The following is a 54,656-nucleotide window of genomic DNA, read 5'->3' as shown; positions in this document are numbered from 1 at the left end:
GCCCGGCTTCTTCGGCCAGGTCGGTGATCAGGCCGGCGCCGACGATGGCCTTGACGCCGCCGGCCTTGAGTTCATGGATCTGCGCCCGCGCATCTTCTTCGGTGGCATAGTCGCGCTGCTGGATATTGAAACCGAAGGCGTTCTGGAATTCCTTAAGCGCCGGCATGGTCGACTGGTAGGTGATGATGCCGATGTCCGGCGTGATCTGGCGCGCGCGCGACAAGGCCTGCAGCACATCGAAGCCGCTGGCCTTGGCGATCACCACCGGCACCGACAGCCGGCTTTTCAGATAGGCGCCGTTGGAACCGGCGGCGATCACGGCATCGCAGCGCTCCGTTTCCATCCGTTCGCGGATGTGGCGCGCGGCCTCGTCGAATCCCAGATAGATAGGCTCGATCGTCGCGCGGTCGTCGTATTCCAGCGTAATGTCGCGGAACAGGTCGGACAGGCGCGAGACCGAGACGGTCCAGATCGCTGGTTTTTGGCTGTGGTCGCCGGCATCGCCGGGCTCACGCCGGGCAGGGGGCTGAGGGGAAGGGGGCATGTTTCACCGTGTGTTGCACGCATGTTTCAATGCGTATGAATGTAACATGAAATGAAACAATTCGATTGTTTCATCCGGACTCAAGAAAATTGTCTTATTGCCATCTGATTTTGTAGGCGATTGATTTGATTGCATTATTTTATTGCCCTGCCATGTGTGCAGATATTGCGGCTTGCTTGGCATGACGATTGCTCTATAACGATAAAACCCCGATGCAGATATCTGCATGAAACAGTGCACCCAGTGTGCAATCTATCAGGAGAACCCATGAGTCAGTATTCCGCAGGCGCCGCCTTCCGCAAGGCAGTGCAAGAAGAATCGCCGTTGCAGGTGATCGGCGCGATCAACGCCAATCACGCCTTGCTGGCCAAGCGCGCCGGCTTCAAGGCGATTTACCTGTCCGGCGGCGGCGTCGCGGCCGGTTCGCTCGGCTTGCCGGACCTCGGCATCTCCAATCTGGACGACGTGCTGACCGACGTGCGCCGCATCACCGATGTCTGCGACCTGCCTTTGCTGGTCGATGTGGATACCGGCTTCGGCGCCAGCGCCTTCAATGTGGCGCGCACCGTCAAATCGATGATCAAGTTCGGCGCGGCGGCGATCCACATCGAAGACCAGGTCGGCGCCAAACGCTGCGGTCATCGTCCCAACAAGGAAATCGTCAGCAAGCAAGAAATGGTCGACCGCATCAAGGCTGCGGTCGATGCCCGCACCGACGACAGTTTCGTCATCATGGCGCGTACCGACGCGCTCGCGGTGGAAGGGCTGGAATCCGCGCTGGAGCGCGCAATCGCCTGCGTTGAAGCCGGCGCCGACATGATCTTCCCGGAAGCGATCACCGAGCTGGCGATGTATCAGCAGTTTGCCGCAGCCGTCAAGGTGCCGGTATTGGCCAATATCACCGAGTTCGGCTCCACGCCATTGTTTACGGTAGAAGAGTTGAAGTCAGCCGATGTCGGCCTGGTGCTGTATCCGCTATCGGCCTTCCGCGCCATGAACAAGGCCGCCGAAAACGTGTACGCCGCGATCCGCCGCGACGGCACGCAAAAGAACGTGGTCGACACCATGCAGACCCGCATGGAATTGTACGAGCGGATCAACTATCACGATTTCGAGCAGCATCTGGATGCGCTGTTTGCAGCCCAGAAAAAATAATCACCCGAATTTAAGACACATCAATTCCTTTCCGTCCGGAGACTAAAAAATGAGCGAAGCACCAGCAACCGCATTCAAACCAAAAAAATCCGTCGCGCTGTCCGGCGTCGCCGCGGGCAACACCGCACTATGCTCGGTTGGCAAGACCGGCAACGACCTGCATTACCGCGGCTATGACATCCTGGATATCGCCGACACTTGCGAATTCGAGGAAATCGCCTATCTGCTGGTGCACGGCAAGTTGCCGACCAGCGCCGAGCTCAAGGGTTACAAGAGCAAGCTGAAATCCTTGCGCGGTTTGCCCGCCAGCGTCAAGGCCGCGCTGGAAGCGCTGCCTGCCGCCTCCCATCCGATGGACGTGATGCGCACCGGCGCCTCGGTGCTGGGCTGCACGCTGCCGGAGAAAGAAGACCACAATGCACCCGGCGCGCGCGACATCGCCGACCGCCTGATGGCGTCGTTCGGCTCCATGCTGCTGTACTGGTATCACTTCAGCCACAACGGCAAGCGCATCGAGGTCGAAACCGACGACGAATCGATAGGCGGCCATTTCCTGCACCTGCTGCACGGCGTGAAACCGTCCGCCGCGTGGGAAAAGGCGATGCACGTCTCGCTGATCCTGTATGCGGAACACGAGTTCAACGCTTCCACTTTCACCAGCCGGGTGATTGCCGGCACCGGTTCCGATTTCTACTCGGCGATCACCGGTGCGATCGGCGCCTTGCGCGGCCCGAAACACGGCGGCGCCAATGAAGTCGCACTGGAAATCCAGAAACGCTACGACAATCCGGATGAAGCCGAAGCCGATATCCGCAGCCGCGTCGAGAACAAGGAAGTGGTGATCGGTTTCGGCCATCCGGTGTACACCGTCTCCGATCCGCGCAACAAAGTCATCAAGGAAGTCGCGCGCAAGCTGTCGGCGGAAGCCGGTTCGACCGCGATGTTCGATATCGCCGAACGGCTGGAAAGCGTGATGTGGGAAGTCAAGAAAATGTTCCCGAACCTGGACTGGTTCTCGGCCGTGTCCTACCACATGATGGGCGTGCCGACCGCGATGTTCACGCCGCTGTTCGTGATCTCCCGCACCTCCGGCTGGGCCGCGCACGTGATCGAGCAGCGCATCGACAACAAGATCATCCGCCCGTCGGCCAACTATGTCGGCCCGGATAATCTGGAGTTTGTGCCGATCGCAAAACGCTAGCGCTGAGCACTCCGTCATCCCCGCAAACGCGGGGATCCATTTTTCCTGCCATCGCCGGCAATGTGGATTCCCGCGTTCGCGGGAATGACGGGGTCGCCCAGACGTAATTAGATGATGCTTCCTTTCCCGACTGAGCCATGAACACAGCAAACCGCAAACCTCTTCCCGGCACCCAGCTGGATTTCTTCGACACGCGGGCCGCGGTCGATGCCATCCAGCCCGGCGCCTACGACAAACTGCCGTACACCTCGCGCGTGCTGGCCGAAAACCTGGTGCGCCGCTGCGATCCGGCCACCCTGACCGCCTCCCTCAAGCAATTCATCGAACGCAAGCGCGACCTCGATTTCCCATGGTTCCCGGCGCGCGTGGTGTGCCATGACATCCTGGGCCAGACCGCGCTGGTCGACCTCGCCGGCCTGCGCGACGCCATTGCCCTGCAAGGCGGCGACCCGGCCCTGGTCAATCCGGTGGTGCCGACCCAGCTGGTGGTAGACCACTCGCTGGCGGTCGAGTGCGGCGGCTTCGACGCCGACGCCTTCGACAAGAACCGCGCCATCGAAGACCGCCGCAACGAAGACCGCTTCGATTTCATCAACTGGACCAAGAAGGCGTTCAAGAACGTCGACGTGATCCCGCCTGGCAACGGCATCCTGCACCAGATCAACCTCGAGCGCATGTCGCCGGTGATCCAGGTGAAGGACGGCGTCGCCTTCCCGGACACGCTGGTCGGCACCGACAGCCACACGCCGATGGTGGACGCGCTGGGCGTGATCGCCATCGGCGTCGGCGGCCTGGAAGCGGAAAGCGTGATGCTGGGACGCGCTTCCTGGATGCGGCTGCCGGACATCATCGGCGTCGAGCTGAGCGGCAAGCCGCAGCCAGGCATCACGGCGACGGACATCGTGCTGGCGCTGACCGAGTTCCTGCGTGCGCAAAAGGTCGTGTCTTCCTATCTCGAGTTCTACGGCGAGGGCGCTTCCCACCTGACGCTGGGCGACCGCGCCACCATTTCCAACATGGCTCCCGAGTTCGGCTCCACCGCCGCGATGTTCTACATCGACGAGCAGACCATCAAATACCTCAAGCTCACCGGCCGCGACGATGCGCTGGTCAAGCTGGTGGAAACCTACGCCAGGGAAACCGGCCTGTGGGCCGACAGCCTGAAAAACGCCGAGTACGAGCGCGTCATCAAGTTCGACCTGTCTTCCGTGGTGCGCAATATTGCCGGCCCATCCAACCCGCACAATCGCGTGCCGACCTCCGAGCTGGCGGCGCGCGGCATCAGCGGCACGGTAGAGAACGAGCCAGGCCTGATGCCGGACGGCGCCGTCATCATCGCCGCCATCACCAGCTGCACCAACACCAACAATCCGCGCAACATGATCGCCGCCGGCCTGCTGGCGCGCAATGCGAATGCCCGCGGCCTGCTGCGCAAGCCATGGGTAAAGAGCTCGCTGGCGCCCGGTTCCAAGACGGTCGCGCTGTACCTGGAAGCCGCCGGCCTGCTGCCTGAGCTGGAAACACTGGGCTTCGGCGTCGTCGCCTTTGCCTGCACCACCTGCAACGGCATGAGCGGCGCGCTCGATCCGGTCATCCAGAAAGAAGTGGTGGAGCGCGATCTGTACGCCACCGCCGTCCTCTCCGGCAACCGCAACTTCGACGGCCGCATCCATCCTTACGCCAAGCAGGCTTTCCTGGCTTCGCCGCCGCTGGTGGTGGCTTACGCGATTGCCGGCACCATCCGTTTCGATATCGAAAAGGATGTCCTCGGCATCGACGCCGCCGGTCACCCGGTCACCCTGAAAGACATCTGGCCATCGGATGAAGAAATCGACGCCATCGTCGCTGCCAGCGTCAAGCCGGAACTGTTCCGCAAGGTCTACGAACCGATGTTCGCCGTGGTCGCCGACAACGGCGAGAAGGTCAGCCCGCTGTACGACTGGCGTCCGCAGACCACTTACATCCGCCGTCCGCCATACTGGGAAGGCGCTTTGGCGGGCGCCCGCACGATGAAAGGGATGCGGCCGCTGGCGGTGCTGGGCGATAACATCACCACCGATCACCTGTCGCCGTCGAACGCCATCATGCTCGATAGCGCAGCGGGGGAATATCTGGCCAAGATGGGCCTGCCGGAAGAGGATTTCAATTCCTACGCCACCCACCGCGGCGATCACCTCACCGCGCAGCGCGCCACCTTTGCCAACCCGACCTTGAAGAATGAAATGGTGAAGGAAAACGGCAAGGTCAAAGCCGGCTCGCTGACCCGCGTCGAGCCGGGAGGCAAGGTCACCCGCATGTGGGAAGCCATCGAGATCTACATGGAACGCAAGCAGCCGCTGATCGTGATCGCCGGCGCCGACTACGGCCAGGGTTCCTCGCGAGACTGGGCCGCCAAGGGCGTGCGCCTGGCCGGTGTGGAAGCCATCGCGGCGGAAGGCTTCGAACGCATCCACCGCACCAACCTGGTCGGCATGGGCGTGCTGCCGCTGGAATTCAAGCCCGGCGTCAACCGCATCAGCTTGCAGATCGACGGCAGCGAAACCTTCGACGTGCTGGGCGAACGCACGCCGCGCACCACGCTGACGCTGGTCATCAACCGCAAGAACGGCGAGCGCGTGGAAGTGCCGGTCACCTGCCGCCTCGATACGGCAGAGGAAGTGTCGATCTACGAAGCCGGCGGCGTGCTGCAACGTTTCGCCCAGGACTTCCTCGAATCGTCGGCGGTTGCCTGACAAGGCGCTGGTCGATCAAAGCGTAACCTGATTTACGTCGCGCTTAACACACGCAGCTAATTGGGGTCGGAGTGAACTTTCTGCGCGTTTTTTGCAGAAACTTCACTCTGACCCCACTTAGCGGGCCACGGAGTACATGCCGTGTCGTTAGAAAGCAAAACCATGAATGCATTCTTTCTTTCTCCGAATCCGTCATGTGGGGTCAGAGTCGAGTTTCGCGATAAAGCACCGCGAAAGTCGACTCCGACCCCAGATGACTCCCGATCCCAGATGACTCACGCAGCTAACTGGGGTCAGAGTGAACTTTCTGCGCGTTTTTTGCAGAAACTTCACTCTGACCCCACTTAGCGGGCCACGGAGTACATGACGCGTCGTTAGAAAACATAACCATGAATGCATTCTTTCTTTCTCCGAATCCGTCATGTGGGGTCAGAGTCGAGTTTCGCGATAAAGCGCCGCGAAAGTCGACTCCGACCCCAGATGACTCCAGACCACAGATGACTCTGCCCATTAATAGGAAAGCATGAAATGACCCACGCACCCCAGATCAAGATCGCCGCCACCTACATGCGTGGCGGCACCAGCAAAGGCGTGTTCTTCCGGCTGCAGGACTTGCCGGCAGCGGCACAGAAACCCGGCCCTGCGCGCGATGCGCTGCTGCTGCGCGTCATCGGTAGCCCCGACCCTTACGGCAAGCAGATTGACGGCATGGGCGGGGCGACCTCGAGCACCAGCAAGACAGTGATTCTGTCCAAGAGCAGCCAACCGGATCACGATGTCGATTACCTGTTCGGCCAGGTCGCCATCGATAAGGCATTTGTCGACTGGAGCGGCAACTGCGGCAACCTGTCCGCTGCGGTCGGCTCCTTCGCCATCGCCAGCGGCCTGGTGGACGCCAGCCGCATTCCGCAAAACGGCATGGCAACCATCCGCATCTGGCAGGCCAACATCGCCAAGACCATCATCGCGCACGTGCCTGTTACGAACGGCGCGGTGCAGGAAACCGGCGACTTCGAGCTCGACGGCGTCACCTTTCCCGCAGCGGAAGTGCAGCTTGAATTCATGGATCCGGCCGCCGACGAAGACGGCGCAGGCGGATCCATGTTCCCCACCGGGAATCTGGTCGACGATCTCGACGTGCCGGGAGTCGGCACGCTCAAGGTCACCATGATCAATGCCGGCATCCCGACCATCTTCCTCAATGCCGAAGCGCTCGGCTACAGCGGCGCCGAGCTGCAGGACGCCATCAACGGCGATGCCGCGGCGCTGAAAAAATTCGAGACCATACGCGCGCATGGCGCGCTGCGCATGGGCCTTATCCAGCAGCTGGATGAAGCCGCCAACCGCCAGCACACCCCGAAGGTGGCGTTCGTCGCCAAGCCGGCCGGCTACGTTTCCTCCAGCGGCAAGCGGGTCGCCGCCGGCGATATCGACTTGCTGGTGCGTGCGCTGTCCATGGGCAAGCTGCATCACGCCATGATGGGCACCGCAGCGGTCGCCATCGGCGCCGCCGCGGCGATACCGGGCACCTTGGTCAACCTCGCTGCCGGCGGCGGAGCGCGCAATGCGGTGCGCTTCGGACACCCTTCAGGCACCTTGCGGGTGGGCGCGGAAGCCAGCCAGGTCAATGGCGAATGGAGCGTGACCAAAGCCATCATGAGCCGCAGCGCCCGGGTGCTGATGGAGGGATGGGTGCGCGTGCCCGGCGATGCGTTCTGAATGAATCCTGCTGCACCGGCAACACCGCATGGAACGTGCTCGAAGGACGTTGCAGGCCCAGGCCTGTAACGCCTGCTGCGCGCTCGCACTCCCGGCACATTGTCAGTCGGCGCTGGGAAGCGCCGCAGGACAGTCACGCCGCATTCACGCAGAGTCATAAGATTTTCTTTTGTCTCGTCAAAATTATTCTCGCTTGTTAGTTGTCCGCCCAGATGCGATATTGACGCCTTCACAACGTTCCGGAATTTCTCGCTGTCTATCGCGGCGGCTTCCGAGAGCCTTGGTTTGCCGCTTTTGGAAGGTCATGCTCAGATTTGGCGGTAAAACTGCGTAGCATTAGAAATTTTGATTAATCGAGTCGCCATGAGGAGCTTTCGTGACAATCCACCGCTCTATCCCCGTCCTGCTGGCGGCCATCCTGACCGCGCAATCCGTGATGGCTGCCGACAAGGCGCCTGATGCAAAAGAGACGCAAGTCTTGCAAAGAATCGGCCTGGAGGGCAGCGGTCGCCAGATGGGCATGGGGATTGCCGTATTCCCGCCCAATGCGGCAAAGCCGCGCCACATGGCCACCGGACCCGAGCTCGCCTACGTCCTTGAAGGTGAGTTGATCGTCCAGGTGGACGGTAAGCCGGACCTGGTGCTCCATGCGGGCGGCAGCTATCAGATGGCGGCCAACGTGGTGCATGTCACCAAAGCCGGGCCGGCGGGCGCGAAAGTCATTGCGAGCTGGGTGCTGGCGCCCGGCAAGCCATTTAATATCCTGGTGCCGAAGTGATCGTGCTTTGCACGGTCCAGGCCATGCGCCGCACCACAGATCCGCTTGCGGAAAATCTCTTCAATCACGTTCAGAGAGGCATCTAATCATGCATAGAAAAGTTACGGGCATGTTGAAGGCAATAGCCGTTTCAAGTTGTTTTATCTCCGCCAGCGGCCACGCTGCCGGCAATATCGATCAGTCCAGGGTCAAGGAAATCGTCGATGGTGCCGTGCAGCCGCTGCTGCAGAAATACGGTATCCCGGGCATGGCAATCGCCGTCGCCATCGACGGCAAGAATTACTTCTACAACTATGGCGTGGCGTCCAAGGAAACCGGGCAGCCGGTAACCAGCGAGACGCTGTTTGAAATCGGTTCCGTGAGCAAGACATTTACGGCGACATTGGCTTCTTACGCCCAGGTCAATGGCCAGCTTTCATTGACCGGCAACGTCAGTCAATATTTGCCCGCCTTGCGCGGCAGCAGCTTCGACCACGTCAGCCTGCTCAACCTGGGCACGCATACGGCCGGCGGTTTCCCGCTGCAAGTTCCGGATAATATCCATGACAACGATCAGCTCATGGATTATTTCAAGCACTGGCAGCCTGCGTATGCCGCCGGCACCGCCAGGACTTACGCAAATCCAAGCATCGGCCTGCTCGGTGTGATTGTGGCCAAGAGCATGCAGGCATCTTATGAGGATGCGATTGAAAAAAAATTATTTCCTGAATTGGGCATGAAGCACAGCTACATCACGGTGCCGGCGAGCCAGATGAAAAATTACGCGCAGGGCTACAACAAGGCGGATGCGCCGGTCCGGCTGAATCCCGGTGTGCTGGCGGCCGAAGCCTACGGCGTGAAAACCAATACCGCCGATTTGATACGCTTCATTGACGCCAACATGCAGGTGCTCAAGCTGGATGAAAAATTGCAGCGCGCGATAAGCGACACGCACACAGGATATTTCAAGGCGGGCGAAATGACGCAGGGTTTGATATGGGAAATGTATCCCGGTTCGGCAAGTCTTGCCCAGGTGCTGGCAGGGAATGCCGATGCGATGATATATCAGACCAATAAGGTCGCGACGCTGAGCCCGCCGGCGCCGCCCCAGGCTGATGTGCTGATCAACAAAACCGGTGCGACCGGCGGCTTCGCGGCATACGCTGCCTTTATTCCGGCCCGCAAGATGGGTATTGTGATGCTGGTGAATAAATCTTCTCCCGCTGAGCCGCGAGTGACTGCCGCCTATCAGATATTGAAGCAGCTGCAGGCTAGCCATTTTTGATCGCTCTCTGCAGTCATCAGATGAAACAACACTGTGTTTCAATTCGATGCACTTGATACGCAATCAATAATGCAGCCATGGACGTGAACCAAGGTTTGCTGAGTGGCCAAGGGCTGGGTCCTGTATTGCACAGGACTCAGCCCTGTTGGTTTCAGTTTGATGCAGTCGCGACGATGGCTTTGCCGCGCTGCCTGCCGGCATGCCGCCGCTAATAGGGATAGTCGGCCAGCCGCTTGATTTCATCGAGCGGCGTCGTCACGATCCAATGGCAGTACTGGTTGATTTTGCTCCGGTCCAGCGTCTGCGGATCGATGTGCGCGTATTTTCCGGCGCGGTAGTGGTGCTTGGAAAAATAATCGTCGGTATGAATCCCGTGGATGTGGAAAGTCATGTGGTCGATGGCGCCGACGCTGTAGCTGGGCACGTCCAGGATCTGTGTCTTGCCGTGCTCAAGAAACGCGCCGTAGTGATGATTCGCCACGATCTCCGCCGCGTACATGGTGGTCACGCCGCGGAACCAGCCCGGCCACTGGCCCGTATTGCTGCCGAAATCCCGCAAGACCAGCTCGGACACCCGGGTCTGTTCCCTGACGAAGAATAAAACGTGACCGCTGGGCGCCAGCAGCGAATGGCCGCAGCCGAATACGCGGTGATGCTGGAAGCCGTGGCGCTGGCAGAAATTCAGCATCTTGTCCCACGTTTCCGGTGTTGTATACAGGTACTGGCCGTTGCCGTGGACCGGCGTGTTGGGCCGCAATCCGCATAGATGCTCGGTCAGGAAGACGTCGGCGTCGGTCCTCAGCAGCCATTTGTAGCGCTGCTGCAGATCGTCGGTGTGCGGGCCGCTCAGGCAAGCGATGGAATTGATGAAGGGATAGCCCTGCCAGATGCTGCCTTCGACTGCGACCGGTTCAAATGGAATTTTAATGACGCCGGGATCGTCGCCGGGCAGTTTGTCCAGGACTTTCGGATTGCACACCGCGACCAGGTCGGAGCTGCGCCAGTTGCCGCTATAGATCCAGCTTTTGTAGATCCAGCTGAAATCCTCCAGCATATTGGGATGGTCGTCGATATACATCAGTATCCCGAGCGATTTCAGCTTGTCGTCGTTATTCATTGCTCTATTTTTCCTGGATAATTTTTTTCTTGCGGCTGCTAATGCCGCCTTGGATTAAATCAGCGCGGGCCGAACAGGGCGCCGATGCGCTGCGTATACGCGGCAATATTTTCCTCCGCCGTGGCGTCGACGGTGTGCAGGAATGCCTGCGCCCTGGCCGCGTAAGCGTCCACGTTCTGGTCGTGCGACAGAGCGGCTTCGGCCAGCGCCCTGGCGCCATCGGCAACATCGAAATCGCGGTAGTAATAGCCTGCCTCGCTCAGGTACGGCGAATTGTGCACCAGCGGATAGCCGCCATACAGCGCGTCATAGAACAGATAGTTGAGGCCGTTTTCCCATTGATGGGAAATCACGATATCGGTGTGCTCGGCGGCGAAGGCGCAGAACGGAAAGCGGTGATCGGCCGTGGCCTTGCCATCCTTGACGATCTCCAGGCCCAGGGCGAGATGCTTGAACGCGATGTTTTCCTTGAGCTGGAAAGTATTCGTCATGAACACATGCGCCAGCAGGGCAGGGTGAGCAATGTAAAACTGGTTGGCCGCCAGCATCGGTATCAGGGTGCTCTTGACGACATTGATGTTCGGCTCGAAAATCGCCACCCGCTTGGCTGGTCCGTGGTTGCGGTAGCCCCATTTTTGCCGCAGTTCAGGATTTGCCGCCAGCGCCGCCTCGATGAAATAGGGCGCCCAGATATGCGGCAGCACGTGCACCGGCGCTTTGTAGACGCTTTCCCAATAGCTCTTGCAGGTGTGGACGTGCTGGGGATTGGTCCACAGCTCGTCGAATGTTACCCGATGGGGGTTGGGCTGCCACTGATCGCGTCCGAAGGTCATGGTCTCGACGGCGATCACGTAGTCGTTGCCAAAGCGGAACGACACTGCCTTGCCCTTGCGCCGGCGCACCTGTTCGACGTGTTCCGGCGACACGAAGCCGTTCATCTCGATCAGCAGGTCAGTCTTGTCCAGCACACTCGAAATGGGCCGCAACGCGCGCTGCAGGTCTCCCATCAGCAGGCCGGCAGGGTAATTCTTGATGCCGTCGCTGTGCACCAGCCAGACATGGTCGACCAGCGGCGACTTCCGCAGCAGCTGGTAGAGGAAAAAGCAATTCTGGTTGGCGCCGTTATACCAGATCGATTGCTGCGGATCGTCACTGATGTTCAGGGTGATGGCGACGTTTATCTTCATGATGGTAGCTTTGAGTGGGCGGAATGCTTGATGCCAAACTTACCATGAGCCTGCATTTTTCTGAAGAAAAATTAATCAGGCATGGAAATGCCAAGGGGCGCGGCCGGTTGCAGCCAACTCGCGGGCAAGATCGATCGGCCTGACGTGCATGCTAATATCACGCCACGATCACAATGGAGAGCGAAATGGCCTTTAAAGAAACCAAGGGAAACAAGACGGTCGAAGCGCGGGTTGCTCCAGCACCGGGAGGCATGTTCAAGGGCGTGATCCAGGTATCGACGCAGCGTGGCGATCAGGTTTTCGTGCAAACCATAGGCAAAGGCTGCGGGCGGCCGGTAAAGACCGAGCAAGCGGCGCTGGAACTGGCCGAGCGCGAGGCGCGCCGCGTTATCGGCGTGTGATCCGAACGGACCATCTCCTGCATTTCGGCAGGATCGTTCCTGCCGAGCATGAGCATTCCATTCCGGCGCATCAATCTGCAGCCGCCTACCATTTGCAGCCCCCATCTTTTTTTGACGTCACTGCATCGGCAATCAGGAAGAGCGGCGCCAGCAGGCCCGTTGAGCTTTGGCTTTGCAGGCAATCGGCGCGTGCACTGCGTTGTATGTCTTGCGCCAGGCGGCTGTCGGGATTGCCCGCTTCCAGCGGATGGCTTTTCAATTGGGCGACCGCCCGGTCGTCGCGCATGCCGTTTGGATCCCTGGCGATCTTCCCGGCCATTTTCACGGCAGCATCCAGATCCAGGCGAGGCCGCGGTTCGGGCGGCGCCGGCAGCTCTTTTGCCTCCGCGTGAATTACCTGATTGACGATCGGCGATGCAGCCAAGGGCAGCGTCACGTTTTTCTTGCTGCTATCGGATGCCGGCCGACGGGAACTGCCTTGCGCTGCCTGCGCTGCGGCGGGCTCCAGGCGCTGCATCTGTGCTGGCGGCAGCCTCGGCTGCGGTGTCGGCAGCAGGAACAGCGTCATGTCCGCGAATGCGCTGCGGGCCGCTGCGGGCGGCGCCGGCTGGCGATGCAAAAATATTTGCAGCAGCACGACGTGCAACAGCAGGGAGGCGAGGATGCCCCAGTGCATTGCACGCGAATAGGGAGCTGAGGGCCAGCGGCTTGCATCAGGCATATTATCTTCACACAGTGATTGACCGGTTGCGGCAGCTAGCCCCGCGGGTTCATTCTGCGCCGGCGTCGGGTGCGGCACCGTCCGGCTCATAGCTCAGCAGGTCGCCCGGCTGGCAGTCAAGGTAGCGGCAGATCGCTTCCAGGGTTTCCAGCCGCACGCCTTTCACCTTGCCCTGTTTTAATAGCGACAAATTCTGTTCGGTAATGCCGATGGCGGCCGCCAGGTCTTTCGATTTCGCCTTGCGTTTTGCCAGCATGACGTCCAGCGTGATGACGATACTCATCTACTTCCTCAGACGAACTGCCGGTTTTCAGCGTCGACTTCGCTGGCGCGCTGCAGGATGCGGGCAATCACGGTGATGGAGGCTGCCATGAACAGGGAAACCACTTCGCTGCTGCCAAAGCCGACGTTGATCAGGCGATGGCCGACCGGCCGCATGATGGTCAGCCAGATGCTGGACAGCGGTTGGCAGAGAACGCCCAGCACGACCCACCAGGCCAGGCTTTGGCCGACCCTGCCCAGATGGATGGCTGCCGCCGCGGAGAAATATTCACCGCGTGCATAGCGCTGGAACAGGGCGCGCAGCTGATGCAAACCATAGCCGAGCGCCAGCAAAGGGATATTGGCGATAACGATAGCGCCCACAAGCTGCCATGCAGGCAGGCTGGCCGGATCGATGCCGAGCTGCGTGGCGGCGTTGGAGTAATCGCTGAAGCGGGTAAATTCATGCGGAAACAGCCAGCCGCCAATACTGAAAACCAGCATGGCGATCAGCAGCAGCATGGTCACGCTTGCCATGCGCTGGCTGGTCTGGGCAATACGATCCTGTTGCATGTCCGGTCTGTTAGGCGCTGTCATTGTGGATAATTCAGATGAATGAAAATATGGAAATTGAAAGCGTTGCCAAGGCTTGCCATGGCGCGGTCGGCCGCGGCGGCGCGGAAGCCCATTTTCACGGAACCGTGGACGCCAAGGTGCGGCATGACCTTGAAGCCGAGGTATAGCGCCATGATGGCGATGGCCAGCCACGAGCAAAATGTCGCCAGGCAACGGCGAGCGAGAGTGATGAAATCCGGCGTCACGGCGCTTCCTTGTTGATAGGATTGCCGTATTCTAGTCTAAAATTATCGTAAAACAATAATAAATAGTGATTTTATGTTGATTTATTATTGATTTTTATTTCTGAGGAAAGCCTTTGCTCAACCCTCAGGCCGGCTTTGCGCCTTCCGCCGGGCAGATTTTCCAGCTTGCCGCTGGCCAGGGCCGTCCCCAGCATGGCCGGCGTGACCTTTTCGCTGAGAAAGAGCGCCCCCCATATCAGCCCGAAAACCGGGATCAGGAACGTTACCGATGCCGCATACGCCGCACCCACGCGCTCGATCAAGCGGAAATACAAAATGTAGGCAAGGCCGGTGCAGACCACGCCGAGCGCCGCCACGCACATCCAGGTCGAGGCGGCGATAGCCTGCCGCGGCCAGAACGGCAGCGCCACCGGCAGCAGCACGATGGCGGCAAAGAACTGGCTGCCGAAAGCGACCACCAGCGGCTGTATGCCGGCCAGGCGGCGTTTCGAATAATTCACTGCAAAGCCGTAGCAGACAGTGGCCAGCAGCGCGGCGGCGATCGCCAGCGGCACGCCGGGAATGCCTGCGCCAAAGGTATCCCACACCAGCAGCACCACGCCGCCCAACCCCAGCAGCAGGCCGGTGATCTGCCGGCGGCCGAGGCTGGCCTGGAACCAGGCGGCGGCGATGAGCGCGGTCCAGATCGGCGTGGTGGCGTTCAGGACGGAGTCCAGGCCGGCGTTGACATACAGCGTGGAATAGGCAAACAGGCCGAACGGCAGCGCCGAATTGCTGATGCCGACCACCAGCAGCGGCCAGGCCTTGGCGCGCAACTGGCGGCGCGCCAGCGTGGAGCGCAGCACCGGCGCCAGCACCAGGGCGGCAATGCCGACGCGCAGGGCGATCAGGGCCAGCGGGCCGAACTCCGGCGCGGCGATGCGCAGGAACAGGAAGGAGGCGCCCCAGATCGCCGCCAGCAGGCACAGTTCAATCAGGTTCATGGCGCGTATCTTTCAAGTTGAGCGGCAGGCGCCGCGAACTTGAAAGATACTGCTTGTCCTGCGCGAGGGAACTCTGGTTCTTGCGGTCGAACTCGGCAATCAGGCGCGCCGCTGTCCCCAGTTTATTGCAGGGCCATGCCGAAGCGTTCTGTGCGCGGCATCCAGTTGCCCTTGATGTCGGCCGACACCAGGATCCGTTCGGCGCGCCCGATCAGCAGCTCGCGCGGCACGAAGCCGAAGTGGCGGTAGTCGCCGCTGTTGTCGCGGTTATCGCCCAGCATCAGGTAGTGATCCTGCGGCACCGTGATCGGGCCGAAACTGCGGTTGGCGTTGACCTCGGGCAGAACCTGGATGCGATGCTGCTCCCTGCCCATCTTTTCGTTGAGGCGCAGGGCGACGATGCTGCCACGGTCCATCGGTTCAGGCGCGCTGTCCAATACTGCATAGCTGGCTTCCTTGCCGTTGATGATCATCTTTTCATCGCGCATTTCCACAGTGTCGCCGGGCAGGGCGATGACGCGCTTGATCAGCCGGGTGTCGTCCAGCGGCGAAAAGAAGGTGACGATATCGCCGCGCCTGGGCTCGCCCAGATGGCCCAGCACGATATTGGTCAGCGGTACTTTCAGGTTGAACGCCAGGCGGTTGACGAACACCACGTCGCCTTCCAGCAGGTTGGGGCGCATGGAGCCGGACGGGATCGGATTCCAGTCAGCCACGGCGGTACGGAATATCCCGAAGAGAAAGAGGAATAGCAAAAATCCCTTGTTGAGCCGGATCCAGTTTTTCATTGTCATTCCGCCTTTGAGTGATTGCTGACGCATTCCCAGGGAGCCCGTTTGCATAGCGCTCCCAAATCAAATGTTAACAGGCCCTAAAGCTATATCATGGCGCATATTTGCCCCCGGGTCCGCACAGTATGCCACCAAATTCACCGGCCCTTCTTTGCGCCGCGCGGCTAGCCCTTCGGCGTCTGCGGCAGCAAATCGAAATGGTCGGCCTGGTACTGGAACAGCAGGCAGTCTTCGCCTTTGTTGCAGCCGCTGTAATGCGGGAGCCTGGCCGGCAGGTTATAGAAGGAACCGGCCGGATATTCCACGCGCTTGCCGTCGATCACCGCATAGAAGGTCCCTTTCAGCACCACCGTCGGCAAATTCTGCGAATGCGTGTGGAAGGGATTGTCTTTGCCCGCCGGGAAAATCACGAACGCTTCGTAGGGACCTTTGCCGCTCAGGTTGCCGCGGACGTTGGCGTACTTGATGCCGCCGCTGCCGGGGATGTCGTTCCACTGCAAATCCGCTGCCGGCAGGGACGCCAGTGCGCCGGCATGTTTTGCATGGCTGCCTTCTGCTGCTGCAAGCAGTTGGCTGGAGAGCAGGAGCGCGCCCAGGGCCAGCAAGTTTTTTGATGAATTTTTCATATGATGCTTTCGTTTTTTGGTTAAGCCAGCGGCAGTTGCAGGATCTGTCCGGTGCTCATCAGCGCGCCAAAGGTGTCGGCGATGGAAGCCAGCGCTGCGCGATGCAGCACGGCGTGCGGCAGCAGGCTGCCGTCGGCGTTGTCGAGATCGCGGGTGGCGCAGGCATCTTCCGCCACCACCACGTCATAACCGAGCGGCACTGCATCGCGCGCTGCTCCGGCGACGCAGGCATGCGTCATCAGGCCGCTGATGATCAGTGTCTTGATGCCGGCCGCCTTGAGGCGCTGGTCGATATCGGACGTCGGAAACACGCTGACGGACGTTTTTTGCAACACGCTGTGATGCGGCGCGGGTTGCAGCTCGCTGTGAAACTGCGCATTGACGCTGTCGGCGGCGAACACCGGTGCGCCGGCCGGGCTCAGATGCTGGACATGGAACACCGGCATGCCGGCCTGGTCGGCCATGGCAACCAGGCGGCTGGCGTTGCGCAGGGCGCGCATGCCGTCCGGGATCGGCATCTTGCCGCTGAAGTATTCGTTCTGGAAATCGATCACCAGCAAGGCGGTAGCGGCGGCGTCGAGTTTGACCGGCGCGCTAGCGCCAGCCATGGTGCGGATGGTTGGATGATGCATGGTGATACTCCCGGTTGATATCAGGCGCGATGGACGCCCATCGTCTATCGCCGCCTGTGCCGTCTCCCTTGATCGGAGGCGGCGGAACAGGACGAAGTATCGGCGGCCGGCCCCGGAGGCGAAAGTGTCCCGATAGACATAATGTGATAGGATCGGGCCATGTCGACTTCCCTCTCCTTTGCCGAAAAAGTGCACACCGTCGCGGTGGTGGTTTTCGAGGACATCAGTCCGTTCCACCTGTCGGTGCCCTGCATGGTGTTCGGCGATGACCTGGCGCGGCTGGGCGTGCCGCGCTACCGCCTGCTGATCTGCGGCACGCGGACCGGCCTGGTGGCGACCATGTCGGGATTCAATATCGAAGTGGAGCATGATTTGTCGGCGCTGGAACAGGCCGATACCGTGATCGTGCCGGCCTGGCGCGATCCCGATGAACGGCCGCCGGAGCTGCTGCTGCAAGCCTTGCGCAGCGCCCATGCGCGCGGCGCCCGCGTCGTCGGCCTGTGCCTGGGCGCCTTCGTGCTGGCCGAAGCTGGCTTGCTGGATGGCCGCGCCGCTTCCACCCACTGGGTGTGGAGCGAGGACTTCGCCCGCAAATATCCCAAGGTCAAGCTGGACCAGAAAGTCTTGTACGTGGACGACGGCGACATCCTGACCTCGGCCGGCACCGCCGCCGCCATCGACTGCTGCCTGCACCTGCTGCGGCGCGACCATGGCGCCGATGTCGCCAACCGCATCGCCCGCCGCATGGTGGTGGCGCCGCACCGTCATGGCGGCCAGGCGCAATACATCGAGCAGCCCTTGCCGGCTAGCGACGGCAGCGATGCGCTGAGCGTGACGCTGGACTGGGCCATCGAGCACCTGGAGCAGCCGCTATGCCTGGATGTGCTGGCGGCCAGGGCGGCCATGAGCCGGCGCAATTTCACCCGCCGCTTCAAGCAGAAGACCGGCGCCACCGTCTCGCAATGGCTGCTCAATCACCGCCTGGCGTCGGCGCAGCGGCTGCTGGAAACGTCCGACAAGGCGATAGACCGGATTGCCGAGCTGGCCGGATTCGGTTCCACGGTGTCGCTGCGCCAGCATTTCACCGCTGCCTTCGCTATGTCGCCCGCCGCCTACCGCAAGCAATACCGGCGCGCATGAGCGTTTGCGGCCGGTGCTATACAATGCGTCTTCCCGCATTTTTTTGCCGCTTCCTGAACTTTCCGACGCAATGACAGACCACTCCGCAGCATCCCCCGAAGAATTCGCCGACGCCGATCACAAGACCCAGGAACCGCGCCTGTGGCAAGACGACGGCTGGACCGCGCGCATCATCAAGAACGACGACGATGACGGCTGGGCGGTGGCGATGATCAAGGATGGCGAACCGGAGCCCGCCCTGATCGGCCCCTGGACCATGGGCCGCGACAAGAAAAATCCCAAGCCTCTGGATCCCTCGGCCTTCATCACCCTGGTCAAGACCGCTTCCGAATTCGTGCGCCGCCATGAACAGCAGCTGCACGCGATGCTGCACAAGACGATTGCCGTCAGCGACGGCGCCGCAACCATCAACGTTACGCTCGACATCGTTCCCGACGATGACTTTCCCTACGCGCTGCTGACCGCCCACGATGAAGACCGCGAGCAGCTGGCGCAGGTGCGGGTTGCCGCCAGCTTCAAGCTGAGCGCGTCCAGCGCCAGCGCCTGGGTGGACAGCGGATTCCGCAAGCCCAACTGACAGCATCGTCCCGCTGATTTTTATCGCCGGCGCGGCATGGCCGGGATATTTCCTATCCTTCGGATCAGTCCCATGCGATGGCCTGAGCGTCTTTTTTACCGCCAGCCGAAACGTAAAACGTAGCCGGTTAGAGTAAATGATCCATATCATTGCCCATTGTAAAAAATGACAGGTATGATTGCCGGCGCAATTAAAACTTTGGCAAAACAACGCCAACAAAACCACGTTTTAACTACACCGGGGGACATCATGCATCTGAAAACTCTGCGTAACACTTTGCTCGCGCTGGCCGCCTGCGCCGCGCTGCACGCGCCAACCCAGGCTGCCGACGGCAGCAAGGAAGTCAGCCAGGGCGCGATCAGCATTGCGGCATCGCCGTTGGGCTCGATCGAGGGCGGCCCGATCGCTGCCAGCACCTATTTCGTGGTCGGCGCCTCCTTCGTGGTGGTCGGCATCGGCACGATCGTCGGCGATGCGATGGAAGTCATCATCCAGAACACGGTGGACGGCAGCAAGGCCGTGGTGCGGGGCTCGGCTGCGGTGGCGCATCAGGTTGGGCTTTCGGTCGGCAACGGCATCAAGGTAGTGGCCGAATCGACCGGGTATACGCTGGTCGCCTCAGGCAAGATTCTGGCCTTCGTGCCCAACGCGGTCGGCAAGGAATTGCTGTACCAGTCGAAGTTGTCGCAATGATGGGGGCGCGTCGCATTACGTGCGCCGTTGCGTGCGCCATGGTGCTCGGATTCGCTGCGCACGGCGCGGCGATCGCCGGACAGACCTGTTCCGAGACACCGCCGCGTCCGGATTCCGTGCGCATGGCGTTCAGCAGCGCCAGCGCGCTTTCCGCGACGCTGGATCAGGCCCAGCCTGAGGTCGCGCTGGTGGCGCGGGTCGGCCAGGATCTTTCCAAATACGGTTTGCGTTATTCGCATATCGCCTTTGTGCTGAAAGACCCGGCCAGCGGACAATGGCGCACCATGCATCTGCTGAACGCCTGCGGCACGGCCGATTCAGCGATCTGGAAAGAGGGCCTGGCGAATTTTTTCCTCGACGACCTGTTCAGCTATGAATCGCTGCTGATCATTCCGTCGCCGGAGGCGCAGCATAAAATCCTGGCCCGGCTGTCCGACCGTTCCCAGTATCTGGCGCTGTTCACGCCGCACTACAATATGCTGGCTTATCCCTTCTCCACCCGCTACGAAAACTCCAATCAATGGGTGCTGGAGCTGCTCACCAAGGCCTATGCCGACAATAATATCCAGATCGACAGCCGCGACAAATCGCAGCAATGGCTGAAGCTGATGGGCTACGAGCCGACCACGCTTGCGCTGGGACCGATGACGCGGCTGGGCGGGCGCATGTTCCGCGCCAATATCGCCTTCGACGATCATCCCAACGAGCGCCGTTTTGCCGACAAGATCGATACCGTGACGGTCGTTTCAATGACGCAGTTCCTGAAGAAAATCGATCCTGCCACGACGCTGACGGTGGTGCCGGAGCCGAAGCTGAATGCCTTGCCCAACTAAGCTGCGGCGAGTTGCGTATCCGATGCAGGAATAATTTTCTGATAATTAAATGACAAAGGAAGGTCCATCCATGCCGCATCCGTCTCAACAACCGTCGTTCGCCTTCGTTGCCGCTTCCTGGACGGCGTTGCTCGCAGGTTTCGCCGCCTTCCTGGTCGGCCTGTTCAACGCCAACATGCAACTCAACGAGCGCGGCTATTATTTCACCTTGCTGGTGTACGGCCTGTTCGCCGCCATTTCCGTGCAAAAAAGCGTGCGCGACAAGGTCGAGGGCATTCCGGTGACCGGCATCTACTACGGCTTGTGCTGGCTGTCGGTGCTGCTGGCCGTGCTGCTGCTCGCCATCGGCTTGTTCAACGCCAGCCTGGCGCTGAGCGAAAAGGGTTTCTACGGCATGTCTTTTGCCTTGGCCTTGTTTGGCGCCATCGCTGTGCAAAAGAATACGCGCGACTTGCAAGGAACAAAGCAGGTCGTCGCCGACTAGGAAATACGCCCGCGTGGGCACCAGTGCCCACCCTATAAATCGGCAAGATCGGGTAGGGTGGGCAAGTTTTTTTTGCCCACGCGGTAGCGAAATGTGTTCTACAAATCCGGATAGTGCTTGGTGCGATTTAAGTTAAACCTTATACTGGGTATTTATACAGTTTTGGTGAACAATGCCGCACAAGTTTCGTCGTTTTCTAGTCGTCGGCTTATTGCTGACATCTTCCGCTTTTGCTACAGATTGCCCCTCCCATTACGCCGCCGGCCAGGCCCCCAGGCTTCTCAATGACAAGCTGGCGCGCCAGACGCAAGAGTTGTGCTTCCAGGCTTTTGCCGTCATGCATTCCGGCGTCACGCGCACGCCTTTGTGGTCGGCCGAACACCTGACGCGCGACAACGTCGACGCCGCGCGCACGCTGTCGCGCGAAAACTCTTTCCATCCCGAGCCGGCCCTGCTGATCAGCGGCCGCGCTGAGCTGAAAGACTATTCCCGTTCCGGTTTCGACCGCGGCCACATGAGCCCGAACGGCGACATGGCCAACCGTACCTCGCAGTATGAAAGCTTCAGCCTGGCCAACATGATTCCGCAGAATCCGCAGAACAACCGCCATATCTGGGCCGAAATCGAGAGCGCGGTGCGGCGCTTGGCGGTGAAGGAGGGCGAGCTGTACGTGATCACCGGGCCGGCTTTCCTTGGCCAGGACCTGCAAAAAATCGGCAATGTGCTGGTGCCTACCTATATCTATAAAGTCGTTTATAGTCCCAAGAGACAGCAGGCCGCCGCCTATTTCATCAAGAACGCGGATACCTCGCACTACCAGACCTTGTCGCTGTCGCAACTGGAAAATACCTTGCGCATCGACCTCCTGCCGGGCGTGTCTAAGCGCGTCAAGGATGTGGCGATGGCCTTGCCCGCTGCGGGCGGGCGCGGCAGCGGCAGCGAACGCTATGCTGCAGACAAGAGCGCGGCCGAGCGCAGCCCGCCGGAAAGAGGCGCCGAGCCGGCCGCCCAGATCAAAAAAATAGAGAAGGACTTGTTGTCCAGATTGATGGATGATGTGGTCAAGATGCTGGTCAATTTCGTTACGAACCTGATAAACAAAGGATGGTCGCATGTCTAAATTTGTACCGTTTGCCGATGAAAGCGCAACCCTCGCCATCGGCAAGATGAATGTGGAAAACCGGCTGGACCGGGTCAGCCTGTTCGGTGATCTCGACCTGACCCTGGATCAGGTTGGACTGGAGCAGGCAAAGGCCCTGCAGTCGCTGGTCAACAGCGTGGTGGAAGCGCTTGAATCGAGAACCTTGCCGGACAAGGTGGCGATAGCGCCGGTAGTCAAGGTCAGCAATCCGTTTTGAATGCAAGATTGAAAACAAGAGGCAGAGAGATGGACGAAGCAGCAGGCAGCGATACCGGCTTGAGCGATGTCGGCATGCTCGGCAATGGCGCGCCGCAGAGCCAGGCGCTGGAGCAGGCGGCCGTGCGCAAGCACGGCGTCGACGGCTGGGAGCCATTTCATTACGAGAAGATTTCCGAGACGGAGTACGAGGTCAGCGGCGGCGTGCCGGCGCTGATCGGCGGCGTCAAGAAGTGGCCTGGACCGCACAGCGCGGTGGTGGTGACGCAGGCCGAACTGGAACTGACAAGCACGCCTGCGGAAATCGCTCCCGTTCAGCCGCAAGCTGCAGCGCCGTCGATGCCATCCTTGCCGCAGCAGAGCGCCGACGGCGGCACGGCGTCAAATTTTCTCACGGTGGTGCTGCAGCTGCCGGCCGATGAAGCAGGCCGCAAGCGCATTTGCAATGCGCTCTGCCTGGATGCAAGCTTTTTCGGCGCGACGGTAACCGCCACCTCGCTGGCCGACGAAATCGCCGTCAACCAGCTGCTGGAATTGCGTTGCGATCCGGCCGACGTCAAGCAAGCGCGCGAACGCGCCGCCAGCCGCAAGCCGCCGTCCTTATAGGGAAGTGCGCAGGGAAAACAATTCCGGAAACAGCACCACGTCCAGCATCATTTTCAGATAGCTGGCGCCTTCGGTGCCGCCGGTGCCTTTCTTGAAGCCGATGATGCGTTCTACCGTGGTCAGGTGGCGGAAGCGCCAGTAGCGGAACGCGGTTTCCAGGTCGACCAGCTTTTCCGCCAGCTCATACAGCTCCCAATGCGTGTCCGGCGCCTTGTACACCGCCAGCCAGGCGGCCTCCACCGATGCATCGGCGGCGGTCGCCTTGCTCCAGTCGGCGTTCAGGCGCGCCGGATCCAGCGCCAGGCCGGCGCGCGCCATCAGCATCACTGCTTCATCGTAGATCGATGGCTGCAGCAGCGCGTCTTGCAGGCGCGCGTAAGATTCCGGCGACTGCTGGTGCACCTGCAGCAGGGCGGCGTTCTTGTTCCCCAGCAGGAATTCGATTTCCCGGTACTGATAGGACTGGAAGCCGGACGAATGGCCCAGGTAGGGGCGGATCGCAGTGTATTCCGGCGGCGTCATGGTCGCCAGCACATCCCAGGCGTGCACCAGCTGGTCCATGATGCGCGCCACCCGCGCCATCATCTTGAAGGCCGGCGCCAGCTCGTTGGCGCGCAGCTGCTGACGCACCGCGTGCAGCTCATGCAGCATCAGCTTCATCCACAGTTCGCTGGTCTGGTGCTGGACGATGAACAGCATTTCATTGTGGTTGGGCGAGAGCGGCCGCTGCGCCGACAATACCTGGTCCAGCGCCAGGTAATCGCCATAGCTCATGTCGTCCTTGAACTCCATCTGCGCGCCATGCCAGCTGTCGTTGGGCTTGTAAGGGCATTCCATCTTGTATCTCCTAGGTGACGGCTTCTTGTTGCGCGTCGATTTGATATTCTTTGTTCACCAGAATCTGGCGCAAGGTCTCGACTGCGTCCCAGACGTCGGTGAAGCCGATGTACAGCGGCGTGAAACCGAAGCGCATCACTTGCGGTTCGCGGTAGTCGCCGATGACGCCGCGCGCGATCAGCTCGCGCATGATGCCGTAGCCGTGGGCGTGGGCGAAGCTGACATGGCTGCCGCGCTCGGCATGCGCGCGCGGCGTCGCCAGCGTCAGGTCGAGGCCGGCGCAGCGGCTCTCCACCAGGCCGATGAACAGATCGGTCAGCGCCAGCGATTTCTTGCGCAGCGCTTGCATGTCGGTTTGCGCGAAGATGTCCAGGCCGCATTCCACCAGCGCCATCGAAACGATGGGCTGGGTGCCGCACAGCGCGCGCCGGATACCGTCCACCGGAGCAAATCCGGGCTGCATGGTGAACGGCGCGCGATGACCCCACCAGCCTGACAGCGGCTGGCGGAACTGCGCGTGGTGGCGCGGCGCGATCCAGGCAAAGGCCGGTGCGCCCGGGCCGCCGTTCAAATATTTGTAGGTGCAGCCGACGGCGAAGTCGGCATTGGCTGCGTGCAGGTCGATCGGCAAGGCGCCGGCCGAATGCGCCAGGTCCCATAGCACCAGTGCGCCTTGTTCTTGCGCGGCGGCGGTGACCGCCTGCATGTCGTGCAGGTGGCCGCTGCGGTAATTGACGTGGGTCAGCATCAGCACCGCGGTCTCGGCGTTGACCGCGCTGGCCAGTTCCTGCGGCGAATCGATCAGGTGGATGCGGTAGCCGCGGTCCAGCCATTCGGTGAGACCTTGCGCCATGTAGATATCGGTCGGGAAATTGTCGCGTTCGGTGACGATCACCTTGCGCGTCGCCGCGTCCGCTTTGGCCGCTTGCAGCTGCAGGGCGCCAGCCAATAGCTTGAACAGGTTGATCGAGGTGGAGTCGGTGATCACCACTTCGTTGTCCCGGGCGCCGATCAGCGGCGCCAGCTGGTTGCCGAGGCGGCCCGGCAGATCGAACCAGCCAGCCTTGTTCCAGCTGCGGATCAGGCCGGCGCCCCATTCCTGCTCGATCACTTGCTGTGCCCGTTGCAGCGAGGCGCGCGGGCGGGCGCCGAGCGAATTGCCGTCCAGGTAGATGACGCCGGGCGGCAGGTCGAACTGCGCGCGCAGCGGCGCCAGCGGGTCGTTGGCATCCAGCGCCTGGCAAGCGGCGCGGCTGTCGATGGTGTTTGTCATGGATGGATTCCTGATGATGAAAGAGGGCGCAGGATGGCACGTACGGGGCTGGCGTCCATGCCGGCCAGGCGCAAGGGCAGGGCGATCAGTTCGTAGTCGCCGGCGGCAACTGCATCGAGCACGATGCCTTCGAGGATGGCCATGCCGTGCCGTCGGACGGCGTGATGGGCGAGCATGGTTTTGGATTCCTGCGGATCGAGCGAGGGCGTGTCGATGCCGACCAGGCGCACGCCGTGCTGCGCCAGCAGGGCGATGGTTTCCGGCGCGACCGCGGCAAATGCCGGATCCCACTGCTCCTGCGGGGCCTTGGCGTAAGTGCGCAACAGCACGCGCGGCGGCGCATCGGCCAATGCGTGTGCGATATCTTCCGGCTTGACCGGCGCGGCGCCGATGCAATGGATCACGCGGCAGGGGCCGATATAGGCGTCCAGCGGCACCTGGTCGATCGCCGCGCCTTGGGCATCGTAATGGCTGGGGGCATCGCAGTGGGCGCCGGTGTGGGTGGATAGCGTGATGCGGCTGACATGCACCGGGCAACCGTCGGCGATTTCCCAGGTGGCCTGGGCGCTGAAAGGGGTGTCGCCGGGCCATACCGGAATGCTGGCGGCGAGCAGCGGGCTGATGTCCCAGATTTGTTGTGCGGTAGCGATGGCTTTCTCCTGTGGCCGGACTGAATCGGTGGAATTATTTTAGGCGAGCTTATTGGAATTTTTATACGAAATTGCTATACAATTTCAATTAATTTTAGAATATATCTAGATATTAACTATAAATATTGAAAGATAATTTCAATGCAGCTTGACGCCATCGATTTGAGCATCCTGACGCTGTTGCAGCAGAATGGCCGCATCAGCAACCAGGACCTGGCGGAGCAGGTGTTCCTGTCGCCTTCGTCCTGCCTGCGGCGGGTGCGGATCCTGGAGGAGGAGGGCATCATCAGCCGCTATAGCGCTTTGCTGAGTCCTGAAAAGCTGGGCCTGGAACTGGATGTGTTCGTGCAGGTGACGATGCGGCGGGATGTGGAGAGCTGGCATGAGAATTTCATGCAGGCGCTGCAGAATTATCCGGAGGTGGTGGGATCTTACATCATCACGGGCGACGCCAATTACCTGTTGCGGGTGAAGGCGCGCAACCTGAAGCATTATTCGGCGTTCGTGCTGGAGAAGCTGTACAAGATTCCTGGCGTGCAGGATATCCGTTCGAATATCGTGCTGCAGGCAATCAAGGAAACCTATGAGTTGCCGCGTGAATTATTGCGTGATGCTTGATGATTTAACTGGAACTGTAAAAGTAGATTGAAATTATGGCAAAGACGATAGACGAGATTCGCGATAGGCAAAAGGATGGTGCGCAGTTTGTGTTGTCAGCAGCGATGCTGGGGCTGGAGGTCGAGGAGTTCGACACCGTTGCCCGGATTTGGGTGGCCGAAGGCGGCCCGGGATTCAAGGTGGCTGGCGTGCCGCACCGGAAATGCATAGACGGCGAATTCTTCATCGACCGCGTAACCGTCACCAAAACACCGCTGCTCTAGTCATTTGGGGTCGGAGTTTTTTTTCGCGTTTTTTGCGAAAATTACTCTGGCCCCAATTGACGGACTACGGAGTACTTGCCGTTGCGCGGCTATCAGTTATCTTTTTCGCAGTTGATCATCCACGGCGTGCCGAACTGGTCTTCCAGCATGCCGAAACTCGCGGCCCAGAAGGTTTTCTCGTAAGGCATCTTGACCGTGCCGTTTTTTGCCAACGCATTGAAGATGCGGGCGCCGTCCGCAATCGTGTCGACATTGATCGACAAGACCATGCCCTGCATTTTTTCGAAATACTCAGACGGGCAGTCTGAGCCCATCAAGACGCCGCCGTCCAGTTCCAGGCGGATGTGCGCGATCTTGTCTTGCCGGTCAGGCGGCGTCTGTTCTGCCATCGGCGTTTCCTTGTTGGTCAGCCTGAAGGCGATTTTCCCGCCCAGGACTTGCTGGTAGAACTTGAAGGCGGCGTCGCACTGGCCGTCAAAATTCAGGTAGGCATTCAATAGCATGTTGATCTCCTGTGTCCTTGAGATGAGTAATGAAAACGGCGCAGCGCCTGTCGGTGCGCGCGACGCCAGGGGAACCGTCGCTTATTTTTCCGCAGCGTTTTTCAGGTTGGCAAGGCCGCTTTCAAAATCCTTGCCGATCATGCTATCCATGCTGAAAAAGATGCCCATCACCTTGGCGACATAGGGTGATGGTCCGTACATGGCCCAGGTGACCTTGCTGCTGTCGCCCTGGGTGTCGATGCTGAATTCGGCCGTGTTGTGGCCTTCCAGCGGTTTCGTGAAATCCAGCTTGATGAGGATCTTGCTGGATGGCGTGGACTCCTGGATCTCCATGCTGCCGGCGCCGGCCTTGCCTGCGCTGTCCCAGGCATAGGCCGCACCCTTGCCGCTGGCGGCGCCGCTGAAAGTGCGCTTCATGCCCGGGTCGAGTTTTTCGAAGGGGGACCAGCTGCTCCATGCGTGGAAGTCGTCGATCAGCGCAAAGATTTTTTCCGGCGGCGCCTTGATCGTGACGGAGCGCTGGACGCGGAAATCATCTGGCCGCAACGTGGCATAGCCTAGTATCAGGGCAATGGCGACGACGATAACGATGGCGATGGTCTTGAGCATGGTTTCCTCAATGGTCGATGGTCAATGGTCAGTGGATAGGTGCAATGGGCGATCAAGACTTGCTGTTGTCGCTGGCCTGGCGGCGCAGGCGCTCTTCGGTCTCGCGCAGTTCCGGCGTCAGCTCGTCGCCGAAATCTTCCGCTTCGAACACCTGGCGCAGCTCCAGTTCGACGCCGCCGCCGGCATCCAGCGGCGGCCAGCGCTTGACCCATTCGAGCGCTTCCTGTTTCGACTTGACCTGGATCATGGTGAAGCCGGCGATCAGTTCCTTGGTTTCAGCGAAGGGGCCGTCGAGCACAGTCGGCTTGCCGCCGGCGAATTTGATGCGCGCGCCCTTGGTGCTCGGCTGCAAGCCTTCGCCGGCCAGCATGACGCCGGCCTGTATCATTTCTTCGTTGTACTTAATCATTGCCGTCAGCAGTTCTTCGCTGGGCATTTCACCTGCTTCGGTAGCTTTGTCAGCCTTGCGTATGATCATGAATCGCATCTTGATATCTCCATTGGATAGTGGTTGCCGGTCTGGCCGATTAAATTCTGAATCTGCTAACTAGTCGAAGGGCGCAAGCTTGAATCGACAGCCGGCGAATATTTTTTTAATTATATTTGCTGACGATGCAATGCTTGTTAAATAATTATATTTATTGCCTTGATAGCGGTGCAGGGCGGTGATGCTCAAACTGATGGCGAGTACTGGTGCAGGCGCTCACTCACAGCTTAGTCGAGCCTGATCGCCCAATCAAACTGATCGATCGCTCAAATTCCAGGCGTTTCCTGAAGAGGTGAATTGCAGCAGCGCCATTGCTGTTTTTTTCAGCACTTTACCGAACATCGCGCACAACATTAAGCACGCGTGAAAAATCCATATAGATCAACCACATAGAAGATGTGGACGGGGGTTATCAACAGGACTATCCACAGATTCTGTGAATAACTTTAGATGAATGAGAATTCAATCCGGAATGTTCAGTCAATCACGACCGCCATGAAAACGGTGGAGAGGCTGAGCAGGGTGAGGCCGAAGATGAAGGCGATGTCGGCGTATTGTTCGAGCCGTATGCTTTGGCGCGAGCGCATTGATGCATAGGAGAGCACGCCGCTGGTGAGGAATACCAGGCTGTTCAGCGCTAGCAGGTGGCTGAGCCAGATCGCCAGGCCGCTGAATCTTGCGAGTTTGATAATCGACAGCGCGGTGATGCAGACGCCGATCATGGTGGCGGAAGAGGGCAGGATGTGCTGCGATAAATTATTGCCCGTTATCGGCTTGATCATCTCTGCCCCGCTTTCCGCAATGTGGCGAGTCTTAGCCCAGGTTCAAAGGCACGAAGATCTTGTCCTTGTCACGCTGCACCAGCAGCGCGACGTTCTTGCCCGCCTTGCTGACCAGTTGGCGCAACTGCTCGACGCTGCTGACCGGCTTGCCGTTGAACGACAGTATCACGTCGCCGCGCTGGATGCCGGCCAGCGCCGATGGCCCGCTGGCGTCCATCACCACCAGTCCGCCGCGGATGCCGACCTGCTGCTGTTCGTCCGGGCTGAGTTCGCGCAAGGCCAGGCCCAGCCGTCCCTGCGAATCGCCGCCATTGTCCTTGCCGGCGACCTTCAAGGGCGTGGCTTCGGTCAGCTTGACGGTCAGCGTCTTGCTCTGGCCGCCGCGCATCACTTCGATGCTGCTGGACGTGCCGGGAGCGGTGTCGGCCACCAGGCTCGGCAGGTCCGAGGAATGATTGATGGCCTGGCCGTTGAAACGCAGGATGACATCGCCGGGCTGCATGCCGCCTTGGTCCGCCGGGCTGCCTTTGTCGACCGAGCTGACCAAGGCGCCGGCGGCGCTCTTCAGGCCGAACGATTCCGCCAGCGCCTGGTTCACTTCCTGCACGCTGACGCCGAGATGGCTGCGGGTGACCTTGCCGTGCGCCACCAGCTGCTGCTCGACCTTGGTGGCGACATCGATAGGAATCGCAAACGACAAGCCCTGGTAGCCGCCGGTCTGGCTATAGATCTGCGAATTGATGCCGATCACTTCGCCCTTGATGTTGAACAGCGGACCGCCCGAGTTGCCGGGATTGACGGCGACGTCGGTCTGGATGAACGGCACATAGGTATCGTCCGGCAGCGAGCGCGACTTGGCGCTGACGATGCCGGCGGTGGCGGTGTTTTCAAAGCCGTAGGGCGAGCCTATCGCCAGCACCGGCTCGCCGACACGCGTCAGCGCCGGATTGCCGATCTGTACCGTCGGCAGGTTCTTGGCGTCGATGCGGATCACGGCGATATCGCTTTGCTTGTCGGAGCCCAGCACCTTGGCCTTGAACTCGCGGCGGTCGGTCAGCTTGACGGTCACCTCCGAGGCGCCCTCGACCACATGGGCATTGGTCAGGATCAGGCCGTCGGCGCTGATGATGAAACCCGAGCCTTCGCCGCGCATGATCTGCGGATGGCGCGGGATCTGCAGCTGCGGGCCGAAGCGCTTGAAGAACTGCGAGAACGGATCGTTGGGATCCAGCCCGGAATCGTCATCCTGGTCGGAGACGGCGCTCTGCTTGGCCTTGCCGGTGACGCTGATGTTCACCACCGCCGGTCCGGCGCGCTCGACGATGCTGGAAAAATCGGTGGCTACGGCGACAGCCGGCGCTGCGTTGCTGAGCGGCGCTGCATTGCTGAGTGGCGCAGCCACGGCAGCCGGCACCGCGGCGTTGGCGTTGTCGACGCCGATGTCGTTATTCCTGGAATGCAGGTATGCACCGCCGGCCACTACCAGAACGGCGACGGCAATGGTGCTGCGGGTAAGGTTCAGACGGCTCATGTATTGCTCCTTTGCTGATGGCATGACACACAGCATAGAGAGCCAGAATTAAAGCAAACTTAAAAAATCCAAAGTATTTTGCCGCCGCCTGGCGTCATGCCTGGCAGGCGGCGGCACAGGCGTTTCAAGCCGGGAAGCGCACGCTGGCGAGCAAGCCGTGGCCGGTATTGCGCAGGCTGACGCTGGCCCGGTGGGCATCGGCGATCTGCTTGACGATCGCCAGGCCGAGGCCGCTGCCGACCGCTTGCGACTGGCTGCCGGCGGCGCGGTAGAAGCGGTCGAACACGCGCCCTAAATCCGCCTCCGGGATGCCGGGGCCATGGTCTTCCACCGCCAGCGTCACGCCGTCGGCGCCGCTGGCCAGCGAGACATCGATGCTGCTGCCGGCCGGGCTGTAGCGCAGCGCATTGTCGATCAGGTTGTTGAGCAGGATGCGCAGGGCGTCGCCATTGCCGTTGACGCTGGCCGGCGTCTCGGCGCTGATGCCAAGGTCGACCTGGCGGTCGTTGGCGGCCAGCGCAAAATCGCTGACCACGCTGTGCATCAGCGCGCCCAGGTCGACCTCGGCATGGGTTTGTTCGAAGGCGCCGGGCTCCTGCCGCGCCAGCGTCAGCAACTGCTGCAACAGATGGGTGGCGCGCTCCAGTCCATGTTTGAGGTCGCCGAAAGCAGCCTGCCGTTCGGTATCGTCGCTGGCGCGTTCCGCCAGCTGCACCTGCAGCCGCAGGGCGGTCAGCGGCGTGCGCAGCTCGTGCGCGGCGTCGGCGACGAAGGCGCGCTGGGCATTGATCGATTGTCCCAGGCGCGCCAGCAAGTCGTTCAAGGCTTGCGTCAGCGGCTGGATTTCCTGCGGCAGGGTGGCGTCGGGGATCGCCGACAGCGCGTGCATGTCGCGCGCCTGCACTTCCGCGGCGGCGCGCTTGATCGGCGCCAGGCCGCGGCTGACGGCGATCCAGATCAGGATGCCGAGCAAGGGAAACAGCAGCAGCAGCGGCGTCACGGTCTTGACCGCCATCTGCGCCGCGATCTGGTTGCGGGCGCTTTGCGGTTGCGCGATCTGCACCACGGTGTTGCCGATCTGCGCGCTGTAGACCCGCCACAGGCCGCTGTTCAGGCGTACGTTGGCGAAGCCCAGTTCCGCCTGCAGCGGCAGGAAATCCTGGGCATGCGAGTGATAGATGACGACGCCGGTATTGTCCCAGATCTGGATCATGATCTGGTCGTCCAGCCGCGGACCGGTGACGCTGCCGTCGATGATCGGCGGAAACGCCTGGCGCGGCAGCGAGGCGACGATCTGCCGCATCTGGTAATCGAACAGTTCATTGGCTTCGCCGCGCGCCTGGAAGTACAGGGCCAGCCCGGCCAGCAGGATGCCGCTGCCGAGGCCGGCCGCGAGCCAGCGCAGCAGGCTCTTGCGGATCGATGGCAGCGACGCTGTGGTCCTCATTTCGTCCTCATTTGGCCACCATGTAGCCGATGCCGCGCACATTCTTGATGAAATTGCTGCCCAGCTTTTTGCGCAAGGCGTGGATGTAAACCTCGACCGCGTTGCTTTCTATGCTGTCGTCCCAGCCGTACATTTTTTCTTCCAGCTGGGCGCGCGACAGCACCACCCCGGGGCGGTCCAGGAAAGCCCGCAGCAGGGCGAATTCGCGCGCCGACAGATTGACCTGCTGGCCGTCCAGCGTGACTTCATGGGTGGCCGGATTGAGGATCAGCCCGCCCAGTTCCACCAGCGGTTCGGCGCGTCCCGACTGCCGCCGCAGCAGGGCGCGGATGCGTGCCGCCAGTTCTTCCAGGTCGAACGGTTTGACCAGGTAATCGTCGGCGCCGGCGTCGAGGCCGGCCACCCGGTCCGAGACCGCATCGCGCGCGGTCAGGATCAGCACCGGAAGCTGGTTGCCGCCGGCGCGCAGCGACTTCAGCACTTCCAGGCCGTTCTTGCGCGGCAGGCCGAGATCCAGCAGCAGCAACTGATAATCTTCTTGCGCCAGCGCGCTCAGCGCGGCGATGCCGTCCTGCACCCAGTCGAGCGCAAAGCCGTCCTGGCGCAGCCCTTTGCGCACGGCTTCGCCCACCATCAGGTCGTCTTCCACCAACAGCAAACGCATAGTTCCAGCCCCCTAGAAAAAACCGCAGGCGCCGATTTTCGCGAAATCAAATCATGGCGCCGCCAATTGCAGCAGTTTAGCCGGATTGAATTAAGTGATTCTTAAACAAATGCCGGCGCCCCCGGAAGCGGCTTGCGCCGTCATCTGAGCATGGCTAAAAATCCTATACAGATCAGTCACTTAGCTAAATCGCGCAGTAGTTATCAACAGGACTGTCCACAAAATCTGTGGGTAAGTATTCAGAGTGAAACTGAGCAGCGATAAAAATCCCTTATAAATCAATTGCTTAATTAAATTGCCCGGTAGTTATCAACAATGCTGTCCACACAATCTGTGGGTAAGTCCGGAAGCAGCAACTGAGCAGTGAGAAAAATCTTATATAAATCAAGCAAGTAGCTAAATTGCAGCAGGGTTATCAACAATGCTGTCCACAAATTCTGTGGGTAAGTATTCGGTAAAACGGGAATTAGAAGCAAAAATCTAATGGCTGATATTGTCAATTTTTAATTGTTGCTACGTGCCAATATTCGCCCGGGCATGCCTTTGCTGCCGTCTTGCGACCGCCAATGGCGCTCGCGACCGGCGACAGCGTCCCGTTTCGTTGCCGGCGCCGGCATTGCCGCCTGCGCCGGACCTTCCAGTGATCCAAAGATAGCAAGACAAAACAAGGAATCCAGCAATGAAAACTCTGTTTGTATTTTGTGCTTTGTGTTCGAATATGGCGATGGCGCAAGTCGCCGCCGATGTGAAACCCGATCCCGCCTACACCCATCATCTATCCTCTTCCGGACCGCTTTCCAAAGAACAGCTGCTGAAGCAGAAACCGGCCCGCAAGCCGGCTGCGCGCAGCCTGACTGCCGGCGCTGCGGTGGCCAATGCCGCCAGCACCAGCACTTACACTTATCTGCGCTGCTGGTACCGCACCGGCAACGATGCAAGCAAGCCGACCACTACCTATGCCTGGGGCCTGGATCCTTCCAGCGGCGACTACTACCGCATCAACGGCTACTGGTGGGCAGGCGGCTTGCTGAACTGGGAAAACATGTTCTACAGCGATGTGGCGCAAAGCACGTTGCAATCGGTATGCCAGAGCACGCTCACCGCCAAGGGCATCAGCCAGCCGGTGGCGATGGTGGCCGCCGCGGACAATGCGCTGTCATTCAACTACACGGTCTGGACCAACGACAGCGTGGCGCAGAACGGCGTCAACAAGATCGTCGCCTTTGGCGACAGCCTGTCCGATACCCAGAACATTTTCAACGCCTCGCAATGGACCTTGCCCAATTCAAGCAGCTGGTTCCTCGGCCGCTTCAGCAACGGCAACAACTGGGTGGAGTATTTCGCCAACAACCTGCAGCTGCCCTTGTATAACTGGGCCATCGGCGGCGCTGGCGTCGACACGCAAAAATTGGTGATTCCAGGCGTGATCCAGCAAGTGCAGTCGTATGTCAGCTACATGCAGAAGGCGCAGAACTACCAGCCGCAAAATACCTTGTTCACCATGCTGATCGGCGGCAACGACCTGGTCAATTACAACAGCACGGTGGACCAGGTGATCAGCGGCGAAACCCAGGCCCTGCAAAGCCTGATCCAGTCCGGCGCCCGCAATATCCTGCTGCTGAAGCTGCCGGACGTTTCCAAGGCGCCGGTGTTCGGCATCAAGACCACCGGGCCGACCGTGGCGGCGCAGGTGATCGACCTCAACAACCGCCTGACCGCGCTGGTCAGCGCGCTGCAATCGCAATACGGCAGCAGCCTCAATATCCAGCTGTACGATACCTATGCCCTGTTCAACGACCTGCTGGCCAACCCGGCCAAATACCAGGTCAGCAACACCACCCAGTCGTGCCTGAACATCAATACCGATTCCAGCACGAACTACCTGAGCAAGCAGAGCGCGCGCCCACAGTGCAGCAATCCGGATAGTTTCGTGTTCTGGGACACCCTGCATCCGACCACGCATACGCATAAGCTGCTGGCTGATGCGGTGACTGCGTTTGTCAGCGCCAGTTTCGGCAACCTGAGCAGTCCGGCCACCAAATAGTGCCGGGCGGCTGCCGCATGGCCTGACGCGGCAGCGGTCTTGCGTTTTGCGAGACAAGACAGGCTTGCTGATGCAGACCTACAGATCCACGCTGCCGCCCGCCGGCAGCGTGGATTGTTTTTTTGCGCGCTGCATTGCCCGCGGTATCTTGAGCGCCTGCCTGGATATCTTGCTGTGCATCGCTCGGCATGGGCGCCGCAGCCATTTGAGTTCGCCGGCTGATTTCGGATTCGATCGAGGTGATCTGCAATTGCAGCATGTTCACGCGCATGTCGGTCAGCTTGGAATCCGCCTGCGCTGCGGCATCCTTCAAGGTCGAAGCCAGCTGCTTTTGCACCGCCGCGATCTGCCACGCAATTCCGGCTGTGGAGTGAATAGTTCCGCTATTGCTCCGCTGCGCGCCGAATACCCGCCCTTCACTCCAGATTCGGCTGTTGCAGCTGAGGCATCAGAGGAAAGCATCTTTAGTTGTTTTGCCTAATTATTAATTCATTTTATTGTGACAATATTTTTGTGGCTGCATTCGTGGTGTCGTTTTGTTAGTTTTACGTCCCGATGCCACAGATTCATCGATGCCGCCTTTACTGCGTCGGCAGTTGTCTGTTTGCAGGCTGCCGGTGGTACGCCTTTCGTGCAACTTGTCTTCAGCAGCAACTACAACAAGGAAATCTGCAATGAAAACACTTTTCGTACTTTGTATCCTGTGTTCCAGCATGGCTTTGGCACAGGTGTCTCCGGAGGTAAAACCCGATCCTCGTTTCACTCATCATCTGTCGTCTTCCGGTCCGTTGTCCAAGGAGCAGCTGCTCAAGGAACAAAGCAGGGAGCAAATCCAAAAGCCTGGCGCCGCCGGCTTGCCTGCCGATGTTGTCGCCGGTACTGCCAGCACCAATACCTACACCTATTTGCGCTGCTTCTACCGCACCGACAGCAATCCGACCAAGCCGACCACGACCTATGTCTGGGGCCTGGATCCATCCAGCGGCGATTACTATCGGATCAATGGTTACTGGCGGGCAGGCGGCCTGCTGGACTGGCAAAACATGTTCTATAGCGATGTCACGCAAAACACTTTGCAGTCGGTTTGCCAGAGCACGCTGGCCGGCAAGGGCATCAGGCAGCCGGTGGCGATGGTGGCCGCGGCTGACAATGCGCTGTCGTTCAACTACACGGTCTGGACCACCGACAGCGTCACCCAGGCCGGCATCAACAAGATCATCAACTTTGGCGACAGCCTGTCCGATGACCAGAACATCTACAACGCTTCGAACTGGAATATGCCGAACTCCAAAAGCTGGTTCCTGGGCCGGTTCAGCAACGGGAAGAGCTGGGTGGAATATCTGGCCGCCAATCTACAACTGCCGTTGTACAACTGGGCTGTCGGTGGTGCAGGCGTGAACACCGAATATCTGGTGATTCCCGGTCTAATCCAGCAGGTGCAGTCGTACACGGCGTACATGCAGAAGGCGCAGAATTATCAGCCGAAAAACACCTTGTTTACCTTGCTGATCGGCGCCAACGACCTGATCAATTACAACCGCACGGTCGACCAGGTGATCAGCGGCGAAACACAGGCCTTGCAAAACCTGATCCAGTCCGGCGCCCGCAACATCCTGTTGCTCAAGCTGCCGGATCTTTCCAAGGCGCCATCGTTCAACTTCAAAGCCAATGGTGCGGCGGTGGCGGCGCAGGTAAAGGACTTGAATAAGCGACAGGTTGCGCTGGTGGCTTCGCTGCAGTCGCAGTATGGCAGCAGCCTGAATATCCGCTTGTACGACACCTATGCGCTGTTCAACGATTTGCTGACCAATCCAGCCAAATACCGGATCAGCAACACCACCCAATCGTGCCTCGACATCAATACTGATTCCGTCACCAACTACCTGAAAACGCAAACAGCGCGTTCCCAATGCAGTCATCCCGATGCCTTCGTGTTCTGGGACGGGTCGCACCCGACCACGCATACACACAAGTTGATGGCTGAGGCGGTGACAGCCTTTGTCAGAGCCAGTTTCGGCAACCTGAGCAGGCCGGCCAAGTAGTGCCGGGCGGCTGCCGCATGGCCGGACGCGGCAGCTGTCTTACCTGTGGCGAGACAAGACAGGCCTGCTGAGCAAGTTGTTTTTGCAGCGCCGTAGTGGTTTTTGAAATCATGGCCTTCCTTTGAAGATTGCTGTCATTCAGTTAACGACAAGATTCCCGAAAACCGTAATTCTTTACTTAAGCCGCAGGCGTTTGCCGACGCCAGAGCTCACAAGTGCCGGCCTGGCCGTAAAATGACAGCTTGAATGTTGATCGAGAAGCACATGACACAAAATACACATACTCATCTGCATGGCGTCACGCTGGAGGCGATGTTGACCGAGCTGGTCGAGCACTACGGCTGGGAGGGGTTGGGGCAGCGCATCGACATCCGCTGTTTCAGGAGCGACCCCAGCATCAAGTCGAGCCTGACGTTTCTGCGCAAAATGCCGTGGGCGCGCGAGAAGGTGGAAGCCTTGTACGTCGGCATGCGGCGGGCAATGAAATGAACTTTCTGAAAATAGGGTAAAGTTTTGTCGCAGCCGCATGCATCGTCGGCGGCAAGGAATTGCTTGTTGCGCCATTTGCAGGAAATCCGGATAGTCCATGGCGCTTGTTGACCCGATGCTTCGCTCATCGCCCGAAGGAAGAACCAGCATGCGCAATGTGATTTATAAGACTGTGGTCCTGAAGGCGTCGATGGAAGCGCTGTTCGACATGTATCTCGATCCGCAGCTGCACCAGGCAATCACCGGCTTGCCGGCAGCCATAGGCGCCGAGGCCGGCGACCCGTTCCAGGCCTTCGACGGCGCCCTCAGCGGCGTCATGCTGCAGGTGGTCAAGCCGCGGCTGATCGTGCAGACCTGGCGCTCGCCGGCGTTTGCCGACGACGATCCGGACTCAATCCTGTTCCTGTCCTTTCATCCGCAGGGCGAGCACGGCCGCATCGACCTTGTCCACCTGGACGTGCCCGAGCAGGACTACGAGGAAGTCAAGAAAGGCTGGCGCGAAAAGTATTTCGAACCCTGGCGCGAGTTCCTGGCCAATGAATGGTCGGCCACGCGCTAGCGCATCGCCGCCGGTCGCTCAAAACAACGCCACCGTCGCCTGCAAGCCCTTCATCTGCGCGGCATGGCCGATCGCCGCTTCCAGTGCGGAAAACGCAAAGGTTTTCAGCTCCACGGCATCCAGCGGCAGCAGGCCGGCCCGCAGCAGCGACAGCAACGCCAGATAGTCGGCCGAGTTGTACATGAAATGGCCGATCAGTTCCCAGTTATTCAGCAGCATTTCGCCATACGGCAGCGGCAGGTCTACCTGCATGCTGCCCATCAGCACCAGCCGGCCGCCGCGCTGCAGGCTGTGCAGTAGCGCCAGGGTGCTGCCGGCATCGGCGGCCTGGCCGACCATGTCGAATCCCAGCGCAACGCCGCCGCCGGCAGCGGCGCGGATGGCCGCCGCATCGCCGGCAATGTCGCCGGTCAGCAGTACCGCCAGCACCCGTCCTTTGCCCAGTTCGACCAGTTGCTGCAAGGCTTGCGCATTGCGGCCGAGGGCGATCACCCGGGCGGCGCCCAGCGCCAGCGCAGCCAGCACGGCGGCGGAGCCGAAGTAGCCGCCGGCGCCGTTGATCGCCACCGTTTCGCCGGCGCAGAGGCGCCCGCGGCGCAAGCCGCCGAAGGGGATAACGAATTTCGCCAGCAGCGCCAGCCGTTCCGCCGCCACGTGATCGAGCCCGTCCAGCGGCAGCAGGGTGGAGGCAGGAAAATCGGCGACTTCGCGCCAGCTGCCGTGCGGGTATTCCGCCAGCATGGGGGCGCTGTCGGCGCTGATGCCGGTCAGTCCGATCAGTACCTGCGGCGGTTCCGCCAGTGCTTCATCGGCAATCCAATAAGGATTGACGGCGACCCGCTGTCCCGGCCGCAGCGACTGCACGCCGGCGCCGACTGCGACGATGCGGCCGATGCCGTTGGTGCCCGGCGTAAACGGGCTGGGCGGGTAGGCATAGGGCAGCTTGCCTTGCAGGTAGTCGCGGGTATAGCTCAGCAGCGGCACCGCCTCCATGCGCACCAGCGCGGCGCCGGCGCGCAGTTCGGGTTGCGCCGTATCCTGCAGCGCCAGTGTCAGTTCGTTACGGTCAAACATCCATGCTTTCATGCTGATCTCCTGTGGGGTTGCGATGACGATGATTGAACTCTAAGGCGCACCGACGTATATTTGAAATCAATTAATGGCATAGGACCTATCAAGGTGATTGATCTTCGCGGGATAGACTTGAATTTGCTGGTGTCGCTCGACGCGCTGCTGGAGGAGCGCAATGTGACCAGGGCGGCGGCGCGGCTGCACCTGACGCAGCCGGCGGTGTCGACGCAGCTGGCGCGCTTGCGCAAGGTGTTCGATGATCCCTTGCTGATACCGGCCGACAGTGGCCGCGGCATGACCCCCAGTGCGCGCGCACTGGGCTTGATCGCGCCGCTGCACGCCGCGCTCAGCGATCTGCAGACGGTCGTCAGGCAGCGCCCGGCCTTCGATCCCTGGCAGGACAGCCGCCGCTTCGTCATTGCCGCCAACGACAATGCCACCGCCGTGCTCGGCTTGCGCCTGATGGAGCAATTGCCGCAGCTGGCTGGCAGCGGCGTCAGGGTCGCTTTCGTCAGCGCCGATCAGCGCCAGGTGGGGAGCCAGCTGGAGCGCTCCGAGATCGATCTGCTGCTGGGCTCGGAGCGCATGGTGCCGGCGTCCATGAAGGCCCGCAAAATCTATGACGAGCACTTTGTCATGGCGCAGCGCAAAGGCCATCCGCGCGGCGCCGGCGCGCTCGACCTGGACCAGTACTGCGCGCTGCAGCACGTGCTGGTGTCCACCAGCGGCGGCAGCTTTCACGGTTTCATGGACGAGCACCTGGAATTGCTGGGACGGCAGCGCGAGGTCATGCTGTCCGTGCAGAATTTCACGCTGGTGCCGGACCTGTTGTGCAACAGTGACTATGTGGCGACGTTGCCCAGCCGTTTTTTGCAGCGCTATCGCGAGCGGCTGGATGGTTTCGAGTTGCCGTTCCCTGCGCGCGGGTTTTCCCTGTTCGCCTCCTGGCACCCGCGCAACCACAACGATCCCGCCTTGCTGTGGCTGCGTGAAGCCATCGCCGCGCTGACGTGATGGGCCGGATGGCAGCTTCCAGGGGGTTGTCGGATAGGAAATGAATTGCAGGTTTTCGGATTTGTAAACCTGTTAAATGTGACAGGTGTGGCGAGGCTTGATTCTTACTAGAATGAGTTGTCTATCGGAGCCTATCCTCTCCTATGTTGATATTTAGCCCGCTGCCGCAAGGTGGCGGGCTTTTTTTATCTGCAGCTTTCCCCTGCCTCTTTATACGGCACCTGCAAAGATTGCGCGCGATTTTGCTTCCGCTTAAGATCTGCCATTGCTCCATGCCATTGCGGCAACGCGAGCCATTAACGGGAAAATGCATGCAAAAAATCAGGATCGTCTTATCTGCCTTGTTCTTTTTCGGCTGCGCGCTGCTGCTGGCCGGTTGCGCTTCCTTGTCGACCTCGATTTCGCAGTTTGAAAAAGGTGATTACGTCGCCAGTGTCAAATCGACAATTGCCTATCTCGATGAGAAATACAAGAAAGCCGGCTACGACGACAGCGATGAGCGCAACGGCATCCGCGAACGTTTCCGCATCATTGAATCCAGCTACGAATCCACCCTCCAGCATGTCGCCGATCGCGAGTACGACAAGAAGATCGCCGCCTATTCGGCCTTGCTGGAGATCCGCAGCTTGCTGGCGGGCAGAAGCTATTACGCCAAATACACCGATTTGCCGGAGCGCTATCCGGAACGCGTATTGCGTGAAAACCTGGCCGGCCAGTACTACCTGAAAGCTACCGCCGCGGCGGCCGTCAAGGATAACCGCCAGGCCGCCATCGGCTTCGCCGCCGCCGCCGATACGTTTCAAATGTATGGTCCTTACAAGGACGCCGCCAAGCTGGCCGACAAATACAAGCTCGCCGCCGACAACCAGGACGCCGGCGAATTCTACAGGCAGGGCCAGGACCTGGTGGCGCGCAACCAGCAGCGCAGCCGCGCCATGTACCGCGACGCCGGCCAGGCTTTTTACAATGCCTACACGGTCTACCGCGACCACGGCGCCTACAAGGACGCGCAAACGCTGGCCGACAAATACCGCGCCATGGGCACGGTGGTGCTGCAGGTCAGCAGCAACGAGCCCGGCAGCGACATTACCCGCAGCGTGCTGGCGCTGTTCGATCTCGGCTTCACCCGCTTCCAGTACCAGAGCGGCGGCGCGGCCGACCTTGGCATGTACCTGAACACGTCCTACCTCTACTATCCGCCCAAGGTGCGGCAGTACGTGGAAGCGGTGAGCGAGAATGTCGACATCAAGAACCAGGACGGCACGGCAGCGGTGCGCACCTATCGTTTCAACCGCAGGGTGATGGTGGAAGAAAATTCGATGCAGATCACTCTGGACCTGTCGGTGACCCGGGTGCCGAACCTGGACCTGCGCTATGCCGAAGTGGCGGAAAGCCGCCGCACCACCATCAGCTACTACGGCGACGTGCCCGGCAACGGCAGGTACGGCTATCGCACCGAAGGTTACCTGATGGACCGCGACCAGCTGTGGCAAGCCGCGCAAGCGCAGCTGATCAACCGCCTCAACAGCGACAACCGGATCCGCATGATCCAGGACGACATCCGCAATTTCTGAGTGCGGCATGGTCGCCTTACGGGGAAACGCCGCAGGCAAAAATTCCCCGGCGCATCCTGCTAAACTAGCGGATTGGGTCTGCTTTATTTCCTGCTCTATTTCCTGCTCTATTTTCTGCTTATTTTTCTATGACTCCCATCCGCGGTCCATCCTTCCAGCTAGTCGACCAGATCGACGCCGAACAGCTCCAGCGCGACGGCGGCTTCGGCGCCCGCACGCGGCCGTTGCTGGTGAAAGGCGCATTGCGCAACTGGCCGGCGCAGCGCAACTGGTCGTTCGAGCAGATGGCGGCGCTGCGCTACAAGGACGGCGGCGAGCCGCAGGTGAAATTCCAGAACGGCCTGGTGGAGCAGGGCCAGACCCGGCACCGGCCGGTGATGCCGGTCGGCCCCTATCTGCAGGAGCTGGCGCAGCTGGCCAGGGCGCCATTGGCGGACGACGTCGGCCTGCTGCCGGACCGCCGGCGCCGCCTGCTGTCGGCGGGAGAGAAATTCTTTCTCGACTGGTCGCACATGCAATCGTTCCAGCCGGACCGCATGTACCTGGCGCAGTGGAACATCCTCGACGAATTCCCGGCGCTGCGCCACGATTTCTCCATCAAGGACCTGTGGCCGGGCTGGCGCTGGACCTGGGAATACGTGTTCATGGGGCCGGCCAACACCGTCACCGGCCTGCACTACGATTTCCCGCACAACTGGTTTTGCCAGGTGCGCGGCAGCAAGGAGTTCATCCTGTTCCCGCCGGAGAATACGCCGCATATGTGCATCTCCCAGAAGTTCGACTGGGGCGCGATACTGAGCGACATCAATATCTCGCGCCTGGACCAGCAGCCGGAACAGCTCAAGGAGTTTGAAAAGACCCAGGGTTTGTATGCCAGGGTGGAAGCGGGCGACGCCTTGTTCATTCCCAAGCGCACCTGGCATGCCGTGGTGGCGCTGGAGCCGTCGATCAGCCTCGGCGTGTTCGGTTTGACGGCGCCGGAAGTCTTGTTCGGCGGCGTGCCGAACGAGATCAAGCACATTTTCCACAAAATGCATCTGTACCGCTGGGGCAATTGCACCTGCCACAAGTTCTGATCGGCTGTTACAGTCCACCGACGTGCTTTCCTGCGAGGATGGCAACACTGATGAATCAGCAACACTCGCATCTGTTTCTCTGGCGCGGCCGCTCATTGGTGATCGGGCCCGGCATCGATTCGAAGTTCCACGCGCATTTCGCCACCCAGCTGACCTGGGGCCTGGATGCGCCGTTCCAGGCGCGCCTGTCGCCCGAGCTGCCGTGGACCACCACGCGCGCCGCCATTTTCTCTTCCAACCAGCCGCACCAGATCCATTGCGAATCCACGCTGCTGGCGCACCTGTTCATCGAATTGCCGCAACGCTCGCCGGCGGCGCAAAGCGTGCTGCTGGCCGACTATGGAAATGCCGCGGGTTTCGCGCCAGTGCGCGACGGCCTGGCTGCGGCGCGCAACGGCGGCTTCGACCTGGCAGGCGCCGAACAGCTGACCCAGGACTGGCTGGCCTGCAGCGCGCTGCGCGAACGCGCACAGCCTGGTTTCGACCAGCGCATCAGCCAGTCGCTGGCCGCCATCGCCGCCCATCCGCGCGATACGCTCAACGGCGCCTCACTGGCTGCCGCCGTGCATTTGTCGGCCAGCCGCTTTACCCACCTGTTTCGCCAGCAGACCGGCCTGTCGCTGTCGCGCTATCTGCTGTGGTCGCGCTTGTTGGCTGCGGTGGAGGCGGTGGCGCGCGGCGACAATATGACGCATGCAGCACACACCGCCGGGTTTGCCGACCTGGCGCACATGAGCCGCACCTTCCGCAATACCTTCGGCGTGGTCCCCTCGGAGCTGCAAAAGATGGCGATTGCGTTCAAGCGCGAGGAAAAATGATGGTCTAAGATGGTCGTCTAATATACCTAGAACGGAGACCGTCATGAACCAGAACACGCAGCCGCTCGCCGGCCGGGCTATCGACAGCCTGCTCGCCAAATATGCCGAAAGCCACCTGAACCCGGTGAATGAAGTGATCCACTTCATCTGCGTGCCGGTGATCGTCTTCACGCTGCTGGGTTTGCTATGGGCGATCCATCCCTGGGTAGCGCTGGCCGGCGCGCTGGCCGCCATGCTGTACTATTTTTCGCTGTCGGTGCCGTTCGCCGTCGGCATGTTGCTGATGTCGGCAGCGATGCTGGCGGTGCTCTACCTGCTGCCGCCTCAATGGGTGCTGCCGCTGTCGATCACGGTGTTCGTGCTGGCCTGGATCGGGCAGTTCATCGGCCACAAGATCGAGGGCAAGAAACCATCCTTCTTTGATGACCTGCGCTTCCTGCTGATCGGTCCCTTGTTCGTGCTGGGCTTCCTGTATCGCCGCCTGCACATCGCTTATTGATGGCCAGGATCGCAGTGTTCGGCGCCGGCTCGGTCGGCGTCTATATCGGCGCCTCGCTGCATGCCGCCGGCGCCGATGTGGTCATGATAGGCCGGGCCCGCATGCGCCAGCAGATCGCCAGCCAGGGCGTGCTGCTGAGCGATCTCGACGGCCGCCGGCAGCAGCTGGCCGCGGCCGGCTTTCCCTATCAGGAGAATCCGTTTGCGCTGACTGATGCGCAGCTGATCCTGGTCACGGTCAAGAGCGCCGACAGCGCCGCCGCCGCCGCGACTATCGCGCAGCACGCCAGGCCGTCGGCGCTGGTTGTCAGTCTGCAGAACGGCGTCGGCAATGCTGCCGTGTTGCGCAGCGCCTTGCCCGGCTGGCAGGTATTGGCGGGCATGGTGCCGTTCAACGTGGTGCAGATGGAGGGCAGCCGCTTTCATCGCGGCAGCGGCGGCCAACTGATGGTTGAAGCCAGCGCCGCGCTGGAGCCATGGCAAGCCGTCTTCAGCCAGGCCCATCTGCCGATTCAGCTGTGCGCCGACTTCGACGCCGTCCAATGGGGCAAGCTGCTGCTGAACCTGAACAACGCCGTGAATGCGCTGTCCGATCTGCCGCTCAAAACCGAGCTGTCGCAACGCGCCTACCGGCGCTGCCTGGCCTTGCTGATCGAAGAAGCGCTGCGGCTGCTGCGCGCGGCCGGCATTCGTCCGGCAAAAATCGCCCGGGTCGCGCCGCAGTGGCTGCCGCTGCTGTTGCGCTTGCCCGATGCGCTGTTCAAGCGGGTAGCTGCAACCATGCTGAAAATCGATCCGCAAGCGCGCTCCTCGATGTGGGAAGACTTGCGGGCAGGGCGTCTGACTGAAGTCGATTACCTGAATGGGGCGATTGTCGGTCTGGCGCGGTCGCTCGGCAAGGATGCTCCGGCCAATCGCCGCATCACGGCGCTGATCCATGCCGCCGAGGGGGTTGCCTTGCAGTCCTGGCGTGGCGATGCGCTGTATCGGGCCTTATGCCCCCAATCTCAATAAGAGGCCATTAGAGAACGGAACGTATCGGCATGGATAAGACTCGAATCCAGGTCGTTGAATCGTTGAATCGTTGAATCGGTGAGTCAGTGATCCAGTATCAGAAATTCCGTTGTTGATGCATTCATTACGAAAGGTCCGATATATGAAGAAGCTATTGAGCATGCTGGCGCTGCTGCTGGCGATTTCTCCTGGGGCGCATGCGCAGGATGCGCCGATGCGGCCGCAGCCGGGCATGGGGCTGGAAGGCCATCCGGACGCCAGGAACGACCGCCGCCAGGAATCTTTTTACGACGGCAGTCACCGCATGAATACGCACAGCGTCATGCGTTGCAAGGATGGCGCCATGCGCAAGGCGCGCGCGGATGCCTGCCGCGGCCATAACGAACCGCGCAAACAATGAGAGATATATAGATATAGAATATCTGTTATCAGGCAAATAAAGCAGACACGTATGCTGCGTTGCCATATAGTTGCACCTGTCTCCTCCAACACCTCCTAAGGTTTGGATTCAGCCCGCAACCGCAAGGTGAGCGGGCTTTTTTTTGCCTCAGGCAAATATGAAGGCCAGGCATGGGCCAACCGAAGCGTTAGCGAGGTATCAGCAGTGCTATCTGACCCCGCCGCATGCAGGCATTAAAAATCGATATAAATCAAGTACTTGGATTGTCCACGGCAAGGTTATCAACAGGCTTGCGCACAATTTCTGTGGGTAACTCGGCGAGCCAGGCTTTATTGCGGGCAATAAAAAGCCCCGCAGGCGGCGGGGCTGGTCGGCACAGCGGGCGCTCTGTATCAGAAGCGCAGGAAAGAGCCACTCATTCTTTTGTAAGGCGCACTCCAAATTGCCAGGATCTTGTCGATCAGACCTGGTTCTTGCTGAATGGCGCTTTTATTGCTGAAGCTGCGTGCATCCAGGCGCGCTTGCGCCTGCATTGTGTGTGCAATCGAACGTGCCGACATCGGCAGTGGAGGAGAGATCATCATTTGCCCTTTCATTTCGTCTTCTATGTTGCATTGCAGTATAGAGATGTTGAGATGACTAATCCAATTTCGGTTTCACATACGAGTCATGTAATTTGTGAATATCATCATGTGATAGCGCTGCAAAATGATACTTATACCGATGCCGCATATGCATATAGCTGATATATTGGCAGCCAACAATTTTCGTGCTGTAATGCAGCAAGCCTTACTGCATTCGGTCAGGCGGTCTAACCCAACTGTTGGAAACGGAGAAAACCATGAAAAAAATGTCAGCTCTGGCACTGCTCGCTTGCTGCTTTGTCTTTAATCCAGCATTTGCCGCTAATACGCAGCAAAGCAAGATGGCAACCTGCAACAAGGACGCCGCCGGCAAAGCGGGCGATGACCGCAAGGCTTTCATGAAAGATTGCCTGAGCACAAAGCCGGCAGCCGCCGCGCCCATGACACAGCAGGAAAAAATGAAGTCATGCAATGTCGACGCCAGCGGTAAAAAGGGCGACGACCGCAAGGCATTCATGAAGCAATGCCTGTCGAAACCTAAGGGCTAAGCCGGTTCCCAGCAGCAAATCAGCGCTGCTGACGAAAAGCCCCGCCGCGTGCGGGGCTTTTTGATTTTCATTTTGTTACCAATTCGCCGCCTCACAGCGGGAATTAATGTTTACTATGCGAAGTCGAACCTTGCACGCACCTTATAAGGAAAACCACATGAAGAAATTAGCGCTCACCCTGACTCTCGGCCTCGCTTGTGTAGCGGCCAATGCCGCCGACTGGCAATCCGTCGGTTCCAGCGATACTTCCGAACTGAAGCTGGACCAGGCATCGATCAAGGAAACCAAGGGCATCCGCGAAGCATGGTCCATGTGGAACTTCAAGGAACCACGCAAGAACGACGGCGACCCCAAGGCGCTGGCGACTTTCCAGTCCTACCAGGATTTCACTCAGTACGACTGCAAGGCCAAGACCCTGCGCCTGAGCAAGGAAATCTTGTTTGCTGAACTCGACGGCGGCGGCGCCAAGGTCGATCACAGCGACGCCCTGAAAAACTCCACCTATGTCAAACCGGCTGCCGGATCGGTCGCCGAAGTGATGATGAATTTCGTCTGCGGCTTCCCGCTGGATGGCAAACCGGCTCCTGCCAAGTAATCAACCGTAGCGTGGGCATCTGTGCCCACGCGTGCGCATCGCGACAACGCCTAGGCAAAATTTGCCCATCGTGCAGCACGCCGGCCCCTGCGCTAAACGCGCAAGGGCTCCAGCGACTCCTCGAACACACAATACTCATTCTTCCCCGCCCGCTTGGCCTGATACATGGCGATATCGGCCTGTGACATCAGCTGCGAAGTGGAAATCCCGGCTTGCACATGCAAGGCAATGCCGATCGAAGCGCTCAGTTCGAACAGCTCGCCGTCGATGTTGAATGGGATGCCGATCGCTTCCAGCAATTGCCGGGCGACGCTGATCGCTCCCTCGCGCGCATCGCTGAGATCGGTCAGCAAGACGACAAATTCATCGCCGCCCAAGCGCGCCACGGTATCGGTGCTGCGGCGCTCTTCCAGCAGGCGCGCCGCTACCTGGCGCAGGATGGCGTCGCCGGCTTCGTGGCCGAAGACATCGTTGATCGGCTTGAAATCATCGAGATCGCAAAACAGCAAGGCAAAATGAGAACCGTCGCGCTGCGCGCGCGCCATCGCCTGCTGCAGGCGGTCTTCCAGCATGGCCCGGTTGCACAGGCCGGTCAGCGCATCGTGGTGCGCCATGAACGCCATGCGCGCCTCGCTCGCCTTGAGCGCCGCTTCCTTGTCGCGCAGCCGCTCCACCAGGTAATTGAAACCGAGCACCAGGCTGCCGACTTCGTCGTGCCGCTGCACCGGCAGCGGCGCCAGCTGGCGCTTGCCGTCCGCCATCTCGCGCATCGCCTGGGCGGCATCAGTCAGCGGCCGCAAGGTGCGCGGCAGCAGCAGCAGCATGATGATGATCATGCCGGCGACGATCGCGAGCGTGTTGCGCAGATAGAAACCGAGCATGGCGTTAATCGGATGGAATACCTCCGCGGTCGGGATGCGCGCCACCACGAACCAGCCGGTGCCGGGCACCGTCACCATCGCCGACAGTTCCTCCACGCCCCTGGCGTTGACGGTGATGCCGGTGCCGCGGTAACCAGCCATGGCGCGGTCGTGCAGCAGGTTGACGCCGGGCGGCGGGGTCGGCGTCAGCACCATCGCCGGATCGCTGGCGCCGACGAACAGCTTGTCGGCCGGCGAGATCAGCAGGAAGCCGCCGCCGGCGCCGAGCCGGGTTTCCTGCAGGCGGTCGAGAAAGCCGGGCGTGTTCAGCACCACCACGCCGGCCAGCACCGCCACTACCTTGTGCGCGCTGTTGCGCACCGGCGCCGCCATGATCATGATCGGCTCGCCGTTGGCGCGTCCGCGCCGCGGCCGCCCCATCACCGGCGCATCGGCCTGCAGCGCCGCGCTGAACCAGTCGGCATCGGAAAACACCAGGCCGCTGCGCCCGGCCACTGTCGGATATTCCGCCAGCAGTCCGTTGCCGTCCGGCCGCACCACCAGCAAGCCGCTGTTGAACAAGGGATTGATGCGCTGCCGTTCGCGCAGCCAGGCTGCCAGCTGTTGCGGCTGCGACAGCAGCGCCGGCGGCAGCACCGAACTCAGTTCGGCGAGCAGCGCGCGGCGCGCCTGGATGCTATGGCCGATGTCGCGCGCGACATACGACGCCACCGACAATTGCTGGGCCGCCACCTCATCGCGCAGCAAGCCTTGAGCAAAGGGCAGCGCAAAAAACAGGCGCAAGCCGATGCCGGCCACGATAATCAGGATACCGAGGCCGATCAGGCGGAACTTGATGCTTTGGAACATTGGCATGGGGGAATGATACAGAAATCGGCAGTGCCCTAGTGCTACGGCGAGACGCCGTCATGCCGGATGTGGTTTTAAAGCCGCGGCCGCGATGGCCGTGGCCGGCAGCGCTTGCGGCGTGCGCTTGTTTCCGCCGTGCTCCTGATGATTGCTGCTTGAAATTATGATCGTTCTTGACGATACAGCAAGCGCGCCCGTTCGCGGTCTATGGCGCCGTTGCGCGGCAGCTCCAGGAAATAGGCTAGCTGCCAGGCCTGGGTTTTTTGCGCCTGCCGGTTCGCGGCCCGGTCCCAAGGCGGATAGACGCGCATAGCACGCTTGCCGCCGGCGCCGTTTTCAGAAACCACATCCTGCGCGCGCAACACCGATTTTGGAAAAACGAATTGCCCGAAATGCGTTTCCGTGCGCGTGCACACGACAAAAAAATCGACCGCATCGGCCATGTCGTAAGGCTGGATCGGACCATTGCCGATGCGCTTCCACAGGGTCACGAATTGTCCGGTTTTGGCGGGCGTGATCTTTGCCGTGCGAAAGCGCATGGCCAAGCCATTCAGTTCGAAGGCATAGGCGCCGTACTCGGCACTTTCCGCTTCCATCCGCGGTTCTGTACAGGTGAACTGGCAAGGGTCATACACCAGATCCCTGCTGGCCAGCAGATCGGGATGGATAGTGTCGGCGCCAGTCCAGGCAGAATGAGGCAGATGCATGAAACAAAGGGAATCAATCATTCTTGGGAAACCGCACATGACTGACATTCCCGCGCGATGCGTGCGATGTCGGCCAGGAATACATCCAGAGCAGCCTGTAATTCACCACTGCCGCCTTGTACCATCCTTCGAAGTGCTCATCGTCCAGATCCAGAAACGTGACAAAGGGCGCGCGCGCAATCATTGCCCCATTTTCCGGCAGAAGAAACGGCCTGATGCGCTCATCATGGCGAGTCGGTTCCAGAATGAAATTGCGTGTTTCGACGTTGATTCGTTGTGGTGCCGGAGAGAGGAGTCGAACCCCCGACCTCTTCATTACGAAGGAATTCCACGAGAGACCTCTGGAAAAAAGCCATATTTACGGGCCTGAAAAAGTTGGGAGGTTGGCCGCATATGACACCAAATTCCCAACTGAAAAATGTGCATAGCGCCTAACCATCTCCGTACTTCCCCAGCCGCCCAATTCCTGTAACGCAAACAACGGTGTGCCATTCTGGACATGCCAACTCGCCCAGGTGTGCCGCAGGTCATGCCACCGAAAATCATCAATGCCAGCGCGCTTTAGCGCCTTATACCAAGCTGCAGTGCTGACCTGCGTAACACGCTCCCCCTGATACGAAAATACATATCGTGGATGACGGCCAACACGCGTCAACAACACGCGCATAGCATCGGTATTCAACGGCACAGCAAGAGACCTTCCAGCCTTGGCCTGATCAGCGTGAATCCATGCAAGCTGTCGCGCCATATCGACCTGCGACCACTCAAGACCAGTAACGTTAGCACGTCGCAGGCCGGTAGCAAGTGAGAATGCAGCCATTGCTGATAAATGCTCAGGGAGTTCCCTCAGCAGCCGAACCGCCTCAGCCTTTTTAAGATAACGAATCCTACGCGTAGGTTCGCGAAGCAAACGAACCTTGGGAGAGGAGGGGAGCCAGTCCCAATCCAAAGCCGCCACGTTAAGCAGAGCGCGAAGAAATGACAGCATGCGATTGACCGTTGCATTCGTCACGCCGGTCGCAATTTTTTTATGCGTAAGAGAAGACACGACCGAGCGGTCGATATCCTGAAGCGGAACGCCGGACAGATGACTGTCCAACCAACGAATAAGCACCTTGTCAGTCACCAAGGATTGCTTAGACGCCTTTTCTTGCAGCCAGCGTGCGGTGGCATCGTCCCATGTGTAAATCAACTGCATTGCTCCCCGGATACAGCAAATTCTAGAATTATGCTTAAATATACAATATTGCCGACAAACAAACATGCCAAAGAGGAATATTGAATGAAAAACCTACTATCTATGGCAATTTCCCTGGCGCTGGCAGTCAGCATCGTAGGCGCTGGAATTTATGTGATGTGGCACTCGACATCGGATATATCGGCCAAAACGCAAAACGTGAATACACTGACATCGGACATAGCGCAGGAAACGATGGCACACAAAAGTGACGAAAGTGACGGAACAAATCTAGGAACTCAAGCTACACCTGAGACGGTATCGTCCGGCGGCATTGTCAAATGCGAGTCCAACGGAAAAACAACCTATTCGGACAAAAAGTGTCAGCAAGCCGAGCATCAAGTTACCGTCAGCATTAAAGAAACAAGCGGAGGATTCATCAGCCCCGACCAACAGACCATCGCGGATACACGTGCACGGATTAGAGCAGATATTCAGCGACCTGGATTCGTAGCGATGGCAGGAGAATCGACGCCAGCGATAACTAACAACACACAAGGGCAGTGCTACTACCTAGCAGAGGAAATAAAGTCTATCGATTCGGCATCGAACATCGGACAAAGCGGATGGTCACAAGAACAGCTTCGACTCCGACGACTAGACGTTAGAAACAGAATGTACCGCCTTGGCTGCTAAGGCTTAGACGCCGCGAACCAGTGGAACTGGTTCAATGAGTCTGAGTACTGAGCAATGTCGGAATAACCGTTCAGCTTAAACTCTTGCGCCAGCATGGATACGAGGTCCCATGTTGGCGTATCACCGGCAAACCACATCACCGTCACACGCGGCTTCGGAATGTCCCGGCTAGACCTGTATTTCTTTTTATTGAAACGCTCCTCATCGACCTTGCCGGTCAACGGATCAATGAGCTTCGAGAACTGCTTCGTTACGTACTTAGAGATATAGGACGCGATCCGATGACAGCTATTCCGGCCGCGTGGCTTGGTGAAATTCACATTGCCGTTGCCACGGCCGATCACACGTGACCAGATACTACTGATCAGCGCGTAGCTCTTAACCCTCACACCGTGTTCGTTTTTCAACCATGCCGGGAACTGCTGACAGGCAATGTGGATATGAATAGCGCCACGCTTTTGCAGCTCATAAGTAGCAACGTAGGTGAGGCCGCCAATAGCCTCTAAACGCGACCGGAAGGCTTTAAACAGGCCATCCATACGGCTATAGTCCTGTATGTTCTCCCGGGTCGTCAACGTCATCATGCAGTCAGCCTTGATCATCTTGCATAGCCTGCGAACATTGGTTTTTGCACGACGGCCAGCACGCTCAATATTCTTGACACGGTCACCCTCGCCCCGCTCTGCTTTCTCCGATCGGAGATCGTCAGGAATCTCAAAAGCAGCACCGTCGCGCCATGTGTACTTGGCCTCATCGATGAAAGCCTCGACACCGTCAGGGAAATGATTGATCGTGATTTTCTTCCATACATCACGCTCATGGTATTGCGAATCACCACGCATTGCCTCTTGAAATTTGGCGTTAGCTTCAAAAGCGTTTATAGTGTGATCAAGCACAAGTATTCCTTTATCGGGTTGTGTGAGCCGGGCAGCTTGGCAGAGCTGATCCCGGTTTTTCTTCGTCTATTCGACTTGCGGCAGCGGACCAACAAACATGGCGAGGATATCGGCAGCATCAGAAAGGACGTCCAACTGCGCCGACAGCGTAGCCTCTTGATGGCTAGGCCCGTTAAACTTTTCCCACTCTGTAGACCACACCACCAACACCTCAGAAACAAGAGCAAAAGCTCGTTTCAACTTCGCATTTTCAGCATCTTTCATCCCGCTTTCCTTTCTTATTCCTTAAGTGTCCTAGGTACTAGTTAAGGCGGTCGCTTCGCTCCCGCCGCCCCTGGTGCGCTACGCTCCCCCAGGCGTCGGGGCTAACTCGACCGCCTAGACTGCACCATGGCCAAAAACCTGTTTTGTAGGGAGCGGTAGCCGTGGCCTAGGCATCGCCACCAGTTCACGCTTCCCGACGCCAACAGCATGCGACCTCACTGGTCTATGCGGGCCCTGCGGCCCACACCCCGCTACTTTATTTCGCTCCTGCGGGACGGCCAGTACGTTTGCCCAGCACCCCGTAACCATCCTCATCAAAAGACACCACAGACGGCCCAGGCGCGCCGCTGGCGACCTTTTGCGAAACATCTGCTACTGCCACATCCTGCCGCCCCGCAGAAGCGCCCTGCTGCTGATTCTTGCCGCCATGATCGTCAAAGTCCACGAAGTAGCCACGTGCCACAATGTCCCGGCAAAGCAACTCAGGCACAGCCATCGGCGTAGCCTGTTGCGTGAAGCAACTACAGCGCTTCTCATTGGCCACACACGCCACCGGCACCGGCGCCGTAGTTGGACGCGTCACTTCGTCGTACCGAGGCGCAGTCTGCGGCAAGCCATGAACCCGTGGCGTCCGGTCAAACAGGTACTGCATAGCGTCATCCTTAGAATCCTTGTAAGAGACATGGCCACTGGCTTTTGGCGTCGCCCCGTCCAACTGGCCACCAACAGCACCAGCGGCCGGCATGCCATCACCACGACCATGTGCACGCTCATTCAAGCGATGCATGACGTAACCGATCAGGACAATTACCGAGGCGACAAACACCCCTGCGAGAATCAACTTAAGTGGTATCGAGCGCTTGACCGTATGCACCTCAGCACTCTTGTAGTACCCGAAGACCTCTTTCGGATATTTCCATTTATGCAGAATTGCATTCTTGTGACTAGACGCCTTTTCAGGACTAGTGTTGACGACTGCCCATTCCCAAATATTAGCGCGCTGCATACCAAATTTACGAATCAAATGCAGATGCCGACCACACAACTTGCGCACAAACGTATCAACCAATGCGGGGTCTTGCGTGATTAAAAATATATCGTAGCCGGAGTGACGATGCACCGCCAATTTTTCGTAATGCTCAGGCAGCTTGGAACCGTTTGGCTTCTTTGAGAAAATGAATTGCGCCTCATCGATCACGATGATGGAACCAGCAGGCAAGGAAGGCCATGTCTGTGGATCAAATTCCGTCCACGGCAGCTTTAAATCCTTGATGCCGGAATAGTAGACCTCACGATTCTCTTTCTCAGCATAGGCTTTCACCATGAACAAGGTGTAAAGCGTTTTGCCATTACCGGGCAAACCGGTGAGCAGCGTAATCATTTGAGCACCATACGCTTGACGCTGCCACCAATACCACGAATCGCCATCGATACAGCGACGGACGAGAAAATGATAGTGATGGCTTTATCGAGCCAGAGATAGCCAAACAAACCGATAGCATCGCCAGCCAGACCACCAACGCTATCGAGCACCAGCTTTTCCATTCCAGTGATTATGACCATCATGCCCTGGTAGGTCACGAAGCCGATACCAAGCGCCAGTACCGCCCGACCAATGAAAGAACCCATCGCCGTAGCCAGCGCACCAATCAGCGCAGGAAGAAAGAATGCAAGGAACATGATTTACCCCTGAATGATAGACTTACTTACCAGCAGAAATGCCGCGACAGATGCGCAGAGCAAAACGGCATATCGCAGCGGCGTGATGTTGTTGCAGAGCGGCGCAAAATCAACAGCGATAGCACGACCGGAAATAACGAGCTGGCGATTACCAAAACAAGAGCCGCCACCGAGGAACCCATCGCTATTCAACTGCTGTGTGCTGAGGTCAACAGTGGTACCAGTCATGGCCCTGTCGATATCACCCTGCCTTGGATCATTACCGGCACCGATCTGAGTACCGAGGTCAGTCATTGGATTAGGCTTCGTATTTTCGCAATACCCTTTTTTTTGCTGCCGCAAGATGGCGCACTGGATAGCGTCACCGGTACAGGCAGTTGTATCAACACCGACAGCACAACCACCGGTCACCTGCGAGTTTTTACAAATATTCAACTCTGGATTTTTGTCGCATAAACCGCCAGGAGCACCACCGCCACCACTGCCCTTCCCATCGCTCTTGCCTTGTGTCCCGTCAGGCTTTGTACCGGTTGACGTAGACGTACTGCAAGTCTTAGTGCCGTCAGCAGCCGTTGTACACGTTGTCGAATCAGTCGTCTTGGAACCGTCGGAATTTGTGGTTGTGCCAGAGTCGGTCGTTGTCGTAGAGCCGTCAGGATTCGTTGTAGTGGTAGTGGGATTACGCGTAGTTGGCTTGTCGCTTGGAGGTGTGCCAGTACCTTGACATATCGGTGTGCCAGTGGAATCAGTACCGATATTCGTTGCGCCGGAAGGGCAAGTTCCATCATCGTTAGGCGGGTTCAACGGCGGCTTGGGCGGCGCTGTGGGACTAGTGTTACTACGGCAGAAGCCATTAGCATCCAGAGCCTCATAAGGAGCACACAGTTTCTTTG

64 protein-coding genes (1 of these 64 only partly in view) are annotated in these 54,656 nt (G+C 59.6%); 32 read left to right on the top strand and 32 right to left on the bottom strand.

The window, feature by feature from the left end:
• Positions 1–544 carry the 5' portion of a propionate catabolism operon regulatory protein PrpR gene (gene prpR / locus AC07V8_RS07940; RefSeq protein ID WP_494678908.1) on the bottom strand. 1,103 nt of this gene lie to the left of the window's left edge, so only the first 544 of its 1,647 coding nucleotides appear in the window; its start codon is at positions 542–544; the stop codon falls past the left edge of the window.
• Positions 545–811: 267 nt separating this feature from the next.
• Here prpR and prpB point away from each other — a divergent pair, with 267 nt between their 5' ends.
• From prpB to ampC, 6 genes are all read left to right on the top strand, one after another.
• Entirely contained in the window at positions 812–1,699 is an 888-nt protein-coding gene (gene prpB / locus AC07V8_RS07935) for a methylisocitrate lyase (protein WP_494678909.1), read from the top strand.
• 49 nt (positions 1,700–1,748) lie between these two features.
• A complete protein-coding gene (gene prpC / locus AC07V8_RS07930) occupies positions 1,749–2,900 on the top strand; it encodes a bifunctional 2-methylcitrate synthase/citrate synthase (RefSeq protein WP_494678910.1) in 1,152 nt (383 codons plus the stop codon).
• Positions 2,901–3,037: 137 nt separating this feature from the next.
• Positions 3,038–5,632 (top strand): Fe/S-dependent 2-methylisocitrate dehydratase AcnD, encoded by a 2,595-nt coding sequence (gene acnD / locus AC07V8_RS07925; protein ID WP_494678911.1) that lies wholly within the window; start codon positions 3,038–3,040, stop codon positions 5,630–5,632.
• A 528-nt stretch (positions 5,633–6,160) separates the two neighbouring features.
• Positions 6,161–7,351 carry a 2-methylaconitate cis-trans isomerase PrpF gene (prpF, locus tag AC07V8_RS07920; protein ID WP_494678912.1) on the top strand — a complete coding sequence of 397 codons (1,191 nt, stop codon included), beginning with the start codon at positions 6,161–6,163 and terminating at the stop codon, positions 7,349–7,351.
• Between the two features lie 376 nt (positions 7,352–7,727).
• Complete coding sequence (locus AC07V8_RS07915) at positions 7,728–8,129, top strand: cupin domain-containing protein (protein WP_494678913.1); 402 nt, start codon at positions 7,728–7,730, stop codon at positions 8,127–8,129.
• A gap of 88 nt (positions 8,130–8,217) precedes the next feature.
• Positions 8,218–9,393 (top strand): class C beta-lactamase, encoded by a 1,176-nt coding sequence (ampC, locus tag AC07V8_RS07910; RefSeq protein WP_494678914.1) that lies wholly within the window; start codon positions 8,218–8,220, stop codon positions 9,391–9,393.
• A 208-nt stretch (positions 9,394–9,601) separates the two neighbouring features.
• Here the strand turns inward: ampC and AC07V8_RS07905 are convergent, their stop codons facing one another.
• Both AC07V8_RS07905 and AC07V8_RS07900 read right to left on the bottom strand, forming a co-directional pair.
• Positions 9,602–10,510: a DUF7164 domain-containing protein gene (locus tag AC07V8_RS07905; RefSeq protein WP_494678915.1), complete on the bottom strand. Its 909-nt coding sequence runs from the start codon at positions 10,508–10,510 to the stop codon at positions 9,602–9,604.
• A gap of 59 nt (positions 10,511–10,569) precedes the next feature.
• The gene (locus AC07V8_RS07900; RefSeq protein ID WP_494678916.1) at positions 10,570–11,697 is read right to left on the bottom strand and encodes a DUF2827 family protein; all 1,128 of its coding nucleotides are present in this window, start codon (positions 11,695–11,697) and stop codon (positions 10,570–10,572) included.
• 185 nt (positions 11,698–11,882) lie between these two features.
• On the opposite strand from AC07V8_RS07900, the gene AC07V8_RS07895 reads away from it, so the two are divergent.
• A complete protein-coding gene (locus AC07V8_RS07895) occupies positions 11,883–12,098 on the top strand; it encodes a hypothetical protein (RefSeq protein ID WP_098493626.1) in 216 nt (71 codons plus the stop codon).
• Between the two features lie 85 nt (positions 12,099–12,183).
• Here the strand turns inward: AC07V8_RS07895 and AC07V8_RS07890 are convergent, their stop codons facing one another.
• The 8 genes from AC07V8_RS07890 to AC07V8_RS07855 form a co-directional block, all read right to left on the bottom strand.
• Complete coding sequence (locus AC07V8_RS07890) at positions 12,184–12,819, bottom strand: hypothetical protein (protein WP_494678917.1); 636 nt, start codon at positions 12,817–12,819, stop codon at positions 12,184–12,186.
• A 49-nt stretch (positions 12,820–12,868) separates the two neighbouring features.
• Positions 12,869–13,102 (bottom strand): helix-turn-helix domain-containing protein, encoded by a 234-nt coding sequence (locus AC07V8_RS07885; protein WP_494678918.1) that lies wholly within the window; start codon positions 13,100–13,102, stop codon positions 12,869–12,871.
• 8 nt (positions 13,103–13,110) lie between these two features.
• Positions 13,111–13,653, bottom strand: a complete 543-nt coding sequence (locus AC07V8_RS07880; protein WP_494678919.1) for a DUF2975 domain-containing protein — start codon at positions 13,651–13,653, stop codon at positions 13,111–13,113.
• A 20-nt stretch (positions 13,654–13,673) separates the two neighbouring features.
• The gene (locus AC07V8_RS07875; protein WP_494678920.1) at positions 13,674–13,901 is read right to left on the bottom strand and encodes a hypothetical protein; all 228 of its coding nucleotides are present in this window, start codon (positions 13,899–13,901) and stop codon (positions 13,674–13,676) included.
• A 71-nt stretch (positions 13,902–13,972) separates the two neighbouring features.
• Positions 13,973–14,884 (bottom strand): DMT family transporter, encoded by a 912-nt coding sequence (locus AC07V8_RS07870; protein WP_494678921.1) that lies wholly within the window; start codon positions 14,882–14,884, stop codon positions 13,973–13,975.
• 122 nt (positions 14,885–15,006) lie between these two features.
• The gene (gene lepB / locus AC07V8_RS07865) at positions 15,007–15,672 is read right to left on the bottom strand and encodes a signal peptidase I (RefSeq protein WP_494678922.1); all 666 of its coding nucleotides are present in this window, start codon (positions 15,670–15,672) and stop codon (positions 15,007–15,009) included.
• 167 nt (positions 15,673–15,839) lie between these two features.
• Complete coding sequence (locus AC07V8_RS07860) at positions 15,840–16,301, bottom strand: cupin domain-containing protein (RefSeq protein ID WP_494678923.1); 462 nt, start codon at positions 16,299–16,301, stop codon at positions 15,840–15,842.
• 20 nt (positions 16,302–16,321) lie between these two features.
• Positions 16,322–16,933 (bottom strand): cysteine hydrolase family protein, encoded by a 612-nt coding sequence (locus AC07V8_RS07855; protein WP_494678924.1) that lies wholly within the window; start codon positions 16,931–16,933, stop codon positions 16,322–16,324.
• A 189-nt stretch (positions 16,934–17,122) separates the two neighbouring features.
• Between AC07V8_RS07855 and AC07V8_RS07850 the strand changes: the two genes are divergently transcribed.
• From AC07V8_RS07850 to AC07V8_RS07815, 8 genes are all read left to right on the top strand, one after another.
• The gene (locus AC07V8_RS07850) at positions 17,123–18,073 is read left to right on the top strand and encodes a GlxA family transcriptional regulator (protein ID WP_494679086.1); all 951 of its coding nucleotides are present in this window, start codon (positions 17,123–17,125) and stop codon (positions 18,071–18,073) included.
• A 70-nt stretch (positions 18,074–18,143) separates the two neighbouring features.
• Positions 18,144–18,650, top strand: coding sequence for a hypothetical protein (locus AC07V8_RS07845; RefSeq protein ID WP_494678925.1), 507 nt, complete (start codon positions 18,144–18,146; stop codon positions 18,648–18,650).
• Between the two features lie 249 nt (positions 18,651–18,899).
• Entirely contained in the window at positions 18,900–19,343 is a 444-nt protein-coding gene (locus AC07V8_RS07840) for a hypothetical protein (protein WP_494678926.1), read from the top strand.
• 38 nt (positions 19,344–19,381) lie between these two features.
• Positions 19,382–20,176, top strand: a complete 795-nt coding sequence (locus AC07V8_RS07835; RefSeq protein ID WP_494678927.1) for a DUF2145 domain-containing protein — start codon at positions 19,382–19,384, stop codon at positions 20,174–20,176.
• Between the two features lie 70 nt (positions 20,177–20,246).
• Positions 20,247–20,660: an inner membrane protein YiaA gene (gene yiaA, locus AC07V8_RS07830; RefSeq protein ID WP_494678928.1), complete on the top strand. Its 414-nt coding sequence runs from the start codon at positions 20,247–20,249 to the stop codon at positions 20,658–20,660.
• A gap of 172 nt (positions 20,661–20,832) precedes the next feature.
• Positions 20,833–21,780, top strand: coding sequence for a DNA/RNA non-specific endonuclease (locus tag AC07V8_RS07825; RefSeq protein WP_494678929.1), 948 nt, complete (start codon positions 20,833–20,835; stop codon positions 21,778–21,780).
• A complete protein-coding gene (locus AC07V8_RS07820) occupies positions 21,773–22,018 on the top strand; it encodes a hypothetical protein (protein WP_494678930.1) in 246 nt (81 codons plus the stop codon). The genes AC07V8_RS07825 and AC07V8_RS07820 overlap by 8 nt, the downstream gene beginning before the upstream one ends.
• Positions 22,019–22,047: 29 nt before the next feature.
• Positions 22,048–22,623 carry a hypothetical protein gene (locus AC07V8_RS07815; RefSeq protein WP_494678931.1) on the top strand — a complete coding sequence of 192 codons (576 nt, stop codon included), beginning with the start codon at positions 22,048–22,050 and terminating at the stop codon, positions 22,621–22,623.
• Here AC07V8_RS07815 and kynA read toward each other — a convergent pair.
• From kynA to kynB, 3 genes are read right to left on the bottom strand one after another with little or no spacing between them, the layout of a single operon-like run.
• A complete protein-coding gene (gene kynA, locus AC07V8_RS07810; protein ID WP_494678932.1) occupies positions 22,618–23,460 on the bottom strand; it encodes a tryptophan 2,3-dioxygenase in 843 nt (280 codons plus the stop codon). The two genes, AC07V8_RS07815 and kynA, sit on opposite strands and share 6 nt — an antisense overlap.
• A 10-nt stretch (positions 23,461–23,470) precedes the next feature.
• Entirely contained in the window at positions 23,471–24,733 is a 1,263-nt protein-coding gene (gene kynU / locus AC07V8_RS07805) for a kynureninase (RefSeq protein WP_494678933.1), read from the bottom strand.
• Entirely contained in the window at positions 24,730–25,383 is a 654-nt protein-coding gene (gene kynB, locus AC07V8_RS07800) for an arylformamidase (RefSeq protein WP_494679087.1), read from the bottom strand. Before kynB ends, kynU begins: the two co-directional genes overlap by 4 nt.
• Positions 25,384–25,524: 141 nt before the next feature.
• Between kynB and AC07V8_RS07795 the strand changes: the two genes are divergently transcribed.
• Both AC07V8_RS07795 and AC07V8_RS07790 read left to right on the top strand, forming a co-directional pair.
• On the top strand, positions 25,525–26,001 hold the full coding sequence (locus tag AC07V8_RS07795; RefSeq protein ID WP_494678934.1) for an Lrp/AsnC family transcriptional regulator: 477 nt from the start codon (positions 25,525–25,527) through the stop codon (positions 25,999–26,001).
• Between the two features lie 35 nt (positions 26,002–26,036).
• The gene (locus tag AC07V8_RS07790) at positions 26,037–26,264 is read left to right on the top strand and encodes a hypothetical protein (RefSeq protein ID WP_061942834.1); all 228 of its coding nucleotides are present in this window, start codon (positions 26,037–26,039) and stop codon (positions 26,262–26,264) included.
• A 92-nt stretch (positions 26,265–26,356) separates the two neighbouring features.
• Here the strand turns inward: AC07V8_RS07790 and AC07V8_RS07785 are convergent, their stop codons facing one another.
• From AC07V8_RS07785 to AC07V8_RS07755, 7 genes are all read right to left on the bottom strand, one after another.
• Positions 26,357–26,767, bottom strand: a complete 411-nt coding sequence (locus AC07V8_RS07785; protein ID WP_494678935.1) for a VOC family protein — start codon at positions 26,765–26,767, stop codon at positions 26,357–26,359.
• A gap of 81 nt (positions 26,768–26,848) precedes the next feature.
• Entirely contained in the window at positions 26,849–27,376 is a 528-nt protein-coding gene (locus tag AC07V8_RS07780) for an SRPBCC family protein (RefSeq protein WP_494678936.1), read from the bottom strand.
• Positions 27,377–27,428: 52 nt separating this feature from the next.
• A complete protein-coding gene (locus AC07V8_RS07775) occupies positions 27,429–27,863 on the bottom strand; it encodes a YciI family protein (protein WP_494678937.1) in 435 nt (144 codons plus the stop codon).
• A 476-nt stretch (positions 27,864–28,339) separates the two neighbouring features.
• On the bottom strand, positions 28,340–28,645 hold the full coding sequence (locus AC07V8_RS07770) for a hypothetical protein (RefSeq protein ID WP_211444636.1): 306 nt from the start codon (positions 28,643–28,645) through the stop codon (positions 28,340–28,342).
• A 31-nt stretch (positions 28,646–28,676) separates the two neighbouring features.
• Positions 28,677–30,176: a DegQ family serine endoprotease gene (locus tag AC07V8_RS07765; RefSeq protein ID WP_494678938.1), complete on the bottom strand. Its 1,500-nt coding sequence runs from the start codon at positions 30,174–30,176 to the stop codon at positions 28,677–28,679.
• Positions 30,177–30,300: 124 nt separating this feature from the next.
• Entirely contained in the window at positions 30,301–31,605 is a 1,305-nt protein-coding gene (locus tag AC07V8_RS07760; RefSeq protein WP_494679088.1) for a sensor histidine kinase, read from the bottom strand.
• A gap of 25 nt (positions 31,606–31,630) precedes the next feature.
• Complete coding sequence (locus AC07V8_RS07755) at positions 31,631–32,287, bottom strand: response regulator (RefSeq protein ID WP_494678939.1); 657 nt, start codon at positions 32,285–32,287, stop codon at positions 31,631–31,633.
• A 679-nt stretch (positions 32,288–32,966) separates the two neighbouring features.
• Here AC07V8_RS07755 and AC07V8_RS07750 point away from each other — a divergent pair.
• From AC07V8_RS07750 to AC07V8_RS07730, 5 genes are all read left to right on the top strand, one after another.
• Complete coding sequence (locus AC07V8_RS07750) at positions 32,967–34,331, top strand: SGNH/GDSL hydrolase family protein (protein ID WP_494678940.1); 1,365 nt, start codon at positions 32,967–32,969, stop codon at positions 34,329–34,331.
• A 70-nt stretch (positions 34,332–34,401) separates the two neighbouring features.
• Complete coding sequence (locus AC07V8_RS07745) at positions 34,402–34,812, top strand: hypothetical protein (RefSeq protein WP_494721454.1); 411 nt, start codon at positions 34,402–34,404, stop codon at positions 34,810–34,812.
• Between the two features lie 193 nt (positions 34,813–35,005).
• Positions 35,006–36,373 (top strand): SGNH/GDSL hydrolase family protein, encoded by a 1,368-nt coding sequence (locus AC07V8_RS07740; protein WP_494678942.1) that lies wholly within the window; start codon positions 35,006–35,008, stop codon positions 36,371–36,373.
• A gap of 264 nt (positions 36,374–36,637) precedes the next feature.
• The gene (locus tag AC07V8_RS07735; RefSeq protein WP_494678943.1) at positions 36,638–36,862 is read left to right on the top strand and encodes a VF530 family protein; all 225 of its coding nucleotides are present in this window, start codon (positions 36,638–36,640) and stop codon (positions 36,860–36,862) included.
• A gap of 148 nt (positions 36,863–37,010) precedes the next feature.
• Positions 37,011–37,421, top strand: coding sequence for an SRPBCC domain-containing protein (locus tag AC07V8_RS07730; RefSeq protein ID WP_494678944.1), 411 nt, complete (start codon positions 37,011–37,013; stop codon positions 37,419–37,421).
• An 18-nt stretch (positions 37,422–37,439) separates the two neighbouring features.
• Here AC07V8_RS07730 and AC07V8_RS07725 read toward each other — a convergent pair whose 3' ends face one another.
• Positions 37,440–38,507, bottom strand: coding sequence for a zinc-binding dehydrogenase (locus tag AC07V8_RS07725; RefSeq protein WP_494678945.1), 1,068 nt, complete (start codon positions 38,505–38,507; stop codon positions 37,440–37,442).
• 93 nt (positions 38,508–38,600) lie between these two features.
• Here AC07V8_RS07725 and AC07V8_RS07720 point away from each other — a divergent pair, with 93 nt between their 5' ends.
• The 7 genes from AC07V8_RS07720 (at position 38,601) to AC07V8_RS07690 (ending at position 44,886) form a co-directional block, all read left to right on the top strand.
• The gene (locus AC07V8_RS07720; RefSeq protein ID WP_494678946.1) at positions 38,601–39,506 is read left to right on the top strand and encodes a LysR family transcriptional regulator; all 906 of its coding nucleotides are present in this window, start codon (positions 38,601–38,603) and stop codon (positions 39,504–39,506) included.
• Between the two features lie 311 nt (positions 39,507–39,817).
• A complete protein-coding gene (locus AC07V8_RS07715) occupies positions 39,818–41,080 on the top strand; it encodes a hypothetical protein (RefSeq protein WP_494678947.1) in 1,263 nt (420 codons plus the stop codon).
• 128 nt (positions 41,081–41,208) lie between these two features.
• The gene (locus AC07V8_RS07710) at positions 41,209–42,156 is read left to right on the top strand and encodes a cupin-like domain-containing protein (protein WP_494678948.1); all 948 of its coding nucleotides are present in this window, start codon (positions 41,209–41,211) and stop codon (positions 42,154–42,156) included.
• A 50-nt stretch (positions 42,157–42,206) separates the two neighbouring features.
• On the top strand, positions 42,207–42,974 hold the full coding sequence (locus tag AC07V8_RS07705) for a helix-turn-helix transcriptional regulator (protein WP_494678949.1): 768 nt from the start codon (positions 42,207–42,209) through the stop codon (positions 42,972–42,974).
• A gap of 43 nt (positions 42,975–43,017) precedes the next feature.
• Positions 43,018–43,473 (top strand): Mpo1 family 2-hydroxy fatty acid dioxygenase, encoded by a 456-nt coding sequence (locus tag AC07V8_RS07700; RefSeq protein WP_494678950.1) that lies wholly within the window; start codon positions 43,018–43,020, stop codon positions 43,471–43,473.
• Positions 43,473–44,486 (top strand): 2-dehydropantoate 2-reductase, encoded by a 1,014-nt coding sequence (locus tag AC07V8_RS07695; protein WP_494678951.1) that lies wholly within the window; start codon positions 43,473–43,475, stop codon positions 44,484–44,486. The genes AC07V8_RS07700 and AC07V8_RS07695 overlap by 1 nt, the downstream gene beginning before the upstream one ends.
• 142 nt (positions 44,487–44,628) lie before the next feature.
• Positions 44,629–44,886 carry a hypothetical protein gene (locus AC07V8_RS07690; protein WP_494678952.1) on the top strand — a complete coding sequence of 86 codons (258 nt, stop codon included), beginning with the start codon at positions 44,629–44,631 and terminating at the stop codon, positions 44,884–44,886.
• Positions 44,887–45,278: 392 nt separating this feature from the next.
• Here the strand turns inward: AC07V8_RS07690 and AC07V8_RS07685 are convergent, their stop codons facing one another.
• Positions 45,279–45,482 carry a hypothetical protein gene (locus tag AC07V8_RS07685; protein ID WP_494678953.1) on the bottom strand — a complete coding sequence of 68 codons (204 nt, stop codon included), beginning with the start codon at positions 45,480–45,482 and terminating at the stop codon, positions 45,279–45,281.
• A 245-nt stretch (positions 45,483–45,727) separates the two neighbouring features.
• Here AC07V8_RS07685 and AC07V8_RS07680 point away from each other — a divergent pair, with 245 nt between their 5' ends.
• Both AC07V8_RS07680 and AC07V8_RS07675 read left to right on the top strand, forming a co-directional pair.
• Complete coding sequence (locus tag AC07V8_RS07680; RefSeq protein WP_494678954.1) at positions 45,728–46,018, top strand: PsiF family protein; 291 nt, start codon at positions 45,728–45,730, stop codon at positions 46,016–46,018.
• 157 nt (positions 46,019–46,175) lie between these two features.
• A complete protein-coding gene (locus AC07V8_RS07675; RefSeq protein ID WP_494678955.1) occupies positions 46,176–46,613 on the top strand; it encodes a surface-adhesin E family protein in 438 nt (145 codons plus the stop codon).
• 92 nt (positions 46,614–46,705) lie between these two features.
• Here the strand turns inward: AC07V8_RS07675 and AC07V8_RS07670 are convergent, their stop codons facing one another.
• The 4 genes from AC07V8_RS07670 to AC07V8_RS07655 form a co-directional block, all read right to left on the bottom strand.
• Complete coding sequence (locus AC07V8_RS07670) at positions 46,706–48,349, bottom strand: diguanylate cyclase domain-containing protein (RefSeq protein WP_494678956.1); 1,644 nt, start codon at positions 48,347–48,349, stop codon at positions 46,706–46,708.
• Between the two features lie 155 nt (positions 48,350–48,504).
• Positions 48,505–49,071: a MepB family protein gene (locus tag AC07V8_RS07665; protein ID WP_494721453.1), complete on the bottom strand. Its 567-nt coding sequence runs from the start codon at positions 49,069–49,071 to the stop codon at positions 48,505–48,507.
• Positions 49,064–49,366: a hypothetical protein gene (locus AC07V8_RS07660; RefSeq protein WP_494678958.1), complete on the bottom strand. Its 303-nt coding sequence runs from the start codon at positions 49,364–49,366 to the stop codon at positions 49,064–49,066. Before AC07V8_RS07660 ends, AC07V8_RS07665 begins: the two co-directional genes overlap by 8 nt.
• Before the next feature lie 42 nt (positions 49,367–49,408).
• Positions 49,409–50,248, bottom strand: coding sequence for a tyrosine-type recombinase/integrase (locus tag AC07V8_RS07655; protein WP_494678959.1), 840 nt, complete (start codon positions 50,246–50,248; stop codon positions 49,409–49,411).
• A gap of 84 nt (positions 50,249–50,332) precedes the next feature.
• Here AC07V8_RS07655 and AC07V8_RS07650 point away from each other — a divergent pair, with 84 nt between their 5' ends.
• Positions 50,333–50,923, top strand: a complete 591-nt coding sequence (locus AC07V8_RS07650) for a hypothetical protein (RefSeq protein ID WP_494678960.1) — start codon at positions 50,333–50,335, stop codon at positions 50,921–50,923.
• On the opposite strand, the gene AC07V8_RS07645 is transcribed toward AC07V8_RS07650, so the two are convergent.
• The 5 genes from AC07V8_RS07645 to AC07V8_RS07625 form a co-directional block, all read right to left on the bottom strand.
• A complete protein-coding gene (locus AC07V8_RS07645; RefSeq protein WP_494678961.1) occupies positions 50,920–51,819 on the bottom strand; it encodes a rolling circle replication-associated protein in 900 nt (299 codons plus the stop codon). The genes AC07V8_RS07650 and AC07V8_RS07645 overlap by 4 nt on opposite strands.
• 66 nt (positions 51,820–51,885) lie before the next feature.
• Positions 51,886–52,083, bottom strand: coding sequence for a hypothetical protein (locus tag AC07V8_RS07640; protein ID WP_494678962.1), 198 nt, complete (start codon positions 52,081–52,083; stop codon positions 51,886–51,888).
• A 256-nt stretch (positions 52,084–52,339) separates the two neighbouring features.
• Positions 52,340–53,464, bottom strand: coding sequence for a zonular occludens toxin domain-containing protein (locus AC07V8_RS07635; RefSeq protein WP_494678963.1), 1,125 nt, complete (start codon positions 53,462–53,464; stop codon positions 52,340–52,342).
• The gene (locus AC07V8_RS07630; protein WP_494678964.1) at positions 53,461–53,763 is read right to left on the bottom strand and encodes a DUF2523 family protein; all 303 of its coding nucleotides are present in this window, start codon (positions 53,761–53,763) and stop codon (positions 53,461–53,463) included. The genes AC07V8_RS07635 and AC07V8_RS07630 overlap by 4 nt, the downstream gene beginning before the upstream one ends.
• 3 nt (positions 53,764–53,766) lie before the next feature.
• Complete coding sequence (locus AC07V8_RS07625; RefSeq protein ID WP_494678965.1) at positions 53,767–54,198, bottom strand: virulence factor TspB C-terminal domain-related protein; 432 nt, start codon at positions 54,196–54,198, stop codon at positions 53,767–53,769.
• Positions 54,199–54,656 lie beyond the last annotated feature (458 nt).

The sequence above is a fragment of the Collimonas sp. GW821-FHT02H07 genome, from assembly GCF_059421505.1.
The sequence above is the reverse complement of the archived record's forward strand: the minus strand, read 5'-3'. Positions and strand labels throughout refer to the sequence as shown.

Excerpts from the sequence above, each read along its gene's own strand:
- prpF (WP_494678912.1), top strand. The coding sequence starts at position 6,161 with ATGACCCACGCACCCCAGATCAAGATCGCCGCCACCTACATGCGTGGC.
- AC07V8_RS07795 (WP_494678934.1), top strand. The coding sequence starts at position 25,525 with ATGCAGCTTGACGCCATCGATTTGAGCATCCTGACGCTGTTGCAGCAG.
- AC07V8_RS07820 (WP_494678930.1), top strand. The coding sequence starts at position 21,773 with ATGTCTAAATTTGTACCGTTTGCCGATGAAAGCGCAACCCTCGCCATC.
- AC07V8_RS07690 (WP_494678952.1), top strand. The coding sequence starts at position 44,629 with ATGAAGAAGCTATTGAGCATGCTGGCGCTGCTGCTGGCGATTTCTCCT.
- AC07V8_RS07885 (WP_494678918.1), bottom strand. The coding sequence starts at position 13,102 with ATGAGTATCGTCATCACGCTGGACGTCATGCTGGCAAAACGCAAGGCG.
- AC07V8_RS07855 (WP_494678924.1), bottom strand. The coding sequence starts at position 16,933 with ATGCATCATCCAACCATCCGCACCATGGCTGGCGCTAGCGCGCCGGTC.
- acnD (WP_494678911.1), top strand. The coding sequence starts at position 3,038 with ATGAACACAGCAAACCGCAAACCTCTTCCCGGCACCCAGCTGGATTTC.
- AC07V8_RS07895 (WP_098493626.1), top strand. The coding sequence starts at position 11,883 with ATGGCCTTTAAAGAAACCAAGGGAAACAAGACGGTCGAAGCGCGGGTT.
- AC07V8_RS07655 (WP_494678959.1), bottom strand. The coding sequence starts at position 50,248 with ATGCAGTTGATTTACACATGGGACGATGCCACCGCACGCTGGCTGCAA.
- AC07V8_RS07740 (WP_494678942.1), top strand. The coding sequence starts at position 35,006 with ATGAAAACACTTTTCGTACTTTGTATCCTGTGTTCCAGCATGGCTTTG.
- kynA (WP_494678932.1), bottom strand. The coding sequence starts at position 23,460 with ATGGAATGCCCTTACAAGCCCAACGACAGCTGGCATGGCGCGCAGATG.
- AC07V8_RS07905 (WP_494678915.1), bottom strand. The coding sequence starts at position 10,510 with ATGAATAACGACGACAAGCTGAAATCGCTCGGGATACTGATGTATATC.
- AC07V8_RS07710 (WP_494678948.1), top strand. The coding sequence starts at position 41,209 with ATGACTCCCATCCGCGGTCCATCCTTCCAGCTAGTCGACCAGATCGAC.
- AC07V8_RS07640 (WP_494678962.1), bottom strand. The coding sequence starts at position 52,083 with ATGAAAGATGCTGAAAATGCGAAGTTGAAACGAGCTTTTGCTCTTGTT.
- prpC (WP_494678910.1), top strand. The coding sequence starts at position 1,749 with ATGAGCGAAGCACCAGCAACCGCATTCAAACCAAAAAAATCCGTCGCG.
- AC07V8_RS07665 (WP_494721453.1), bottom strand. The coding sequence starts at position 49,071 with ATGATTGATTCCCTTTGTTTCATGCATCTGCCTCATTCTGCCTGGACT.
- AC07V8_RS07785 (WP_494678935.1), bottom strand. The coding sequence starts at position 26,767 with ATGCTATTGAATGCCTACCTGAATTTTGACGGCCAGTGCGACGCCGCC.
- AC07V8_RS07860 (WP_494678923.1), bottom strand. The coding sequence starts at position 16,301 with ATGAAAAATTCATCAAAAAACTTGCTGGCCCTGGGCGCGCTCCTGCTC.
- AC07V8_RS07880 (WP_494678919.1), bottom strand. The coding sequence starts at position 13,653 with ATGCAACAGGATCGTATTGCCCAGACCAGCCAGCGCATGGCAAGCGTG.
- AC07V8_RS07900 (WP_494678916.1), bottom strand. The coding sequence starts at position 11,697 with ATGAAGATAAACGTCGCCATCACCCTGAACATCAGTGACGATCCGCAG.
- AC07V8_RS07815 (WP_494678931.1), top strand. The coding sequence starts at position 22,048 with ATGGACGAAGCAGCAGGCAGCGATACCGGCTTGAGCGATGTCGGCATG.
- AC07V8_RS07870 (WP_494678921.1), bottom strand. The coding sequence starts at position 14,884 with ATGAACCTGATTGAACTGTGCCTGCTGGCGGCGATCTGGGGCGCCTCC.
- AC07V8_RS07700 (WP_494678950.1), top strand. The coding sequence starts at position 43,018 with ATGAACCAGAACACGCAGCCGCTCGCCGGCCGGGCTATCGACAGCCTG.
- AC07V8_RS07705 (WP_494678949.1), top strand. The coding sequence starts at position 42,207 with ATGAATCAGCAACACTCGCATCTGTTTCTCTGGCGCGGCCGCTCATTG.
- AC07V8_RS07675 (WP_494678955.1), top strand. The coding sequence starts at position 46,176 with ATGAAGAAATTAGCGCTCACCCTGACTCTCGGCCTCGCTTGTGTAGCG.
- AC07V8_RS07835 (WP_494678927.1), top strand. The coding sequence starts at position 19,382 with ATGGTGCTCGGATTCGCTGCGCACGGCGCGGCGATCGCCGGACAGACC.
- AC07V8_RS07825 (WP_494678929.1), top strand. The coding sequence starts at position 20,833 with ATGCCGCACAAGTTTCGTCGTTTTCTAGTCGTCGGCTTATTGCTGACA.
- AC07V8_RS07840 (WP_494678926.1), top strand. The coding sequence starts at position 18,900 with ATGCATCTGAAAACTCTGCGTAACACTTTGCTCGCGCTGGCCGCCTGC.
- AC07V8_RS07755 (WP_494678939.1), bottom strand. The coding sequence starts at position 32,287 with ATGCGTTTGCTGTTGGTGGAAGACGACCTGATGGTGGGCGAAGCCGTG.
- AC07V8_RS07765 (WP_494678938.1), bottom strand. The coding sequence starts at position 30,176 with ATGAGCCGTCTGAACCTTACCCGCAGCACCATTGCCGTCGCCGTTCTG.
- AC07V8_RS07775 (WP_494678937.1), bottom strand. The coding sequence starts at position 27,863 with ATGCGATTCATGATCATACGCAAGGCTGACAAAGCTACCGAAGCAGGT.
- AC07V8_RS07735 (WP_494678943.1), top strand. The coding sequence starts at position 36,638 with ATGACACAAAATACACATACTCATCTGCATGGCGTCACGCTGGAGGCG.
- AC07V8_RS07745 (WP_494721454.1), top strand. The coding sequence starts at position 34,402 with ATGCAGACCTACAGATCCACGCTGCCGCCCGCCGGCAGCGTGGATTGT.
- AC07V8_RS07730 (WP_494678944.1), top strand. The coding sequence starts at position 37,011 with ATGCGCAATGTGATTTATAAGACTGTGGTCCTGAAGGCGTCGATGGAA.
- prpB (WP_494678909.1), top strand. The coding sequence starts at position 812 with ATGAGTCAGTATTCCGCAGGCGCCGCCTTCCGCAAGGCAGTGCAAGAA.
- yiaA (WP_494678928.1), top strand. The coding sequence starts at position 20,247 with ATGCCGCATCCGTCTCAACAACCGTCGTTCGCCTTCGTTGCCGCTTCC.
- ampC (WP_494678914.1), top strand. The coding sequence starts at position 8,218 with ATGCATAGAAAAGTTACGGGCATGTTGAAGGCAATAGCCGTTTCAAGT.
- AC07V8_RS07685 (WP_494678953.1), bottom strand. The coding sequence starts at position 45,482 with ATGAAAGGGCAAATGATGATCTCTCCTCCACTGCCGATGTCGGCACGT.
- kynU (WP_494678933.1), bottom strand. The coding sequence starts at position 24,733 with ATGACAAACACCATCGACAGCCGCGCCGCTTGCCAGGCGCTGGATGCC.
- AC07V8_RS07780 (WP_494678936.1), bottom strand. The coding sequence starts at position 27,376 with ATGCTCAAGACCATCGCCATCGTTATCGTCGTCGCCATTGCCCTGATA.
- AC07V8_RS07790 (WP_061942834.1), top strand. The coding sequence starts at position 26,037 with ATGGCAAAGACGATAGACGAGATTCGCGATAGGCAAAAGGATGGTGCG.
- AC07V8_RS07695 (WP_494678951.1), top strand. The coding sequence starts at position 43,473 with ATGGCCAGGATCGCAGTGTTCGGCGCCGGCTCGGTCGGCGTCTATATC.
- AC07V8_RS07670 (WP_494678956.1), bottom strand. The coding sequence starts at position 48,349 with ATGCCAATGTTCCAAAGCATCAAGTTCCGCCTGATCGGCCTCGGTATC.
- AC07V8_RS07725 (WP_494678945.1), bottom strand. The coding sequence starts at position 38,507 with ATGAAAGCATGGATGTTTGACCGTAACGAACTGACACTGGCGCTGCAG.
- AC07V8_RS07650 (WP_494678960.1), top strand. The coding sequence starts at position 50,333 with ATGAAAAACCTACTATCTATGGCAATTTCCCTGGCGCTGGCAGTCAGC.
- AC07V8_RS07680 (WP_494678954.1), top strand. The coding sequence starts at position 45,728 with ATGAAAAAAATGTCAGCTCTGGCACTGCTCGCTTGCTGCTTTGTCTTT.
- AC07V8_RS07890 (WP_494678917.1), bottom strand. The coding sequence starts at position 12,819 with ATGCCTGATGCAAGCCGCTGGCCCTCAGCTCCCTATTCGCGTGCAATG.
- AC07V8_RS07750 (WP_494678940.1), top strand. The coding sequence starts at position 32,967 with ATGAAAACTCTGTTTGTATTTTGTGCTTTGTGTTCGAATATGGCGATG.
- AC07V8_RS07630 (WP_494678964.1), bottom strand. The coding sequence starts at position 53,763 with ATGTTCCTTGCATTCTTTCTTCCTGCGCTGATTGGTGCGCTGGCTACG.
- lepB (WP_494678922.1), bottom strand. The coding sequence starts at position 15,672 with ATGAAAAACTGGATCCGGCTCAACAAGGGATTTTTGCTATTCCTCTTT.
- AC07V8_RS07770 (WP_211444636.1), bottom strand. The coding sequence starts at position 28,645 with ATGATCAAGCCGATAACGGGCAATAATTTATCGCAGCACATCCTGCCC.
- AC07V8_RS07660 (WP_494678958.1), bottom strand. The coding sequence starts at position 49,366 with ATGAAGAGGTCGGGGGTTCGACTCCTCTCTCCGGCACCACAACGAATC.
- AC07V8_RS07635 (WP_494678963.1), bottom strand. The coding sequence starts at position 53,464 with ATGATTACGCTGCTCACCGGTTTGCCCGGTAATGGCAAAACGCTTTAC.
- AC07V8_RS07845 (WP_494678925.1), top strand. The coding sequence starts at position 18,144 with ATGACAGACCACTCCGCAGCATCCCCCGAAGAATTCGCCGACGCCGAT.
- AC07V8_RS07715 (WP_494678947.1), top strand. The coding sequence starts at position 39,818 with ATGCAAAAAATCAGGATCGTCTTATCTGCCTTGTTCTTTTTCGGCTGC.